The following is a 55,078-nucleotide window of genomic DNA, read 5'->3' as shown; positions in this document are numbered from 1 at the left end:
TGGTGAGAGACCAGATTGGATCGATGGTTGGGGACCTGATCGCGGAGACGAGGCGGCGGGTTGCCGATGCCGGAGTCGAGACATGCGATGAGGTTAGAGCAGCCGGTCAGCCGCTTGCCGGGTTTTCAGCGAGCCTCGCAGACGAGGAGTGCACGCTGAAGCGTTTCCTGTACGAGCGGCTCTATAATGCGCCCGAGCTCATCCCGATCAGGGTCGAGGCGCAGCGTGTGGTGTCCAATCTTTTCGCTGCTTACCGCGATGACCCGTCGTTGCTGCCAGACAATTGGCGAAGCGAGGGAGACGAAACCCAACGGCTTCGCACCATCGGCGATTTCATTGCGGGAATGACCGACAGGTTCGCGGTAGCTCGCCATGAGGAGCTGGTCGGGCCAGTGTACCTACCTGATCGCTTCTAAGTTTGGTGGGGTCCGCCCCTCGCGTCGCTCACCGAGTAACGGACCCCATAAGTGCAGTCATTCTGCTAGACGATGGCACGGGTGGGACCCGTCACCCCGGTGTCGCGTGAAGGCGGCGGGCCCCATAAGCGAGCGCCCGCTTCTCCCAGATCAATCTGGAAGAAGCGGGTCGCTCTACTGCATGTCACTATAGGGACCAGCTGGAATTGGCGTGCTTAACGCTGTTGCTATGCCACCTGAGGCATGAGTTCCCGGCGATGCCGGCGCATTGCGAAGCCAATCGCACCGAACCCCAGCAGCATCATCGCCCATGTCGCCGGCTCGGGAACTGCCCCGCCGATGAGTACGGCATCGGAGAAGCCGTTCTGATTCAACGTAATGCTGGTCGTTGGCGATGCGAAATCGAATAGATAGAAGACGGTCACGCTGTTCTGGAACTCGCCGGCACCGCCGAAATGGATGCCGAGGATCTGTTGGCCAATCAGCGCTGTGTCAAAGGTCAGAACTCCGCCGGATTCGTCGAAGAATGCTTTCGTATCTTCGATATCAGACCAAATGACGTCCTCGAAGCTTCCGCCGCCTAGAACGTCCAGTGCAGCGTTGATGTCGCCAATGTCTGCGTTGTTGAGCAGATTCCCGTCATAGTAGCCTGCGCAGGCGACTGCATCGGGATTGGTTCTCGTCGCATCGCATGGTGAGACAACCGTAAGCGCGGCTGAAGCAGGTGCTGCGGAAAACAACGCAAGAGCGGCGATACCTGCCTTTAGAGCGAGTTTCATAACAATAGTCCCCTTTTCACATGCCGGGACTCGCGCTCCCTCCAGCGCAGCGAATCGTCTAGCTGGCGGAATTTACTGCAAATTTGAGAACTTGTTAACCATAAGTTTAACTTAAATTTACCCGACGCAATTATAACGTACCAAAACGGGACGAATGCGGTTTTTGGACCGTGATGGTGACGCGGCGAAGGGCGTGCGCTAGAGGCCGCGCTTTCCGAATTTGGTGACCGAATTGAGCCTTTACGCCCGATATGCCGCGCTTCTGGACGAAGTGCTCGACCAGCTTCAGTCCGAGGGTGTCCTGCCCGCGGAAATCAACCGCCGTGCCGTGGCGGTCGAGCCGCCTCGCGATCCTTCGCACGGGGATCTCGCGACCAATGCAGCAATGGTGTTGGCAAAAGGCGCAGGGGCGAACCCGCGCGCGCTAGCCGAAGCGATCGCTCCGAATCTGAAGGAACTGCCAGATGTGACTTCAGTCGAAGTCGCGGGGCCAGGTTTCATCAATATGCGACTGTCGCCCGGCGCCTGGCGGAACGAGCTCGAGGCCATTCTCGCGCAGGGCGAGAATTACGGTCTGTCGAACATCGGCAAGAACGAACGGGTCAACGTCGAATATGTCTCGGCCAATCCGACCGGTCCGATGCACGTGGGCCATTGCCGCGGCGCAGTGGTCGGCGATGCGCTGGCTCGGCTTCTGGAGGCCGCCGGCTTCCGGGTCACCAAGGAATACTACCTCAACGACGCGGGCGCGCAGGTCGATGTCCTCGCCCGCTCGCTGCACATGCGGTACCGCGAGGCACTCGGCGAAGGTATCGGCGAGATCCCCGAAGGTCTATATCCGGGCGACTATCTCGTTCCTGTCGGCGAGCAGCTCGCAGCCGAATTCGGCGATCGTTATGCCAAGCTGCCCGAGAACGAATGGCTGGCGACATTCCGCGAGCGCGGGTTGCCGCGATGCTCGACCTTATCAAGCACGACCTCGGCCTGCTTGGGATCCATCACGACCATTTCGCGTCCGAGGACAAGCTTCAGAAGTCCGGGCGGTGGAGAAAGCGATGGAGGTCCTGCGCGACAAGGGCCTCGTCTACGAAGGCGAATTGGAACGGCCGAAGAGCCTCGATCCGCACGACGAGTGGGAGCCGGTCGAACTGACCCTGTTCCGCTCGAGCCAGTTCGGCGACGATCAGGACCGGCCGATGAAGAAGTCGGACGGAAGCTGGACCTATTTCGGAGCCGACGCCGCTTACCATTTCCAGAAGGCGCAGAACGCCGACCACCTCGTCAACATTTGGGGCGCAGACCACGCGGGAACCGTCAAACGCGTCCAGGCCGCCGTGAACGCGTTGACAGACGGCCGCGTCGATCTTGACGTGAAGCTGATCCAGATGGTCCGCCTGTTCCGCGCTGGTGAGCCGGTGAAGATGTCCAAGCGGTCGGGTTCCTTCGTGACGCTGGCGGACGTTGTCCGCGAGGTTGGCAAGGATGTCGTGCGCTTCATCATGCTGACCCGCCGGGCCGATGCGCCGCTCGACTTCGACTTCGCCAAGGTCGTCGAAGCGTCGAAGGACAATCCGGTCTTTTACGTCCAATATGCCCACGCGCGGATCAGCTCTTTGAAGCGGAAGGCAGCGGACGCCGGGGTCAGCCTGGACACGCCGGCCGATCTCAATCTGCTCGACGAGGAGGAGATCGCGCTGGTCAAATTGGCTGCGCAATACCCGCGGACCGTCGAGGCCGCGGCCATGGCTCACGAGCCGCATCGGATTGCCTTCTACCTCTACGATCTTGCCGCGGCATTTCACGCTCTGTGGCATCGCGGCAACGACGATCCCGATCGACGCTTTCTTGTTGAAAACAATCCACAACTCTCTCGCGCGCGACTGGAACTCGCGCTAGGCATCGGGCAGGTTATCCGTAGCGGACTCGCATTGATGGGCGTGACCGCGACCGAGGAAATGCGCTGAGGGTTATGGCAGACACGATTGCACGGGATGCCGACCGGCTTCCCTGGCTGACCGACGAGAAGGCTCCCAAGAGGCCATCGGGCCGTCTTTGGACCGTTCCGCTCCTGGTCGTCGGGATGGTTGCGATTGCGGTCCTGTCCTTCTGGTTCGGGATGACCCGCTCGTGGTCGCCGGAAACGCCGGTCACGGAAAGTCAGCCGGAAGCCGTCTCAACCCCACTTCCTGCGCCACAGCCGGTCCAGCCGCCTCGCCAGGCGCCGGGGCTCGCGCCGATGCGTGAAGTCGAGCCAACGCCGGCACCGGCGCCCGTCGTAATTCGGATGCAGGAAGACGTGCAGCCCACGCTCAATTCCGAGCCGGCTCTGAAGCGCGTGGCCAATCCGACTGTAACGATCGGCATCGAGCCAAGTGCTCCGGCCAAGACGACTGCTCCCGAGCGCAAGCCTCTCGAATTCTCCAATCCCTGGGACTCGTCCGCTGCTTCAGGCCGGATGGTTCGTGTTGGCACCTATTCGAGCCTTCGCCAGGGCAAGCAGGCCTGGGCAAAGCTCGCTCGCTCGTTTCCGGCGATGAAGAAGCTTCCGGCGGTCGTCACCGATATCCCGTCGCTGCGGAATGGCCGTGTTTATTATCGGCTCCAGATCGGGACCACTTCACAGGCTCATTCCGAAGTGCTTTGCCAGCGGATGAGGGCGATCGGCCAGAGTTGCGTCGTGGTTGACCTAGCGGGAGCGCGGAAGGGAAGCGGGGATGAGCGACAGCCGGCAGGCTTATGACGAGCAGCTGCCTTGGCTCGAGGCGGTCGACGACGAGGATGGTCCCGGCGGAGTTCCGGCCCGGCGCATGCTTGCGGCGCTGCTCGTCGTTGTGCTCGCGGTAGGTCTCGTCGCAGGTACCTTCTTCTGGCTCGGGCAGCGGGATGGCGGGGAGGGTAGCGGCGCGCCTGAGCTGATCCGCGCGGAGCCGGGACCATACAAGGTCAAGCCAACCGACCCGGGCGGACTCGACGTGGCCGGCGAAAGCGAGACGGCGTTCGAGACGAGCGCGGGGCAGGACACCGACGCCCAGCTCGACCTTAGCAAGTCGCCGGAGGAGGCCGTCGTGGCACCCAAACCGCAGGCCGAACCGAAACCAGGGTTCTCCATGGCCCCGCCCAAGCCTGCGCCCGTCCAGACAGAGACAAAGCTCGAACCTGAGCCGCAACCAACGGGAGGTAAGGGCAGCGTCGTTCAGCTGGGGGCTTTCGCAAACCGGGCGCAGGCCGAGCGGGCCTGGACGGCACTTTCGACGCGCTTCCCTTCAGTCGCAGCGATGAACAAGATGATCATCCCGTTCTCGGGCGGCATTCGCCTTCGAGCGGCGGCTCCGTCGCCGGCTGAGGCGAAGCAGGTTTGTCAGGCCCTGAAGGTTGCGGGCGAGAACTGCTTCGTGGCGAACTGATGCAAGCTGCAATTTACGGTCTCGAAGGGACCGAAATCACTACTGACGAACGCGACTTCTTTCGCGACGCCGATCCGGCTGGCTACATCCTGTTCAAGCGCAACTGCGCCGACCGCGATCAGATGCGGCGGTTGACCGACGGTCTTCGCGAGATTGCGGGCAGGTCCGAAGTCCCGATCCTCATCGACCAGGAAGGCGGAAGGGTCGCTCGAATGCGTCCGCCCGAATGGCCCTCATTCCCGAGCGGTGAGGCGTTCGACCGGCTTTACCAGCGGGCACCGTCCAGTGCGATCGAGGCAGCCCGAGTTAACGCACGCGCGCTGGCGCTCATGCTCAATGAGGTCGGCGTCAACGTCGACTGCCTGCCGATGCTCGACGTCCGCCAGCCGGGCGCGACGGACATCGTCGGCGACCGGGCTCTCGGTTCGGAGCCGATGCAGGTGGCGGCGCTCGGCCGTGCGATCCTCGACGGCCTTCATTCCGCCGGCGTTCTCGGCGTCATCAAGCATATTCCCGGCCACGGCCGCGCTCTTGTCGACAGCCATCACGAGCTGCCGATCGTCGAAGCGAATGAGGACGAGCTCGCGGTCGACATGGAACCGTTCGAACGGCTCCATAATGCGGCGATGGGGATGACCAGCCACCTGCTCTACCGGCAGTGGGATGCGGACCGTCCGGCGTCCCAGTCGCCGATCGTCATCCACGAGATCATCCGCCAGCGCATCGGCTTCGATGGATTCCTGATGAGCGATGATATCGGGATGGAAGCGCTCGCGGGCGATCACGGCGAGCGCGCGGCCGCCTGCGTGAAGGCGGGGTGCGACGTCGCCCTTCATTGCGACGGCAAAATGGACAACATGATTCTCGTCGCCAAAGCCGTTCCAGCCTTGTCGGATGAAGCGGAGGTTCGCCTGGCGCGAGCGATGGCGCGGACCTTCACCCCGGACGACGGCCTCGATTTCGCGGCTGCGGTCGAAAAGAGGGACGCGCTGCTCGCCCTCGCTTGAGTCGCGATTTATCCACAGGAGTCTGGCCTTTTCCCTTCGCAGTCCGGGAACTTGGGTTTAGTCTCGCTGCATGGGGGTGGATGCGCTCGATTTCTCGGCCGGCTCCGAAGAGCTGACGCTTAATCTGGATGGTTGGGAAGGTCCGCTCGACCTCCTCCTCAACCTAGCTCGCGCGCAGAAGGTCGATCTCACACAGATCTCGATCCTGCAGCTGGTCGATCAGTACACCGACTATATCGCCAGCGCGCGGGCACTGAAGCTCGAGATCGCGGCCGATTATCTCGTGATGGCTGCGTGGCTCGCCTACCTGAAATCCTGCCTGCTGCTGCCGAAGGACCCGGAACAGGACCCGAGCCCGGAGGAAGTCGCCCTTCGCCTGCAGATGCGGCTGCTAAGGCTCGACGCGATGCGCGAGGCGGGCGCGCGGCTGCTTGGCCGCGACCGTATCGGACGCGACGTGTTCGTGCGCGGCTTGCCCGAAGGGCTGCGACTGGTCCGCAAGTCGGCATGGCAGGTGAACTCGTTCGAGCTTTTCTCGGCTTATGGCGCGGTCAAGGCCCGGACCCAGCCGGCAATGCATGTCGTCCACATGCGTTCGGTGATGACCCTCGACGACGCGATCGAGCGTGTCGGAAAGATGATCGGCATGGCGATCGACTGGATGGAAATCGGCCAATTCCTTCCCGACAGCGACGATCCCGCCTTCCGGCGGTCTGCACTGGCGTCGAGCTTTGTGGCTGCGCTTGAGCTCGCTCGCCGCGGGCGGCTTGACCTCCGCCAGGACGAGCCTTTTGCCCCTTTACAGGTGCGCGCTGCCTGATGGACGAGTTCGTTCGCGCAGTGGAGGCGACGATTTTCGCATCCTCAGAACCGCTCACCATCGAGGAAATCCAGGGCTACTCTGGAGATGGTGACGTAGAGGCCGCGCTCGCTACGCTCGCTGAAATCTACACCGGCAGGGGCATCGAGCTGGTGGAGCGGGGCGGCCGCTGGCATTTCCAGACGGCACCCGATCTCGCGCATCTGCTGCGGCGGACCCGCGAGGAGCCGCGCCGCCTCTCGCGTGCGGCGACCGAGACGCTAGCGATTGTCGCCTATCACGAGCCGGTAAGCCGCGCCGAAATCGAAGCGATTCGCGGCGTCCAGATCTCCAAGGGCACGCTCGATGTGCTGATGGAGGCGGGTTGGGTGCGGACGGCCGGACGTCGAGAAGGTCCCGGCCGCCCTCTACTCTATGCGACGACACAGGAATTCCTGACGCATTTCGGGCTTGGGTCGCGGAAGGACCTACCCGGGATCGACGATCTCAAGGCTGCCGGACTGCTCGATCCACTCGACCAGGGTGTTTTCGAGGCGCTGGAGCAGCTGCAACTGGAAAGCGAAGAAGAGGACGACTAGAAGGCCCGCCAAAGGAGTTCTTTCCATGGGTGGCTTCAGTTTCTGGCATATCCTGATCCTCGCGATCATTCTCCTGCTGCTGTTCGGTGGGAATCGTTTTTCGGCCATGATGGGCGACGTCGCCAAGGGCCTGAAAAGCTTCAAGCAGGGCATGGCCGAGGAAGACAAGCCGGCCGAGCGGCAGGAACCGCGCCCGCTGCCGCGTAACGAGCCGATCGATGTGACTCCGGAGCCGCGCCGCACCACCGACTCCGTGCCGCCAGCCGGTGACGACCGTACAAACGGCTAAACTCTAGTCGAAGGCGCCCGCATGTTCGGCGTCGACACCAGCGAACTCGTTCTCGTCGCGGTCCTAGCGCTGATTTTCATCGGCCCGAAGGACCTGCCCAATGCCCTCCGCACAGTCGGTCGCTGGGTCGGCCAGATTCGCGGAATGGCACGCCATTTCCAGAGCGGCATCGACGCGATGATCCGGGAGGCCGAGCTAGAGGAGATGGAGCAGAAGTGGCGCGAGGAGAATGAGCGCATAATGCGCGAGTATCCGGCGCTTCTAGAGGCCCAGAAGGCGGAAGCCGAGGAGCCTGCAATCGATCAGCCGACGCTTCCGCTCGATCCTCCTCAAGACAAGCGCGAGCTGCCGTGAGGGACATCGACGACACCAAGGCGCCGCTGCTCGAGCACCTTATCGAGCTCCGCAAACGGCTGCTGCTGTCGTTCGGCGTGCTGGTCGTGCTGTTCTTCGCCTGCCTTGCCTATGCGAAGATGATCTTTGCCTTTCTCGTCCAGCCCCTGCTTGCAGCGGGCCAGGGCAAGGTCATCTACACCGACATCTTCGAGGCCTTCTTCGTTGAGGTGAAAGTCGCCCTTTTTGCGGCTTTGATGCTCGGCTTCCCCTTCTTCGCGATCCAGATGTGGAAGTTCGTCGCGCCCGGGCTTTACGCGCGGGAGAAGAAGGCGCTGCTGCCATTCCTCCTGCTGACGCCGTTCTTTTTCATCGGGGTGCCGCCTTTGCCTATTACGTCGCCATGCCCTGGGCGCTGCACTTCCTGCTCAGCTTTCAGGGTGACGTCGGTGGGATCCAGCGCGAGGCGCTTCCGGGTGTCGGCAATTACCTGAACTTCTGCACCCGCTTCCTGTTCGGGTTCGGTGTCGCCTTCCTGACGCCGATCCTGCTGATGATCCTGGAGCGAGCAGGTCTCATCACTCTGGAGCAGCTCACGAAGTCGCGGCGCTATGCGATCGTGGCCTCCGCCGCCGTTTCGGCCGTGCTCACGCCGCCCGACGCCGTCTCAATGCTTTTGCTGCTGGTGCCGCTCTACTCACTGTACGAGCTCGCGATCCTCGCGATCCGCCTGACGCACTGGCGTCGAAGCCGCAAGGAAGCTGCTTCCGCGAACGGTGGTTCGGCTAGCTGAATGTAATGAGGGCCCGGAAACGCCACCGGGGGGGGAGGGTTGGCGGTTCCGGGCCCATTTAAGCGGATAGCGAGAGCGGGGGGCAAAAGGTCACTATCCACTGTGCAAAACGCGCCTTCTTCCGCAGATGTTCCGATGCTTGCGAAACTTTTTTCGTCGCAACCGTAACGACCCGTCCAGCCTCTTAGCGGGGCGGAAACACCGGCAATTCAACGCTGTAGCGGCCAAGCTTGCGTTCAAGGGCGGAACGAAGCTGTTTCGCCAAACCTGCGATAATCCGCTCGAACTGCATTTTTTCGCGGTCCCCCTCCTCATCGGGATTCAAAACCTTGCTGTTCAACGTCAGGCGGGCGGTCAGCTCGCTCGTGCGGCGGAGCGTGATTTCCACCGGGTCCTCGGGCGTGTTCAGCATCGCGAACTCGACGATCTCCGTCACAAGGAAGGCTACGGAAACGGCGACGTCCTGTGTGGTGTTGGCGCTTTCCAGGTCGAGTTCGATGCGCATTGTGCGCGCGGACTCCGGTGCGGTGGCGCGGAGCTCCGCCGCAAGCTCCGAGAGGAGGGGCGCAGGGAGATTCCGCGATTCTCTTCCATCTCCGCAAAATGGTTGCGGTGAACGATCGAAAGCGCGCCGACGCGGCGGCTGATCGATCCGTAGGCGGCGCGCGCGGCAGGGGTCTCGGCCGTGCGGCCGTGTATGTTGATAAGCGAGGCGACGACCTGGAGGTTGTTCTTCACCCGGTGGTGGACCTCCCGGACTAGCTTTCGCTGCCCTTCCAGGGCCCCAGCCATGTCGCGCTCCGAATCTTCGACCCGGCGGACCGTTCGAGCGAAAGCCTCGCTGAGATCCCGAATCTCGGTCGCAGGCCCGAGCTTTAGCGGCAGAACGAATTCGCCCTCGCCGGGCTCGTATTGGACTACCGAGCGCTTGAGGTGGCGGAGCGGGCGGATCAGAAGGCGGTTCACGACCACCCAGGTCAGGAGCGCGGCGACGATCCACATCAGGAACGGAAGCATCAGCAGCAATCGATCGCCGGTGGTAATCATCGGGATCTTCGTCCCGACGAGCATTTCCAGCCGCCCGTTCGCCATTGGCCAGCGACTGGTTGCGAGCTGTTCCCGGCCCCGCCGAAGAGCTTCTGGGGTCAGGATCGGCAGCTCATTCATCCCGTCACGAAGGGCAAGCGTCTCGATATTCGGGCTGCGTCCACTGCCGCTTGGCGGAGCTCCGCCTTTGTGAAGGAACCGGTCGCCATTCCGCCGGCCACGCCGACGCGAAACGTCAGGGCTTCTTCTTCGGGAAGGATTCGTAAGGCGATGTCGCCAGGCGCGACGAGCGGAAGCCGGCTCGTCTCGGGCACGTTCCCGACTTCGCAGATTCGCTTACCGTTGGTGTCTTCCAGCTCGAACTGTCGTGCGACTGCGGGAGTGACTGTCAGCGATTGCTCGAGGGTCGCGCAGGTTCCATCGCCGTCAGCAATGCGCCCGTTCGCGGCGATCCTTAGAGCAAGTGCGTTCCGAGCGATTAGGCTTTCGACGCCTCGTGTAGCCAACCGGGCCTGCTCTTCCGCCTGTGAGCGAAGAACGTCGTTCGCATCCCGAATTCCCTGACTCGCTGCCCAGACCAGGCTGATGCCGATCGGCAGCAGTGCAGCAGTCAGGATCAGCAGCAGTTTAACCGCTGTCGGCAGCGCCGCAAAGCGCCGGGCCGCTTCGCTTAGCATGTCGGGATTGTCATCAACGGCTCAGCTGAGTTTCCCCAGCAGGTCACTGAAATCGTCGGGCACAGTTTCTCGCAGCGTGTCATCGTAGATCGTGCGGAGTGCACGTCCGATGTCGCCGGCCCTTTGCTTACGGTTCTTTTTTTCGTCGGACGTCTTCTGCATTGCCTTGTCGGCACCGCGATGAGAGCCGCCCTTCTGCTTAACACTCAACCTCTCGTCCCCCCTTGCGCGGGTACAAGCGCGCTTCGTTTAGCGTTCCACTCGTGAGGTGCAACGGGTTTAAGGAAAGTTCAACGCCAGGCGCCGAACCCCGACGCGGCTCCAAGCGCTGCGTCCATAAACCCGCAGCAATCCTTTGCCGCGCGAAGCGGAAACCAAATGCTTTGTCCTTTGTTCCAGCGATCAGCACATCTCAGCGGGGAGTGTACGGTAACTGCTGACTCGACCCGGCCAAGGGTTGCATCAACCGTTACGCACGCCCAAAGACCCCGCTTTCGACTGGGAGAGTCCGTTTATATGTCCCTGGGTCAGGAACTCGCACCGCACCTGCCTTTCCTCCGCCGTTATGCGCGCGCCCTAACCGGCAGCCAGACGCATGGCGACGCCTTCGTTCGAGCGACGCTCGAGGCGATTGTCGCACAGCCGGACGAGTTTCCGCGCGATGTCGATCCGCGTCTCGGTCTCTACAAGACGTTCCACGCGATATGGTCGACGGCCAATGTTGAAGAGGGCGAGGAGCCGGCCAAGGATTACGCCGGCGCTGAAGGTATCGCGCAGGCTCGACTATCGCGGATCACTCCACTGTCGCGCCAGGCGCTGCTCCTGACCTCGCTGGAAGGGTTCTCGTCGGACGATGCGGCCTATCTGATCGGGGCCTCTCCGGAGGACGTGGACTCGCTCGTTGCGGAAGCGTTGGGTGAGATCGAGCGCCAGACGCTCGCTGACGTCCTTATCATCGAGGACGAGCCGATCATCGCTATGGATATCGAGACGATCGTCCGCGACCTCGGCCACAATGTAACCGGCGTCGCGGTCACCCGCGACGAGGCCGTTACCCAGGCCCGGCAGCACCCGCCGGGGCTAGTCCTTGCAGATATCCAGCTCGCCGACGATTCGAGCGGAATCGACGCGGTGAAGGACATCCTCGCCGAGTTCTCGGTGCCCGTGATCTTCATCACGGCGTTCCCGGAGAGGCTGTTGACCGGAACCCGCCCGGAACCCACCTTCCTCATCACCAAGCCGTTCCAGCGGTCGACGGTGAAGGCGGCCATAGCGCAGGCGTTGTTCTTCGACGCAGCAACGGTGCCGGCCTGACCCTTAAGCCGTAACGCTGGCGGAACATGGGCTGACAAAGCGCGTTGGCCCGTGGAACGCATGGCTTGAGAGAATGATGAGCAACGAGAGACAGGAACAGGTTACGACCACTGAGGCGCGCGCAGGCGTAACGCCTCACATGACGCGCTACGTTCTCGGGATCTCGCTGGCGCTGGTGGTGGTATTGTTCGCGATCATTTACGCGATCGCGGCGACCTGACCTCCATCGATTCTGTCATTCTCTACGTGTATTCATCCGGTTCATATTGAGCCGGATACCCATTGTCTGAACCGGGCGGGGATTAGTGGCCGAAGAACAAGATCAACAAACGGCCGAAGAGGCGGGTGCGGCTGCGACGACCGAGTGGGTTCCGCTTTCTGATCCGGAATTCAAGGACCAGCTAGCGGCGGTCATTCCGCATCTGCGCGCGTTCGGCCGTTCGCTGTCCGGAAGCCGCGACCTTGCCGACGACCTGGTCCAGGAAACGCTGCTGAAGGCATGGGCCGCCCGGAAGAGATTCCAAGCAGGTACCAACATGCGCGCGTGGACGTTCATCATCCTGCGCAATCTTTTCCTCAGCCAGATGCGCCGCGCGCGCTTCAAGGGCGAGTGGGACGAGCTGACGGCTTCGAAGATCCTCGCGGCGCCCGCCAGCCAGGATCGCCACATCGAGCTCAGCGACATGCAGCGTGCGTTGATGCACCTGCCGCAGCCGCAGCGTGAGGCACTGATCCTCGTAGGCGCCGGCGGCTTCGCTTATGAAGAAGCCGCGGAAATCTGCGGCTGTGCGGTCGGAACGATCAAGAGCCGGGTCGCCCGCGGGCGTGTTGCGCTCGAGGGCTGCTTTCTAGCGGCAAGCTCCCGTCACGCCGCCAGCACCGCACCGACCCGAACAAGTCCGCGCTTCAAACGATCATGAACGAAGTGGACGATCTCAGCCGCGACCACGAGCGCGCGGTCGGCGCTCAGGAAGACTAGAAAACGGCTAGTTCAGCCGTTGCAGCAAATCGGAAAAATCGCGCTCGCACGGCTCCTCCTTCACCGGCGAGAATGCTCGCCGGAGGGCAGCCGTAATGCCGGCATGTGCTGGCGGGATATCGACGCGGATTATTCTTCGGTCCATGTTGATATCCGTTGCACCATTGGATCGACGCTCCGTGTCCATGGTTCCTGACTAACGACTAACCGGCTCGGAGGTTTCGCAAAACCGTGCCCTCAGTGCGACGGACTGAATTAGGCTCAGCCCCGAACGGTACTGCCGTTCGGGAAGAGGCGTTGAGGCGCGCCCGCGAATTCTCGCCGTTCCTAAGAGAGGCCGCTGCATCGCTTTCAGGCCTGGTCGACCAATTCCTCGAGAAGGGCAGCACCGCCGCCATCGATGCCGCACTCGTCGCGAGCGCGCCGACTGTCGATGCGGAGCTTCGCCGCCGCCGGCTGGGCGTAGCGTTGGCCGTGGCGCTCGGCGACCTGGCCGGCGAACTCGGCTTCGAAGAGGCGACGCGATACCTGTCCGATTTCGCCGACGTGGCGATCGAGCGATCGCTCGCGACGGCGCTGACCGAACGGGTTCCGGACGCTGAGGTCCGGGGAATCACGGTGCTGGCCCTCGGCAAGCTCGGCAGTCGCGAACTCAACTATTCTTCCGACGTCGACCTGCTGCTGCTTTTCGACCCGGAAGCGATGCCGCGCCGCGAGCGGGACGATCCATCCGAAGCAGCGGTTCGCGTCGGGCGGCGAATGATCGAGCTGCTGCAGAAGCGGACTGCGGATGGCTATGTCGAACGCGTCGATCTTCGGCTTCGCCCGTCGCCGGAGGTCACCCCCATCGTCCTGCCCATCAACGCGGCGATCTCGCACTATGAATCCTCTGCGCTTCCCTGGGAGCGTGCGGCTTTCATTCGCGCGCGCGTTTGTGCAGGCGACCGGCCGCTCGGCGAGCACTTCCTTAAATCGATCCAGCCATTCGTCTGGCGCCGGTCGCTCGACTTCGGGGTTATCGAGGAAGTTCGGGAAATTTCGGCCCGCATCCGCGATCACTTTGCGCAGGGCGCCAAGCTCGGGCCGGGCTATGACCTGAAGCGCGGGCGAGGCGGGATTCGCGAGGTCGAGTTCTTCGCCCAGATTCAGCAGATGATCCACGGCGGGCGCGACCTGTCGGTCCGCGCCTCGGCAACGCTCGATGCGCTCGATGCCCTGCAGGCGGCGGGTCGAATCTCGGAAGAAGATGCCTCCGCATTGTCCGAAGCCTATGTCCTGTTGCGGACCATCGAGCATCGGGCACAGATGGTCGACGACGCACAGACGCACCTCCTGCCGCTCGATGGCGAGGCTCTGGACAATGTCGCAAAGCTTCACGGTCTCTCGACCGGCGAGGAGTTGATCGAGCTGCTCCAGCCACACGTCGACCGGGCGGAGCAGTTGTTCAACTCGCTGGCGCCCGACCGCGAAGGCCGTTTGTCCAACGATGGCGACATTCTGATCGACGAGCTGAGGTCGCTCGGCTTCAATGAGCCGGAAATGCCGCTTCGAAGGGTGATGGACTGGCGGTCAGGACGCGCCCGGTCGCTGCGCTCGCCGGCGGCGAGAACTGCGTTCGAGGCGATGCTCCCGGCGCTGTTGCGGGAAATTGCGTCCGGCCAGACCCGGACCGCGCTCTCAACCGCATGGCCGATATCGTCGACAGGCTATCGAGCGGGATCAATCTTTACCGGCTTCTCGAAGCCCGTCCGCAGCTTGCGCGGCATCTCGCGCTGGTTCTGGCCCATGCTCCGCCACTGGCCGACATGCTGGCGAGACGGCCGGACCTGCTCGATGGCCTGATCGACGAATCCAGTTTCGCGCTTCCGCCCGAGCCCGACGCCATGGCCGAGCGTCTCCGTTCCGCAATGCGTGGAGAGCCCTACGACCGCGCCCTCGACCGTGCGCGAAGGCTGATCGCGGAGCGGCGTTTCTCGCTTGGTGTGCAGTTGATCGCCGCGCACGCCGACCCGCTCGACCTCGCCATGGGTTACAGCAACGTCGCCGAAGGGACGATCGTCGCAATGGCCGAGCTAGCTTCGGACGAGTTTGCGAAGACCCACGGCAAGATCGAGGGCGGCGAGCTGATGATCTTGGCGCTCGGTCGTCTTGGCGGACGAGCTCTGACCCACGCGTCGGACCTCGACATCATCTACGTTTACGATGCGCCCGAAGGCGCGATGTCCGACGGGAAGAAGCCGCTCAGTGCAACCGACTATTACAACCGGCTGGCCAATCGGATCACCGCTGCGATCAGCGTCCCGACGGCTGCGGGCCCGCTTTACGACGTCGACACACGCCTGAGGCCGCAGGGGGCGAGGGGATGCTCGCAGTCTCGTTGGAAGGATTTCTGAACTACCAACGCGGCGAGGCATGGACGTGGGAGCATATGGCGCTCTGCCGTGCGCGGCCGATCTACGGGTCCCCGGAAAAGCGTGAGCAGTTGGCCCGGACGATCCAATCGATTCTCTCGACCAATCGCGATCCGAAGAAGACCCGCGCCGATGCGGCGAAGATGCGCGAAGACATGGCTCGCCATAAGAAGCCGTCCGGACCGCTCGACATCAAACTTGGTCCGGGCGGCCTCGTGGATCTCGAGTTCGCGGTCCACACGCTGCAACTCATCCACGGGAAAGGTCTCGACCCGCGCCTCGAGCATGCGATCGAAGGCCTGGCTGAGCATGGCCTGATCGACCCCAGCTACGACCCGGATCTGAGATTGTTGAGCCGTATGCTTGTGGTGATGCGGTTGATCGCTCCGGACAGCAACGAGCCGTCCGAAAAGTCGAGGTCATTGGTAGCCGCCTTGTGCGGCCATGAAGGCTGGGATTCGCTGCTTGCGGCTCACGACGAGGCGCGGCAGAGGATCGCCCAGCTCTGGAAATCGGTGAGGGAAGCTCAATGATCAGCGAAGGCGACAAGGCTCCGGCGCTTCAAGTGACGTCGAGCGATGGAAGCACCGTCGATCTGTCGTCTCCCGGTCAGCCGCTCGTGCTGTACTTTTATCCGAAGGACGACACGTCGGGCTGCACGCGTGAGGCGCAGGACTTCACCGAGCTTGCGGGCGACTACAAAAAAGCCGGCGTGAAGGTCATTGGAGTCTCCCGTGACCCGATGAAGAAGCATGAGAAATTCATCAGCAAGTATGACCTCGCCGTGCCGCTGGCCTCCGATGAGGACGGACGGATTTCCGACGCCTTCGGGACGTGGATAGAAAAGTCGATGTACGGCCGCAAATATATGGGGATGGAGCGCGCGACTTTTCTTATCGGCGCCGACGGGAAGGTTACCCGCGCGTGGCGCAAGGTGAAGGTGCCGGGACACGCGCAGGAAGTGCTGAAGGCCGCGTCCACGATTTGAAATGAAAGGGCGCGGGTGATAGCGCCCCCACAAGACTTTTCAGGAGCAGGCCTTGGCCGAGTTTCGCCTTCCGAAGAACAGCCGCGTCTCCAAGGGCAAGACGCACGCCGCCGAGCAGGGCACGCGGCTGAAAACGTTCAAGATCTATCGCTACGATCCCGACACCGGCACAATCCGCGGGTCGATACTTACACGCTCGACCTCGACAAGACCGGCCCGATGGTTCTCGACGCGCTGATCCGCATCAAGAACGAGGTCGACTCGACACTGACGTTTCGCCGATCCTGCCGCGAAGGCATTTGCGGCTCCTGCTCGATGAACATGGACGGTCGCAACGGCCTCGCCTGCACGACAGCGATCGGCGACATCAAGGGCGACGTAACAATCACGCCGCTGCCGCACATGGAAGTGGTGAAGGACCTCGTTCCCGACCTGACTCACGCCTACGCGCAATATTCGTCGATCCAGCCTTGGCTGAAGACCGTTACTCCGGCTCCGTCCGGGCGCGAACGGCTACAGTCGCCGGAAGACCGCGCGAAGCTGGATGGCCTTTACGAGTGCATCCTTTGCTTCTGCTGCTCCACGGGCTGCCCGAGCTATTGGTGGAATTCCGACCGTTTCCTTGGGCCGGCGGTTCTCCTCCAGGCTTATCGCTGGCTGGCCGACAGCCGTGACGAAGCAACCGGTGAGCGCCTGAACGATCTCGAAGATCCGTTCCGCCTCTATCGCTGTCACACGATCATGAACTGCGCGAACGTGTGCCCGAAGGGTCTCAACCCGGCCAAGGCTATCGCGGAAACGAAGAAGCTGATCGCCGAACGGGCCGCGTGAGCGAAGACGGCCACGAGTTTAAGGACGGCCTCGAAGACGTCGGCGTTCCGTCGGGTGCGCAACCCGATCCGGATAATCCCGGCTGGTACAGCTGGGGCGATTTCCCGCGCAGCTCCTTCGCGGCGGCGACCGGCCGGCTGCTGTTCAAGCCGGGCGGGCCGGGCCGGGGAATGGCGCGGATGTTCCCGACCGAGGCGCACATGAACATGGGCGGCTCGATCCACGGCGGCGCGGTGATGAGCTTCATCGACATGGCGATGTTCGCCGGCGGCCGCTGCGCCGGGATGGAGCAGGGCCATTACGTCACGCTCGACATGACCACCCATTTCCTTTCGCGCGGCAAGGTCGGGATCCCGCTCGACGCGCACGTGGAACTGGTGCGGCAGACCCGCGGGCACGTGTTCTTGCAGGGCGTGGTCAAGCAGGATGACCAGCCTTGCTACAGCTTCACTGGAACGCTGAAGCGTGTGCGCGAGCGAAACTCGCCGGCATGAGCGGACCCGTCGGGCGGGCCTATGAGGAGCTCGTCAGGGCAGGGGAGCTAAAGCCCGACGCCGCGCAGGAGCGGGCGGTCGTAGCGCTCGACCGGCTGGAGAGGGAGCTCTATTCCAAGCGCACCGGACTTCTGGGCAAGCTGTTCAACAATCGGAACGATGGCCTGAGCGGCGTCTACCTTTGGGCGGCGTCGGCCGCGGCAAGTCGATGCTCATGGACCTGGCCTTCGAGCATGTCGCGGTTCAGCCGAAGCGACGGGTCCATTTCCATGCCTTCATGCTGGAAGCGCACGCGAGGCTTCGCGAGAAAAGGAAGGACGAGGAAGGCGACCCGCTTGAGCGTGTTGCCGACGACATCGCGGACGAAGTGAAGCTGCTCTGCTTCGACGAGATGGTCGTCAACAACCCCGCCGATGCCATGATCCTTTCGCGGCTGTTCGAGCATCTGCTCGAGCGCGGAGTGCGGGTCGTGACGACGTCCAACCGCCCACCGCACGACCTCTACAAGGACGGCCTGAACCGAGAGTTGTTCCTGCCTTTCATCCACCTGATTGAACGGCGCTTTGACGTTGTCGAGGTCGACGGCCCCACCGACTATCGGATGGACCGACTCTCAGGCGTGAAGGTGTGGCACGTTCCGAACGGACCGGAAGCGACGCAGGCGCTGAGCACTGCCTTCTTCAAGCTGACGGACTATCCCGTCGAGGATCGCGCCAAGGTTCCGACCGAAGAGCTGGAAGTCGGCGGCCGCCGGACGTTGCATGTGCCGAAAAGCCTGAAGGGCGTCGCCGTCTTCTCGTTCAAGCGGCTGGTTGGTGAGGCGCGCGGCGCAGCGGACTATCTCGCCGTCGCCCAGCGATTCCACACCGTCATCATCGTCGGCATCCCGGTGATGACCCGCGAGATGCGTAACGAGGCGGCGCGCTTCGTGACCCTCGTCGACGCGCTCTACGAGCATCGCGTGAAGCTGCTCGCAGCGGCCGATGCCGAACCCTCCGGCCTTTATCCAGCGGGGACGGCAGCTTCGAGTTCCAGCGGACCGTCAGCCGTCTCGAGGAAATGCGCAGCGCCGAATATCTGGCGGAAGGGCATGGTACGGACCACGCTTGACCGGTCTTTATTCGCCACTAGCCTCCGCTTCCTGCTTCCGAGGGGAGAATCGATGAAGCGCCTGCTCGCTTGTGTCCTCGTTGCGTTCTCGACGACCGCTCTTGCCGCCACCAACCCGTTGACGGTTCCGTCCAAGCTCGAACCGAAATGGCAGCAGAAAACTCGCGAGGTCTTTAAGCAGGCGATCGAGATTCCGTCCGTTCACAATCGCGGTGAGATGCCGCGAATGGCCAAGGTTCTTGGCGACCAGTTTCGGGCGGCCGGAATTCCCGAGGCGGACATTCACGTCATGCCCTACGAGGCACTGCCCGGCGACAAGACGGTCGCGCTGATCGTCCGCTGGCGCTCGCCGCATCCGACCAAGAAGCCGATGCTGATTCTCGGCCACATGGACGTGGTCGAAGCCAAGCGCGAGGACTGGAAGAACGATCCGTTCGTGTTCCGCGAGGAGGGCGGCTACTTCCTTGGCCGCGGCGCGAGCGACATGAAGAACGGCGACGTCGCGACGACCATGGCCGCGGTCAAGCTGATGTCGGAAGGGTTCAAGCCCAATCGCGACATCATCTTCTTCTACAGCGGCGACGAAGAGACGCGCGGAATTGGTGCAACGCTTGGCGCAAGCGAATGGCGCAACCTTACCGAGGCTGAGTTTGGTTTGAATGCTGACGGCGGCTGCGGCGCCTATGACAAGAACTTCCGCCCTATAGGATGCGGGATTTCGACCGCCGAAAAGACCTTCCAAACCTACTTCCTGGCGACCCACAATCCGGGCGGTCACAGTTCACGGCCGAGGCCGGACAATGCGATCTACGAGTTGGCGGATGCGCTGAAGGCGCTTCAGAACCATCGCTTCACGCCAATGCTTAACGACACCAGCCGCGGCTACTTCCAGGAGCGCGCGAAACAGGAAGGCGACAGCCCCCTCGGACAGGCAATCCGCCGCTGGCTGGCAAATCCGAACGATGGCGCGGCTGCGGATGAGATCGAGGCAAACCCGCTCGAGGTGGGCCTCACACGTACACGCTGCGTCGCGACCATGCTCGAAGGCGGCCACGCCGACAACGCGCTTCCGCAAATGGCGAAGGCGACCGTGAACTGCCGCATCATGCCCGGCGTCGATCCGAAGGACGTCCAGTCCGAAATCCAGCAATTCGTCGGCCCGAAGGTCGAGGTCGTTCCCGATCCCAATTATATTGGTCAGTCGACCCCGCCGTCACCGCTTCGGCCGGACGTGCTGAAGGCGGTTACCGACGCGATCCAGAAGATCCACGGCCCGGCGATGCGCGTCTATCCATTGATGTCGACCGGGGCGAGCGACGGCTCGTTCTTCCGCGCCAAGGGCATTCCAGTCTACGACGTCGATGGAAGCTGGGGCATCTCGCCGGACGACGAGCGCGCCCACGGTCTCGACGAGCGAATTCCAGTGCGCGCGATGTACGACGATGTCGTGCACTGGGAGACGATTATCCGGGAGCTAGCAGGCCGCTGAACAACGCATTTCATCAGGGGGAATTATGATCCGTTCGATTGCCGTTTCGCTTGCGCTCATGACGTCGACTGCTGCGATCGCGCAGAGCGTTGAGGCGCCGATCAATTCACCGCCAGCGGCCGCGCTCAAGGGCGGGAAGGCGCTCCCGGGAAAATGGGACGCCAAAGCGCGCGAAATCTACAAGACGGCGGTCGAAACGCCGACCGTGAAGGGTCGCGCGGGCGAGAATCTAAAGCTGGCCAATTACATTGCAGGCGAGTTGAGGGGGCCGGATGGGCGGATAGCGACATCCACGTCCTGCCCTACACGTCGGTGCCGGGGAACGACACGGCGGCGATCATTGCTCGATGGCCGGCAGAGGGGACTCCGAAGCACAAGCCGATGCTGATCCTCGCCCACATGGACGTCGTCGATGCGCTTCCGTCTGACTGGACAACGGACCCGTTCGAGCTAGTCGAGAAGGACGGTTATTTCTACGGCCGGGGATCGGGCGACGACAAAGGCGGCCTCGTGCCCTCGCTCGTTGCGCTGCTGAAGCTCAAGGAGGCAGGCTTCAAGCCGAACCGTGATATCGTCATCCTATTCACCGGAGACGAGGAAACGCAGGGCAAGGGCGCCGAGCTCGGTGCGACGGAGTGGCGGAAGTGGACCGAGGCGGAGTTCGCGCTCAATGCGGACGGCGGCGGCGGCGCTTTTACCCGCGACGGCAAGCCGCTCGGCTTCGGGTTGCAGACGTCCGAGAAGACCTTCCAGACTTACTATTTCCGCACCCGCAACCCGGGCGGCCACAGCTCGCGGCCGCGTCCCGACAATGCGATCTACGATCTCGCCGACGCCCTAAAGAAGCTGCAGGGCTACAGGTTCGAGCCGGCTCTGAACGAGACGACGAAGGTCTATTTCACAGAGCGGGCCAAGCAGGAGGGAACAGCGAGCTCGGCAATGCAATGCGCGCCTGGGTGGCCGACCCCTCCGACGGCGCGGGCGCTGACCGCATCGAATCCGATCCGCTCGAGGTTGGCCTGACCCGCACCCGCTGTGTCGCGACGCGGCTCAAGGGCGGTCATGCCGACAACGCCCTACCGCAGATGGCGGAAGCAACGGTCAACTGCCGAATCCTGCCCGGCGTGGAACCGAAGGTTATCGAGGCTGAGTTGAAGAGGCTGGTGGGCCCGAATGTCGAGGTTACCCCGGACGCAGATGCCGGCCGTCCAACACCGGTCTCGCCGCTTAGGCCTGATGTGGTGAGCGCCTATACCAAGGCGGTTCACGCCCGGTTCCCGAATCAGCCGATCATTCCCCAGATGTCGACCGGTGCGACCGACGGCCTGGAATTCCGGGCTCGCGGGATCCCGGTCTATGGTGTCGACGGCGGGTGGGGCGTGTCGCCGGACGACGAGCGCGCCCACGGCAAGGACGAGCGCATCCCCGTCCAGTCGCTCACCGACAACATCCTGCACTGGGAATCGATGATCCGCGATCTGGCGGGCAAGTAGGACCGAGGACGAAAAAAATGGGCCGGAGGATCGCTCCTCCGGCCCTTCTCTTTTGCGTTTTGGACCTGGGCTTAGAAGTCCATGCCGCCCATGCCGCCCATGCCGCCGGCACCAGCCATCGCTGGCTTGTCTTCGGGCAGTTCACTGACCGCCGCTTCGGTGGTGATCAGCAGGCCGGCAACCGATGCCGCATCCTGGAGCGCAGCGCGGACGACCTTGGTCGGGTCGATCACGCCAGCCGCAACGAGGTTCTCGTAGACCTCCGTCTGTGCGTTGAAGCCTAGCGTCGGGTCCTGGGCGTCGATCAGCTTGCCGGCAACCACGGCGCCGTCATGGCCTGCGTTCTCGGCAATCTGCCGCACCGGCGACTGGAGCGCCTTGCGGATGATGTCGATGCCGCGGGTCTGGTCGTCGTTCTCGCCCTTCAGGCCTTCGAGAGCCTTGGTGGCGTAGAGCAGGGCAGTGCCACCGCCCGGAACGATGCCTTCCTCGACCGCAGCGCGGGTCGCATGGAGAGCGTCGTCGACGCGGTCCTTGCGCTCCTTGACCTCGATCTCGGACGCGCCGCCGACCTTGATCACTGCAACGCCGCCCGCGAGCTTCGCCAGCCGCTCCTGCAGCTTCTCACGGTCGTAGTCGGACGTCGTGTTCTCGATCTGCTGACGGATCGCGGCCACACGGCCCTCGATGCCCTCACGCTGACCGGCGCCATCGACGATCGTCGTGTTGTCCTTGTCGATGGTGACGCGCTTGGCCTGGCCCAGCATGTTCACAGTGACGTTCTCAAGCTTGATGCCGAGATCTTCGCTGATCATCTCACCGCCGGTGAGGATCGCGATGTCCTCGAGCATCGCCTTGCGGCGATCGCCGAAGCCCGGAGCCTTCACTGCCGCCACCTTGAGCCCGCCGCGCAGCTTGTTGACTACGAGGGTGGCCAGAGCCTCGCCCTCAATGTCCTCGGCGATGATCAGGAGCGGACGCCCGCTCTGGACAACCGCTTCCAGGATCGGAAGCATCGCCTGGAGGTTCGACAGCTTCTTCTCGTGGATGAGGATGTACGGGTCGGTAAGTTCGACCTGCATTTTCTCTGGGTTGGTGATGAAGTAGGGCGACAAATAGCCGCGGTCGAACTGCATGCCTTCGACAACGTCCAGCTCGAACTCGAGACCCTTGGCCTCTTCAACCGTAATCACGCCTTCCTTGCCGACCTTTTCCATGGCTTCGGCGATCTTCTCGCCAACTTCCTTGTCGCCGTTTGCGGAGATGATTCCGACCTGGGCGATTTCCTGGCTGCCCGAAACGGCCTTCGAGCGGCTCTTGAGGTCTTCGACGACCTTGGAAACGGCGATGTCGATGCCGCGCTTCAGATCCATCGGGTTCATGCCGGCCGCAACCGACTTCATGCCCTCACGGACGATCGACTGAGCGAGGACGGTCGCGGTCGTGGTGCCGTCGCCGGCAAGGTCGTTCGTCTTCGAAGCGACTTCGCGCAGCATCTGCGCGCCCATGTTCTCGAACTTGTCCTTGAGCTCGATCTCCTTGGCGACGGTGACGCCGTCCTTGGTGATGCGCGGAGCGCCGAAGCTCTTGTCGATGACGACGTTGCGGCCCTTGGGACCGAGCGTCACCTTCACTGCGTCGGCGAGAATGTCGACGCCGCGGAGAATGCGCTCACGCGCGTCACGGCTGAATTTCACGTCCTTGGCTGCCATCTGGCTACCCTTTCAATTTCGAATGTTCACGAATGTTCACGGTGACGAAGGGTCAGCCGACGATCCCGAGGATGTCGCTTTCCTTCATGATGATCAGGTCTTCACCGTCGATCTTGACCTCGGTGCCCGACCACTTGCCGAACAGGATCTTGTCGCCAGCCTTGACGTCGAGCGGCGTGACCTTGCCTTCGTCGCTGCGAGCGCCGGTGCCGACGGAGATGACTTCGCCTTCCTGCGGCTTTTCCTTGGCGGTGTCGGGAATGATGATTCCGCCCGTCGTCTTCTCATCAGCCTCGATGCGGCGGACGAGAACGCGGTCGTGAAGCGGCCTGAAACCCATTGTGAGCCCCTTGTCTCTCTTGTTGAACATGTGCGTTGGCACTCCCGCAAGGAGAGTGCCAGCGATAGCGGGCATATGGGTCTGGCTTTCCTGAGCGTCAACACCCCGGGCGGAGAGAATTTACGCGCCGGCTGGAAGTAGGCCCAACCTGTCGCGGCGACTCCATCGCCATAGCATCAGCACCGCGACAACCCCGAGACCCGCGGCGAGCCCGGTCCAGATGCCGACCCCTCGCCATTCCATTACGAATGCAAGACCGACGCCGACGCCCAGCCCAATCGCCCAATAGCCGAAGAGAGCGAAGACCATCGGCACGCGGGTGTCGTGGAGGCCGCGCAGCATTCCGGCGCCGACGACCTGCCAGCCGTCGACGATCTGGAACAGCGCCGCGATGCGCAGGAAGGAGACGCCGAGCGCGATCACGGTGGCGTTCTCCGGAGTATCCGCGAGAAACAAAGTGATGAGCTGATGCGGAAAGGTGAACATCACCACGGCCGTGAAAGTCATGAACGCGGTGCTGAGACCGAACGAGGTCCAGCCCGCAAGGCCGATGCCCTTGCGGTCTTGCCTGCCATAAGCGAGGCCGACACGAACAGTAGTTGCCTGGCCGAGCGCAAGCGGGACCATAAAGGCCGTCGCCGCGATCTGCAGCGCGATCTGGTGAGCAGCGACCGAGGGTGCTCCGAAGATTCCCATCAAATAAGCCGCGGCGCTGAAGATTCCGCCTTCAAGGCCCATGGTCAGTCCGATCGGACCGCCGAGCTTGAACAATTGGCGGAATCGCGGCCAGTCGGGTCTCCAGAAGCGGCCGAACAGGTGGAAGCGGCGAAACTGCCGGTCGGTCAGGATGACAAGCGCCAGCGCCAGCGCCATCGCAGCCCAGACGATCGAGCTGCCGACGCCTCCGCCGATAAGCCCGAGCTTGGGCATGCCAAGATGCCCGAAGATCAGCGACCAACTGACGATCGCATTGAGTGGGATTCCGAGCGTGCTGATCACCAGCACCCAGCCGGGCCGCTCCAGTGCTGAGAGGAAGTTGCGCATGACCTGGAACAGCATCCAGGGCGGAATGACCCACATGTAGCCGCGCAGGAACCAGCCCGCGAGGCGGGCGAGCTCAGAATCCTGGCCGAAGAAGAGAATGACCCTCTCGGCGTTCCACAGGACTATCAGCGTCGGGATCGACATCATCGCGGCCGCCCAAAGTCCCTGGCGGAAGGTACGACGGACGTCCCGGACGGAATTGAACCGACTGCCAAGAGCGGAAGCCATCATCGGCGAGGTGCCTGTCAGCACGCCGAACGCGAATAGGATCATCCCAAACGACAGACTTAGAGCCAGTGCGGCGGCCGCGAGTTCCTTGGGACCGAGCCAGCCGAGCAGGACCACGTCGGTCGCCTGAATGAGCTGCATTGTCAGGTTGGCGAGGATCAGCGGCCAGGCGAGCGCCAGTGTTGCGCGAAGCTCATCGCTCCAGTCGCGAGCGGGCGACTCCATTGCGTTGCTCACGGCGACATCCATGGCGCGGCCCTAGCCGTGCCGACGGGCATCAGTCGAGGTTCGGTCTCAGCCAGCGCCGCGCGCAGTCGAGATCGACGCCGCGGCGGCCGGCATATTCCGTCAGCTGATCCTCGTCGATGCGGGCGACGCCGAAATACTGGCTGTCGCGGTGTCCGAAGTAGAATCCGGAAACGGCCGAGGTCGGAAGCATCGCGAAATTCTCGGTGAGGGTGACCTCCCCGGGATGGCCGCCGAGCATTTCGAACAGGATCGGCTTGAGGCTGTGATCCGGGCAGGCGGGATAGCCCGGCGCCGGGCGAATGCCCTGATACTTCTCGCGAATTAGCTGTTCGTTGGAGAAATGCTCGTCCGCATAACCCCACAAACGATTGCGGACTTCGGCGTGCAGCACTTCGGCAAAGCTTTCCGCAAGGCGGTCGGACAGAGCTTTGAGCAAAATGTCGGAATAATCGTCGTTCTCGACCTTGAACCGCGCGAGGTGCGGTTCAAGGCCGTGGATTCCCACCGCGAAGCCGCCGATCCAGTCCTCGCCCTCGGGATTGATGAAGTCGGCCAGGCTCATGTTGGGCCGGCCCTCGCGTTTTTTCACCTGCTGGCGAAGGAAGGGCAGACGGGTCCAGTCGTTTCCGGCGAGGACGAGCACGTCGTCGCCCTCACGCTTGCAGCGCCACAGGCCGACGGTCGCTTTCGGCGTCACCCAGCGCTCCGCAATGATCTTGTCCAGCATCGCCTGGGCGTCGTTGAAAAGGCTGCGGGCGCTTTCGCCGACCACTTCGTCGTCGAGGATTGCGGGTAATTTCCGCCAAGCTCCCAAGCGCGGAAGAAGGGCGTCCAATCGATCGAGGCCTTCAAATCTCGAAGTGGCCATTCGCCGATCTGATGTAATCCGGGGCGAACCGGCGCAGGTGCCTGGCCGGACGGATCGTAGGCAAAGCCATTGGCGCGGGCGTCTGCAATGCTTGCGAGCTCGCTCTGACCACTGCGTGCGCGGGCGATGCGGAGGGCCTCATATTCTTCGGCGGTTTTGGCCAGGAGCGGCTCGCACTGCGTGTCGGACACCAGCGACGACGCGACACCGACTGCACGGCTGGCGTCGAGAACGTGGATGACCGGGCCTTCGTAGGCGGGGTCGATACGAAGGGCCGTATGTGCCTTGCTGGTCGTCGCTCCGCCGATCAACAGCGGGGTCTTGAGGCCGAGGCGTTGCATCTCTCCCGCGACGGTCACCATCTCATCCAGCGACGGGGTGATCAGGCCGGAAAGGCCGATCATGTCCGCGTCGTTGTCGTTGGCGCACTCGAGGATCGTCTGCCACGGGACCATCACGCCGAGGTCGATGACCTCGAAGCCGTTACACTGCAGGACGACACCGACGATATTCTTGCCGATGTCGTGAACGTCGCCCTTCACGGTCGCCATCACGATGCGGCCCTTGCCCTGCGTGGCACCGGTCTTTTCCTTTTCCGCCTCGATGAACGGGATGAGGTGGGCAACGGCCTTCTTCATCACGCGGGCGGACTTCACGACCTGAGGCAGGAACATCTTGCCGGACCCGAACAGGTCGCCGACGACGTTCATGCCGTCCATCAGCGGGCCTTCGATGACGTGGATCGGACGCTCCGCCACCAGGCGAGCTTCCTCGGTGTCCTCTACGATGTGGGCGTCGATGCCTTTCACGAGTGCGTAGGACAGGCGCTCGGTCACCGGCAGGCTGCGCCATTCCGCGAGCTTCTTTTCCTCGGCGGCGTCGGTTCCCTTGTAGCGTTCGGCGAGCGTGATCAGCGTCTCGGTCGCGTCTTCGTTGCGGTCGAGGATGACGTCCTCGACTGCATCGCGGAGTTCGGGATCGATCTGGTCATAGACTTCGAGCTGACCGGCGTTGACGATGCCCATGTCCATCCCCGCCGGGATGGCGTGGTAGAGGAAGACGCTGTGCATCGCGCGGCGAACGGGCTCATTGCCGCGGAACGAGAAGCTGAGGTTCGACAGGCCGCCCGAGATATGGACGCCCGGACAGCGGCGGCGGATCTCGGCCGTCGCTTCGATGAAGTCGATTGCGTAGCGGCGGTGCTCGTCGATGCCGGTCGCGATTGCGAAGACGTTCGGGTCGAAGATGATGTCCTGCGGCTCGAACCCGTCGGCTGTGAGCAATTTGTAGGCGCGCTCGCAAATCTCGATCTTGCGTTCGGCAGTGTCGGCTTGCCCGACTTCGTCGAACGCCATGACGACGACCGCAGCACCATAAGCGCGGCACTTGCGGGCGAGTTCAAGGAACGGCGCTTCGCCTTCCTTCATGCTGATCGAATTGACGATCGGCTTGCCCGACACGCACTTGAGCCCCGCCTCGATTACGCTCCACTTGGAGCTGTCGATCATCACCGGAACGCGGGCGATGTCCGGCTCGGCGGCGATGCGCTTCAGGAAAATGGTCATCGCCTGCTCTGAATCGAGCAAAGCCTCGTCCATGTTGACGTCGATAATCTGCGCGCCGTTCTCGACCTGGTCGCGAGCCACCTCGACCGCGGCGTCGTAATCGCCCGCGAGGATCAGCTTCTTGAACTTGGCCGAACCGGTGACGTTGGTCCGCTCGCCTACGTTTACGAAGCGCGCGCCCGCGCCTGCCTGATTTACCTTCGAAACTTCCATGTCAGGCAGCAATCACCATCGGTTCGAGTCCAGCGAGGAGGGTTTGGCGGGCAGCGGTCGGCACTTGCCGGGGAGCGCGGCCCTGCGCGGCCTGGGCGATCGCGGCGATGTGGGCGGGCGTGGTGCCGCAGCAGCCGCCGACGATGTTGACGAGACCGGCGTCGAACCACTCGCTGACCTGGGCGGCGGTTTCGGACGCGGCTTCGTCATATTCGCCGAGGTCGTTGGGAAGGCCGGCGTTCGGGTAGGCCATGATCAACGTGTCGGCGAGCGTGTTCAGCGCGACCAGGTGCGGGCGAATCTGCGAGGCGCCAAACGAGCAATTTAGGCCGATCGTCACCGGCTTGGCGTGGCGGACGGTGGCCCAGAAGGCTTCGACCGTGTGGCCTGAGAGATTGCGGCCGCTGAGGTCGGTGAGGGTCATCGAGACCATCAGCGGGAGCTCGCGACCGAGCGCCTGCTCGGCTTCGAGCGTCGCCATGATTGCGGCCTTGGCATTGAGCGTATCGAACACGGTCTCGACGAGGATGAAATCGACTCCCCCCTCCACAAGCGCGTCGATCTGCTCGCGATAGACATGCTTCACCGTGTCGAAGTCGACTTCGCGATAGGCGGGGTCGTTGACGTCCGGCGACAGCGACAGCGTCTTGTTGGTCGGGCCGAGCGCTCCGGCGACCCAGCGTGGGCGACCGTCCTTGGCCGTGTAGCGGTCAGCAACTTCGCGCATGATCAGGGCCGACTTGCGATTGATGTCGCCGACCAAATGCTCGGCAGCATAGTCGGCCTGGCTGATGCGGTTGGCGTTGAAGGTGTTGGTGGCGAGGATCTCAGCGCCAGAGTCAGCAAACCGCTCGCAAATGGCGCGGACGATTTGCGACTGGGTGATGTTCAGAAGGTCGTTATTGCCCTTCTGGTCCTTCATCAGGTCGAGGCCTGCGCAATAGGCCTCCGCGGACAATCTCTCGCCCTGGATACCGGTGCCGTAGGGACCATCCTTGATCAGGATGCGCTTGGCGGCTTCGGCTCGGAGTGTCTGGGAAGCGCTCATGCCTGTGCCCTCACGCCGAGCAGGTGGCAGATCGCATAGGAAAGCTCCGCCCGGTTCAAAGTGTAGAAATGGAAGTGGCGAACGCCGCCCGCGTAGAGCTGTCCACACAGCTCCGCAGCGACGGTCGCGGCGATCAGCTGGCGTGCTGCTGGAAGGTCGTCGAGGCCTTCGAACAGGTCGTCCAGCCATTTGGGGATCGCCGCGCCGCAGCTTGCTGCGAAGCGGCGGGTCGTGGCGACGTTCGAGACGGGCAGGATTCCCGGAACGATCTCGACGTCGATGCCGGCAGCAGCGGCTTCGTCGCGGAAGCGGAAGAAGCAGTCTGCGGAAAAGAAGAATTGCGTGATCGCTCGATCCGCGCCCGCGTCGACCTTCTTCTTCAGGTTTTCGAGGTCGAATGTCCGGTCACGAGAATCCGGGTGGATCTCCGGATAGGCCGCCACCGAGATGTCGAACGGCGCGACCGCCTTCAAACCAGCGACCAGCTCGCAGGCGTCGCGATAGCCTTCGGGATGCGGCTGGTACTTCGTACCGGCTTCGGGCGGGTCGCCGCGCAGGGCGACGATGTTACGTACGCCGAGGTCCCAATAGTCGCGGGCGATCTCGTCGATCTCGGCTTTGCTCGCGGCGACGCAGGTGAGGTGCGCGGCCGGGGTCAGGTCGGTTTCTTTGAGGATGCGCTCGACCGTCTGGTGCGTGCGCTCACGGGTCGATCCGCCGGCCCCGTAGGTCACCGATACAAAGCGCGGGTGAAGCGGTGCGAGAGTTTGCACCGAATCCCAAAGGGTCTCGGCCATCTTCTCAGTCTTCGGCGGAAAGAACTCGAAGCTAACCTGGATGTCGCCCCGAGCTTCGGAGAACAAAGGCTTGCCGCCGACTTCATCGGGCAGATGGCGGTTCATGCGGCCCTCCGCTGGCGTTGGCGCACGCCGGCCTTGGCGCCGAGCCAGAGGGTGACGGTCAGTTCGCCGCCCTCGAGGTGCTCGACCTGTTCGACGGAGATGCCCGCAGCCTTGAACCACGTGGCCATGGTCTGGTCGTCGAAGCCGAGACGAATGTGCGCGTCCGTGGTCCGCAATTCTTCGCGCTCATGAGCGGCGAAATCAACGATCAGTAGGCGGCCGCCGGGGGCCAGCACGCGAGACGCCTCGTCGATCGCTGCAGCCGGCGAGTGCGCATAGTGCAGCACCTGGTGGATGATGACCGTGTCGGCGCTGCAGTCATCTAGCGGGAGCGCGTACATATCGCCTTGGCGGAGGCTGGACGGGATGCCTGCCGCTTCGAGCTTCACTCGCGCCAGCCGGAGCATTTCCGATGAACGGTCGATGCCAACCGACTGGAGTGCGCTGCGCCCGAACAGCTCGATCATCCGGCCGGTGCCGGTGCCGATGTCGACGAGGCGGCCGAGCGGCTGGTCGCCCAGGGCGCGCCCGATCGCCTCTTCGACTTCGCTTTCTGCGACGTGGAGGGACCGGATCGAGTCCCAGGTGTCGGCGTGAGAGCTGAAGTAGCGGCCCGCGGCCTCGGCGCGGTCGGTGCGGATACGGTCGAGCTTAGACGCATCCGACTGGAATGCCTCCTCGCTCGGGGCGTCGGCCCAGGCGTCTACGAGGGCGAACATTGGATCGGTCCGCTCCTCGGGCGCGATGGTCAGGAATACCCAGCTACCTTCGCGGCGGCGCTCCACGATTCCCGCATCGGCGAGGATGCGAACGTGGCGTGAAACACGCGGCTGACTTTGATCCAGGATGATCGCAAGCTCGCCGACCGAAAGTTCCATTCGGCGCAAAAGTGCGAGAATCCGCAGCCGCGTCGGGTCGGCGAGGGCCTGTAACAGGTCTGCGAGCGGCTGCGCTTCCATGTTTGGGGTGATATAAAGAAAACTTTATATGTCAACGTAAACGCCGGTCGCTGCGTTGTAAAATTCACCTCATTTCACGATTGCGCGGGTTCGGAGCCGCCTGTAATGGCCCGCGCTGGCCTGACGATCATCGGTAGGCCGAGCCCGGACCCGGCTTAGGGTCCAACTGGGAGTGGAACGATCATGAAGAAGATTGCAGTGACCGTTGCGGTCCTCGCGCTCGGCCTGGCCGCGTGCCAAGCCAAGACCGAGGAAAATGCTGCCGGTAACGAAGCGAACGTCGAGAATGCGGCGAACGAGGACGTCAATGCGGCGACCACCGACGCCGGTAACGCTGCCGACAACGCGCTCGACGCAGCCGGCAACGCGATCGACAACGCCGGCGCCGCGGTCGACAACGCTGCTGACGCCGTCAGCAACGCGGCTTCGAACGCAGCCAACTAAGCGTTTCTGAGTTGAGGGAGGGTCGCGCGGCTTCGCTGCGCGGCCCTTTTTTGCGACTTGATGGCAGTGCTACCTGGGTGAAATGTCGAAGCTAGCCTGTCTTGCCGCCGTGCTGCTGTGCCTTATAGCCTGCAGCCGCGATCAGGCCGTCCCCACGGCTGAGGAAAACCGTCAGCTCGACGACGCCGCCAATCTGCTGGATCAGGCACCCGCCAGTCTGGAAAATGTCGACGACAGCGCGGTCTCTGAGGACAACGCGGAGGGATCTTCCACCACATTTTAGCCCTACCCTAGAGGATCGAGCGCAGGATCTGACGGACGACCATCGTCGCCGGATCGACCCGATAGAGGTAATTCTGGTCGTAGATGTAGCGCGCCTGCGGATCGAGGGCGCCGCCGTAGCGCATCCTCATCTCGTACGGCAGCGAGTTATAGCTGCGAAGGCCGTCATAGCCCTTCGGAACGCGCTGCCCTACCTCGAACTGCTTCTTGTACTGTCCGGGTGGCATGCATTCCGGATTCTTGCTCCGAAGGCCCGGCGGGCAGCCTCCGATTCCGTAGCCGACCGGGCCCTGATCAGTGACGTTGCCGGGCCTGTTCTTGCCATGTCCAGCGTGCTCCGGCTTGGCGCTAGCCATGCCGGCGCAGGCGATCATCGCGATGCTCGCGACCAAGATATACCTTCCCATGGTGTCCTTCTAACCCATGTTACCTAAACAACGCCTGACCGTTAGAGGTTAGCAAGGCGTCAGCAATTGGCGCTGCGGCCACCGGTTGCCCGACTCCCGCCAGCGGTCTAGAGCGCCGCCAATTCACCGCGCCGGTCCTCGGCGCCAAGCGACATCAGAAGGAAAGCAGCAGCTTAATGGCCCGCAAGAAGATCGCCCTCATTGGCGCCGGAATGATCGGCGGAACGCTCGCTCACCTCGCGGCCATGCGCGAGCTCGGGGACATAATCCTGTTCGACATCGCCGAGGGCATTCCTCAGGGCAAGGCGCTGGATCTCAGCCAGTGCGGGCCGATCGATGGCTTCGACGCGAAGCTCACTGGGACCAACGATTATGCAGACATTGCCGGCGCGGACGTGGTCATCGTCACGGCCGGCGTCCCGCGCAAACCGGGGATGAGCCGCGACGACCTGCTCGGCATCAATCTCAAGGTGATGAAGGCGGTCGGCGCGGGCATCAAGGAGCATTGCCCGAACGCTTTCGTCATCTGCATTACCAACCCGCTCGACGCGATGGTCTGGGCGCTGCGCGAATTCTCGGGCCTTCCGCACAACAGGGTGGTCGGAATGGCCGGTGTCCTCGACAGCGCGCGCTTCGCGACCTTCCTGGCGCAGGAATTCGGTGTCAGTGTTCGCGACGTCAACGCTTTCGTCCTGGGCGGCCACGGCGACACGATGGTCCCGGTCACCAGCTACACGACGATCAGCGGCATTCCCCTCGACGATTTGGTCAAGATGGGCAGATCGACCAAGGAGCGCATCGACGAGATCGTCAAGCGCACCCGCGGCGGCGGCGGCGAGATCGTCGCGCTGCTGAAGACCGGCTCGGCTTATTACGCTCCGGCGACCAGCGCGATCGCGATGGCCGAGGCCTATCTCGGCGACCAGAAGCGCATCCTGCCGTGCGCCGTCTATGTCGAGGGGAAGTATGGGCTCGACGGTCTCTACGTCGGCGTGCCGGTGGTGATCGGTGCCAATGGCGCCGAGGAGATCATCGAGATCGCTCTCGACGACGAGGCGAAGAAGAATCTCCAGGTCAGCGTCGATGCAGTGAAGGAACTGCTGGTTGCCTGTAAGGGGATCGACGAGAGCCTCGCGTAGGGACAGGCATCCTCGTCTCCGGGCGAAATAAGGGCTGCGTAGGTCGAAAGCCGTTTCAATTTGGTGGGTTTGGGCGGAGATACAGGCCGTCCCAAGTATGTAGAGGGAGGTCCAAGATGATGATTTCACTTGCAGCTGTCGCTCTATCGAACACCGCAGCGGCCCAGGCTCTCGTCACGCCCGACCAGCTTCCGAACCTGTTCATTTCAGCCTGTCTCGACGGCAGCGCACGGGCGGCGGATGGCTCAGTCACTCGGATCGACTATTCTGCGCTCCCGAATGAACTGCGCAGCCGCCTCGGCAAGCCCATCGCGGCCCAGGTCTGGAAAATCAACGGGTCGGACGATGCCTATCTATATTCGCTGAGCTTCACGGAACGCGGATACAGCCCCAGGATTTGTGGAGTTGCCTCGCAGAACCTCGTCCTCAGGCCAGCTTCGGCGGCCGTGGAGACGCGGCTTCGCGGCGGAGCGCCATCGGCGGGCTCGTACAAGTCGGTCGAGTGGCTGGACGAAACAGCGGGCTACAGGGCGCTCGCAACACGGGCCGGCGGGTACACGATCCTGCAGGTCAATTGGCTAAGAGATAATCAGGCGGAGGTCCCGCGTACCCAATGAGCATTCTTGTCGATCGCAATACGAAGGTCATCACTCAGGGGATGACGGGCGAAACCGGCACGTTCCACACGCGTCAGGCGCTCGATTATGGCACTCAGATGGTTGGCGGCGTCACCCCGGGTAAGGGTGGGTCCGAGCATCTCGGCCTGCCGGTGTTCGATACCGTGAGGGAGGCGGTCCAGAAGACCGGTGCCGACGCGTCGGTCATCTATGTCCCGCCCCCATTCGCGGCGGACTCGATCCTCGAGGCGATCGACGCCGAGGTGCCGCTGATCGTCACCATCACCGAGGGCATTCCGGTGCTCGACATGGTCCGGGTGAAGCGGGCGCTCGATGGCTCGAAGTCGCGGCTGATCGGCCCGAACTGCCCTGGCGTGCTGACCCCGGGTGAATGCAAGATCGGCATCATGCCGGGCAACATCTTCAAGAAGGGCAGCGTCGGCGTTGTCAGCCGTTCGGGCACGCTCACCTACGAAGCGGTGTTCCAGACGACCAACGAGGGCCTCGGCCAGTCGACGGCCGTCGGAATCGGGGGCGATCCTGTGAAGGGCACCGAGTTCATCGATGTGCTCGAGATGTTCCTCGCTGACGATGAGACGAAGTCGATCATAATGATCGGCGAGATCGGTGGAAGCGCCGAAGAAGACGCCGCGCAGTTCCTTGCCGATGAGGCAAAGCGCGGCCGCAAGAAGCCGGTCGTCGGCTTCATCGCCGGCCGCACGGCGCCTCCCGGACGTCGCATGGGCCATGCCGGGGCCATCGTCTCGGGCGGGAAGGGCGACGCGGAAAGCAAGATCGCGGCAATGGAAGCGGCTGGAATTACCGTCAGCCCCAGCCCATCTGAGCTCGGAACGACCCTGAAAGAGCTTCTGGCAGCATACGCATAATGTCCGATGACAAACCGATCCTGTTCGAACGCGAACCGGGCCCAAGCTGGGCGCGGCCAAACTGGCCCGTGTCCGAGCTGGACGACATTAACCTCGGCCTGGATCCCACTGAGGCCACGATCGAGGCATTCAAGAAAGCAGCGACCGAGAAGGCCGTAGCTGCTGCTCCGGCGGCTGACGCGGATGCGGTGCGTCGCGCTTCCGAAGACTCGATCCGGGCGATGATGCTGATCCGCACATACCGAGTGCGCGGCCACCTCGCGGCGAAGCTCGACCCGCTTGGACTCCACCGGCAGGAGCTGCCGGCCGACCTGACGCCCGAATATCACGGTTTCGGCCCGAACGACCTCGACCGCCCGATCTGGATCGGTGGGACTTTAGGCTTCGAGCGCGCCACAGTGCGTGAGCTCGTGAAGGTGCTGCAGGCGAATTACTGCGGCACGGTCGGCGTCGAATATATGCATATCAACGACCTGGAGGAGCGCCGCTTTATCCAGGATCGCATCGAGGGCAAGAACGCCGAGATCCAGTTCACCCCCGAGGGCAAGCGATCGATCCTCGGCAAGGTGATCGAAGCCGAGCAATGGGAAAAGTTTCTCGCGCGCAAATATGTCGGCACGAAAAGATTCGGGCTCGATGGCGGCGAGAGCGCGGTTCCTGCGCTTGAAGCGGTCATCAAATATGGCGGCCAGTACGGCGTAACCGAGATCGACGTCGGCATGGCACACCGCGGCCGGCTCAACATCCTGTCCAACGTAATGGGCAAGCCGTACCGCGCGATTTTCCACGAGTTCGCGGGCGGCGCGACCAACCCGGCGGACGTCGGCGGGTCGGGCGACGTGAAGTACCACCTCGGCACCTCGTCGGACCGCGAGTTCGATGGCAACAAGGTGCATCTGTCGCTGCTTCCGAACCCGTCGCACCTCGAGGCGGTCGACCCGGTCGTGCTCGGCAAGGTGCGCGCCGTGATGACCATCAGGGAGGACAAGCACGGCAAGACCGTGCTTCCGGTCCTCCTGCATGGCGACGCCGCGTTCGCGGGCAGGGTATCGTTGCCGAGTGCCTCGCCTTTTCCGGCCTTCCCGGATACGGCACCGGCGGCACCATCCATTTCATCATCAACAATCAGGTCGGCTTCACCACCAGCCCGCAGTTCGCGCGTTCCTCGCCTTACCCTTCGGACGTCGCGAAGTCGGTCCAGGCGGCGATACTCCACGTCAACGGCGATGATCCGGAAGCGGTGACCTTCGTCTGCAAGCTGGCGACCGAATTCCGACAGACCTTCGGCCGCGACATCGTGATCGATATGTGGTGCTATCGCCGCTTCGGCCACAACGAGGGCGACGAGCCGAGCTTCACCCAGCCGCTGATGTATGCTGAAATCCGCAATCATCCTCCGATTTCGCAAATCTACGGCCAGCGGCTGATAGAGCAGGGCGTGGTCGACCAGGGCTGGATCGACCAGCACACCAAGGCCTACACCGATCATTTGGAGCAGGAGTTCCAGGCGGCCGGCAGCTACGTTCCGAACAAGGCGGACTGGTTCGAGGGGCGGTGGAGCGGCCTCAAGCTTCCGGGCGAACCGGTCCTCGGTAGGCGCAACACACCTACCGCCATTTCCGAGGACGAGCTTCGGCGCGTCGGCAATGTGCTGACTACGGTTCCCGGGGGCGTGCACATCCACAAGACGCTCCAGCGCATCCTCGATGCGAAGAAAGCGATGTTCGAGACCGGCGAGGGTTTCGACTGGGCGACCGCCGAGGCGCTGGCGTTTGGAAGCCTGATTGCGGAGGACCACAACGTCCGCCTATCGGGGCAGGACAGCGGCCGCGGCACCTTCAGCCAGCGGCATGCCGTTTGGGTCGACCAGGAGACGGGAGCGAAATACATCCCGCTGACCCACGTTGATGGCGGCCGGTTTGAGGTTCGCGACTCACCGCTGTCCGAGTTCGGTGTTCTCGGCTTCGAGTACGGCTATTCGCTTGCCGACCCGCGCACGCTCGTTTGCTGGGAAGCGCAGTTCGGCGATTTCGCGAACGGCGCACAGACGATCATCGACCAGTTCATTGCCAGCGGCGAAGCCAAATGGCTGCGTGCGAGCGGCCTGGTCATGCTCCTGCCGCATGGCTTCGAGGGACAGGGGCCGGAACACAGCTCGGCTCGCCTCGAGCGCTATTTGCAGCTCTGTGCGGAAGACAATCTGCAGGTCGCCAACTGTACGACACCCGCGAACTACTTCCACATCCTGCGTCGACAGATGCTTCGCGATTTCCGCAAGCCTTTAATCATGATGACGCCAAAGTCGCTGCTTCGACATAAGCTGGCGGTTTCGAGCCTCGCCGACTTCACCGGCGAAAGCCATTTCCGCCGGATTGTCAGCGACCTTCGCCCACCTAAAGAAGGCGAGACGACCCGGCTCGTCCTCTGCTCGGGCAAGCTTGCCTACGAGCTTCTCGACGCTCGCGACGCCGCGGGAGACCCGACGACCGAGATTGTCCGGATCGAGCAGCTCTATCCATTCCCGTCCGAGCCTTTGGTCAAGCGTCTCAAGGCCATGCCCAAGCTGGAAACGCTCGTTTGGGCGCAGGAAGAGCCGAAGAACAACGGCGCCTGGTTCTTCGTCGAAGAGCTGTTGGAACAGTGCCTTGCCGATACTGGTTTCAGGGGCATGCGGCCGCTTTATGCGGGCCGCGACCCCTCGGCTTCCCCCGCGACCGGCCTCGCCAAGCGCCACGCGGCGGAGCAGGCAAACTTGATTGCGGCCGCACTCGGCCATAGCAGCCCTGCCGAGGCCCAGCCTTCGGCGCGTCGGGCATAAAGGAATCATCGATGGCGACTGAGGTCAAAGTTCCCGCGCTCGGAGAGTCGATCACCGAAGGCACGCTCGCGCAGTGGCTGAAGAAGCCGGGCGAAGCAGTCGCCGCGGACGAGCCGATCGCGACTCTCGAGACCGACAAGGTCAGCGTCGACGTTCCATCGCCAACGGCCGGCGTGCTTGCGGAAACGCTGGTGAATGAGGGCGACACGGTCGAGGTCGGCGCAACCATCGCGCGGATCGACGAGAATGCGTCTGCCTCTGTAGCCGCACCCGCGGCCGCTCCAGCCGCAGAAGCCGCGGCTGCGACGACCAATCCGGCGGGCGCCGGCGAGAATCCGCAGCTGCGCGGGTCCGAGCATGCGCCCGAGCCGACGGGCAATGGCAATGGCGAGGGCGACCAGATTACGACGTTGTCCCCGGCGGTTCGCCGCGCGGTGCTCGAACATCATGTCGATCCGAGCAAGATCCGGGGCACCGGCAAGGATGGTCGTCTGACGAAGGACGACGTTCTCGCCGCCGCCGAGGCGCAGAAGGCGGGCGGTCCCGTTCACGAACCGGAAGCACGCGCTCCCGCTCAGGCACCAACGCCTGCACCCGCTGCGGCGCCGCAGCCGGCAGCCAAAGCTGCGCCGGCCGGCGAGCGTCGCGAAGAGCGCGTGAAGATGACGCGCCTGCGCCAGACGATCGCGCACCGCCTGAAGGAAGCGCAGAACACCGCGGCGTTGCTAACGACGTTCAACGACGTCGACATGTCGGCGGTCATCGACGCCCGCGCTCGCTACAAGGATTTGTTCGAAAAGAAGCACGGCATCCGGCTCGGCTTCATGGGCTTCTTCGTGAAGGCGGTTGCACTCGCCGCGAAGGACATTCCGTCGGTAAACGCGAGCATCGAAGGCGATGAGATCGTCTACCACGACTATCTCGACGTTTCGGTCGCCGTCTCGGCGCCAAAGGGGCTCGTCGTCCCGGTCGTCCGCAATGCGGACCGCATGAGCTTCGCCGAGATCGAGAAGACGATCGCCGACTTCGGCAAGCGGGCGAAAGAAGGCACGCTGACCGTCGATGACATGACCGGCGGCACCTTCACCATTTCGAACGGTGGCGTGTTCGGTTCGCTGCTGTCGACGCCGATTATCAACCCGCCGCAGTCGGCGGTGCTTGGCATGCACCGGATCGAGGAGCGGCCGGTGGTCAAGGACGGCCAGATCGTGGCCAAGCCGATGATGTACCTGGCGCTCAGCTACGACCATCGCCTGATCGACGGCCGCGAGGCGGTTACCTTCCTCGTCCGCGTCAAGGAAGCGATCGAGGATCCGACGCGCCTGCTCATCGACCTGTAGAAGACCCGGCACTGGTCAGAAGCGCCTGGCGTCCCTAAGTGGCGCCCACGAACTTTCCGAGGAATAGATGGCTGATTTCGACTTCGACGTGCTGGTGATCGGCGCCGGCCCCGGCGGTTATGTTGCCGCGATCCGCGCCGCGCAGCTGGGCCTCAAGACCGCATGTGCCGAAAGCCGCGAGACGCTCGGCGGCACCTGCCTCAACGTCGGCTGCATCCCGTCGAAGGCGCTTCTCCACGCGTCCGAATATTTCGACGCGGCGGCGAACGGGGCGATGGCCAAGATGGGCATCAAGGTCACGCCCGAACTCGACCTTCCCGCTATGCACGCCCAGCGCCTTGACGCAGTGAAGAGCCTGACCGGCGGTATCGAATTCCTGTTCAAGAAGAACAAGGTCGAATGGCTGAAGGGCCGCGCCAGCTTTGAGAGCGCCGACACGGTCAAGGTCGGCGACCGCACCGTCCGCGCCAAGAACATCGTCATTGCCACGGGCTCGTCCGTCACTCCGCTCCCGGGCGTCGAGATCGATGAGAAGATCGTCGTTTCGTCGACCGGCGCGCTGGAGCTGGAGAAGGTCCCGGATCACCTGGTTGTCATCGGCGGCGGGGTGATCGGGCTGGAGCTCGGCAGCGTGTGGCGGCGCGTCGGCGCCAAGGTCACCTGTGTCGAGTTCCTCGACCAGATACTGCCCGGCTTCGACGACGACGTCCGCAAGGAAGCGAACAAGATCTTCAAGAAGCAGGGCATCGAGTTCCGGCTCGGCACCAAGGTCACCGGAGTGAAGGTGGACGGCGGCAAAGCCACGCTCACAGTCGAGCCCGCCAAGGGCGGCGCAGCCGAGACGATCGAGGCGGACGCGGTACTGGTGTCGATCGGACGCCGGCCGAACACTGAAGGCCTCGCGCTCGACAAGGCAGGTCTGCAAGTCAACCAGCGCGGCCAGATCGAGACCGATCACGAGTTCCGCACGTCCGTCCCAAGCGTCTGGGCGATCGGCGACGTGATCCCCGGCCCGATGCTCGCGCACAAGGCCGAGGACGAGGGCATTGCGGTCGCGGAGAACATCGCGGGCCTGACCGGCATCGTGAACCACGATGTGATCCCGAGCGTCGTTTACACGATGCCGGAAATCGCGGGCGTGGGACTGACCGAAGCGCAGGCGCGCGAGCATGGCGACGTGAAGGTGGGCAAGTTCCCGATGCTCGCCAACAGCCGCGCCAAGACGAACCACGAGCCCGACGGCTTCGTGAAGGTCATCGCCGACGCGAAGACGGACCGCGTGCTCGGGGTTTGGATGATCGCCTCGGTTGCCGGGACGATGGTCGCCCAAGCCGCGCAGGCCATGGAATTCGGCGCGACGTCAGAAGACATAGCCTACACCTGCCACGCCCACCCGACGCACAGCGAAGCGCTGAAGGAAGCGGCGATGGCGGTGACCGGGAAACCGATCCACATCTAGCCGGATCTAAGTCTAGCCTCGGCTGTGGCCGGGGCGCCGATCACCCTGTAATGCATTGGCATGATGATACGGTTGTTCCTGGCGGGCGCGCTTCTGCTCACCTCATGCGGACCGAAGACTCTCGAGTTGCCGTCGCAACCGGTGGATCGGGCCGCGACGTGCGGCGTGGTTGGTGCCGCCGAGGCTCGTGCCGGGACGTCCGATGTCAAAGCGCCCCTGTCCTTTGAGTCGATGGAGCGAATTCTTCATTATCCGCTTCTTGCGGGTTCGGCCGGGGACAGCTTCTCCACGGAAACCGCGAGCGCGGTCCAGAAGAAGATGACGGAGCTTCAAGGCCGGATCATCGCGGGGAAATGGCAGGAGCTCGTCCCCGCTTGCAAGGCGGCCTTCCCGGCGACCGCCCTTAGAAAGGTGGAGCTTCCTGCGGATCGGTTCCAGGCGCAGCTCGGATGTTACGAGCTGGCGGATTTCATTCGCTCCGCGCTCGAGGAGGGTGGCGAATATGACAATGAGCTCGCGCCCTATCATGCGCTCAGCATGAAGCTCGACCCGGTTCTCGGAGCCGGAATGCGCCAACGGGGAGGAGCCGACTTAAAGGCTCAGCAAGATCAGCGGCACAAGGCGCTTGCAAAGATCGTCAAGGCCGGGCCGCCGACGGAAGTCATGCGCCAATGCATCGCCCGGTTCGGCTAACAGCAGAAGGACAAATGAGTGAAACTTCGCGTCCAGTTTCGGCGCTGGCACATCTGGCTGGGCTGGGTTGCCGCAATTCCTATGCTCCTGTGGGTGGTGTCCGGGCTCATCATGGTCGCCCGGCCGATCGAGGATGTGCGTGGGAGCGGATTGCTTCGGGAAGCGGAGCCGATCAGGCTGGCAGGAACGCCGATCCCGCCGATGGTTGCCGGCGTTCCGCTGTCTTCGCTGACGCTTGAGCAGAGAGCAGACGGTCCGCGCTGGGTTATCAAGCTACCCGACGGCAAGACGCGGATCGCAGATCCCAAGACAGGTCTGCTTTTGCCCGCGCTCTCGGCGAGCGATGCGACGCGCGAAGTCGAGGCCCGCTATACCGGCAAGGCCAGGGTGCAGTTCGTCACGCGCACGAGCGCCGACAATCCGCCGCTCGACCTTCGCCGCCCTATCGACGCGTGGAAGATCGAGATGGATGACGGAACGCGCTTCTACGTCGACTCGAGCACCGGCCAGGTCGCGGCGACGCGGACCCGCTGGTGGCGCTTCTACGACCTGATGTGGGGTCTCCACATCATGGACCCGCAGACCCGCGAGGATACACACAATCCGTTCGTGATCGGCTTCGGCATCGTCGCGCTGGCGATGGCCGTTCTCGGCACCATTGTCCTGCCCATGACGATCCGGCGCCGGAAGGCGGCGTCAAACGGTCGGGGCTGAGAGCCTCAAAACAGCCAGTCGCTCAGCGCCGCCAGGAAGCCCACGTCCCGCTTTTCGACACGAGCCGGAGCGACAGACGGGCATTCGAGGCAGCGGACCTGGATGCTCGGCCCTGCGAGGATCGAGCGGAGGTCAGCCATCGCTTCCGCAAGCCTCAGTTGGCCATTGCCGAGGAAAGCGAAGCCGTCAGCCGGCGAGGCGCCTTCGTCGCGGTCCTGCGAGGCGAGCATTTCCAGCAGCTGCTCCTTGAAGCTCGGCGGGCGCTCCAAATAGGTGACACCGCGTTCGTCGCCGAGCTTTGCGAGCTGGGCGGCCTTGGCGATAGCCTCGTCCATTCCCCCGAAACCGTCGACGAGTCCGATCTGGTGGGCCGTTCCGCCGTCCCAGACCCGGCCCTGCGCGATGCGGTCGATTTCCTGGGGAGACTTGCGCCGCGACTGGGCGACGATGCCGAGGAAGCGGCCGTAGATGGAATCGACACCGGTCTGCAGAAGCTCTTCCGCCTCGGGTGATGGGCCGTTCCAGACGTCCGGCTCACCCGAGAGCGGGGTCGTCTTGATGCCGTCGGCGCCGAGACCAAGCTTGGCGCGAGTGCCTTCGAAGCTTGGGAGGATCCCGAACACGCCGATCGAGCCGGTGATGGTCGACGGCTCGGCGTAGATGAAGTCGGCCGGGGTGGAGACCCAGTAGCCGCCCGACGCCGCGACGCTGCCCATCGATACGACGACGGGGAGCTTGCGACGCTTGGCTTCGAGGATCGCCTGCCGGATGCGCTCGGACGCGAGGACCGAGCCGCCGGGGCTGTCGACACGCACGACAAGAGCTTTGAGGTCGTTATCGGCCAGACCGCTTTCGATCAGCTGCGCAATGCTGTCGCCGCCCGCAGTTCCGGGGGAAGCCTTGCCGTCGACGATCATGCCGGCGACGGTGACGACTCCGATCGGGCCACGCTTCATTTCACTGAGTGCGTCGCGCGCATAATCGGCCAGCTTGATTCTCTTGTATCCGCCAAGGGAGTTGTCGTCCTCGCCGCCCAGCTGGGCGAGGCGCTTCTCGAAGTCCTGACGTTCGGCCAGCTTGTCGACGAGCCCGGCGTTGAGTGCGGCCTTCGCGAGATCTCCGCCGGCCGCCTGCACCGCACCAGCGGTATCGCGGATGTAGGAGGCAACCTGCGCCTTGGGCCGGTTCTTGGAAACGCCCTCGAGCCAGGTTTCGAGAAGTGCATTGCCGAGCGCCTGGGCGTTCTGCTCCGCTTCTGGCGACATGTCGTTGCGGATGAAGGGCTCTACGGCCGCCTTGTAAGTGCCGACGCGATAGACGTGCGCATTGACGCCAAGCTTGTCGAGCAGGCCCTTGTAGTAAAGCCGCTGTCCTCCGGGGCCAGTGATCCCGACCAGGCCGAGCGGGTTCAGCCAGATTTCGGATGCCGCTGAAGCGAGCTGGTAACCGTCGTCGGTGTAGCCGGTCGCGTAGGCGAGCACGGGCTTGCCGGACTGGCGGACGTCGCGGATCGCGTTGGACAAGTCCGTAAGGGTCGTCTGACCGCCCCCGGTGAAGCCGTCGAGATCGAGCGCGACCGCTTTCACGCGGTCATCGGACTTCGCGCTCCTCAGCACGGCGAGCAGGTCGCGAAGGCGATATTCCTGGGCGCGGTCGCCTCCAGCGAAGACTTCCGAGAGCTGGGCCTTGGAAGGTTGTTCGACCACGGCGCCGTTGAGATCGAGCGCAAGTACTCCGTCCGAGACCGGCGTCGGCTTTGCCGACAGCCCGGTGTAGAGCAGACCGAAGAACATCAGCATGAAGATCAGGACGAGGACGTCCTTGACGCCGACCAACAGCTTCCAGATTGCCCTAGCGAAGCGCATTCGACCAAATCTCCGAATTAAATCACGGCTCAATTGCTAGCCGAGAAGCCGAACCATTGCGACTCCTCGCAACACTTGCACTCAAGCGGTTCGTCTGTACCGGATTGGGTGATGGTCCGGCGCCTGCTGATCCTGCTCATGCTCCTGTTCGCTCCGGCGATTGCGCAGGCGCGCGGAATCGAGCCGCAACTCGTCGCCGAAGGTCCGGTACAGCCCGGTGGCGAGGTCGAGCTTGCGATCGAGATGCGGACGCAGCCGGGCTGGCACGGTTACTGGCTCAACCCGGGCGACGCCGGCCTGCCGATGTCGGTCAAATGGGAGCTCCCGCCAGGCTATTCGGTCGGGCCGTTGCGCTATCCGGTGCCGGGCCGGCTGAGCATCGCTGGCATCATGAACTACGTCTACGAACATGATTATGCCGTGCTCGTCCGGCTGAAAGTCCCGAAGGACGCGAAAGGCGTGATTCCGGTGCGCGCGAGCGCGCTCTGGCTCGCCTGCACCGACAAGATTTGCGTTCCGGAAAACGGGACGATGGCGACCGAAGTGGTCGTCGGAACCGGCCCGCCAGACTATCGGGCACAGTTCGACGAATGGCGTCGAGCACTCCCGCGCGCGCTGGTGACTCCGGCCAAATTCGAGATCGCCGGCGACAAGCTGCGCGTGGCCGTGCCGCTGCCGCGGGACGTCGCGGTTGAGGAGCCTTATCTGTTCCCTGCGGCTGACGGCCCGGTGGATTATGCGGCCAGGCAGCACTTCCGGCGGCTGGATGACCTGCTGATTGCCGAGCTGCCGCGCCGGTCGGGCGAGCCGAAGGACTTCGCGGGTGTGCTGGCTCTCGGAGACGGCAAGGGCTGGAGTTGCACGCCGTGCCCGGCGACGTGCCGACGGGGGACGGGCGCTCGGTGAGACCGGCACGAACGCAATTCTTTGGGCGGTACTCGGCGCGATCGCAGGCGGATTGCTCCTCAATCTGATGCCGTGCGTCTTTCCGATCCTCGCGCTCAAGGCTTTGCACCTCGCGAAAAGCGGCGGGCACGAACGCGAGGCGAGGCGGGATGCGCTTGCCTACACTCTGGGCGCGATCGTCGGCACGGGAGCGTTGGGCGTCGCCCTGCTAGCCATCCGTGCTGCTGGAGCGGAGGCGGGCTGGGCGTTCCAGCTGCAGGACCCGCGGACAGTTATGCTGCTCCTGCTTCTGGCGACGGCAATCACGGCAAACCTCGCGGGCCTGTTTGAATTGCCAGTGCTCGGAGGTCGGATGCAGCCGGCAGGCGGATTCGCGACCGGCGCGCTGGCGGCTTTTGTCGCAACACCCTGCGCTGGACCATTCCTGGGCGCCGCGCTGGGAACGGCGCTGCTTCTGCCAATCGAAGGCGCGGTGCTCGTCTTTGCTGCACTCGGCTTTGGGCTCGCGCTGCCGTTCCTGCTGGTGGCGTTCGCTCCGTCACTCAGGAAGCTGCTGCCAAAGCCGGGACCTTGGATGCAGAAGTTCCAGCGCATCCTGTCCATTCCGATGGCCCTCACGGCCCTTGCCTGCGTGTGGCTGCTATATCGTCAGACCGGCACACAAGGGCTCTGGCTCGCGGCCGGGGCAATCTTCGTCGTCGTTGGATCTCTGCTTTTCATCGGGAAGATGCAGCGAGAGCAGAAGATGGGAGCATGGCTCGTTGGCCTGCTCCTGATTGCGGCCGCAGGGACGTTTGTCGCGCTCATACCTGCTCGGTCGGTTAGCGGAACGAGCGTCCCTGCAGGCGCCGCGAAATGGAGCGAGCAGGCGGTCGTCGACGAGCTCAAGCAGGGAAAACCCGTATTCGTCTATTTCACCGCCGACTGGTGCCTGACGTGCAAAGCAAACGAGGCGGCTGCGATCGACCGCGCGGAAGTGCAGGACGCGTTCAAGGCGGCTGGCGTGGAGACTTTGGTAGGCGACTGGACCAACGGCGATCCGGAGATCACGCGATTCCTGGAGAACCGAGGCCGCGCGGGGGTGCCGCTTTACCTTTGGTACGAACCCGGCCGCGATGCCGAGGAACTGCCTCAGATTCTTACGCCGTCGATGCTCATTTCCCGCGCTCGCCAGCCTCGCCGCTAGCGCGCGACCAGACCTTTTTCCCCGCGACCCAGGTTTCCAGGACCTGTGTCCGAGCGAGGTCCTGCGGATCGGAAGCACTGATGTCGCGGTCGACAATAATGAAGTCGGCCCATTTGCCGGGCTCAAGCGCGCCGATCTTCTGCTCTGCAAATCCCGCATAGGCAGCGTCTCGAGTGAAGCCCGATAAGGCCTGCTCAAAGCTGACGCGCTCTTCCGGAATCCATCCACCTTGCGGCTGGCCGTTTATGTCCTGACGGCTGACCGCAGCGGAAAGTCCTGGGAAAGGGTTGGGCGATTCCACAGGGAAGTCGGAACCGAAGGCGATCCGCGCGCCGGACTTGATTACCGACTGCCACGCATAAGCGCCCCTGAGACGATCCGGTCCGAGACGCTTTTCAGCCATGAGCCGGTCGCTGGTTTGGTGGGTCGGCTGCATCGAGGCGATGATCCCCGCAGGCGCCAGGCGCGGGATGTCGGCCGGATCCGCAATCTGAAAATGCTCGATCCGCCAGCGCCGATCTTTGCCGTAGTTTCTCGAAAGCTGCTCGTAGGCGGAGATGACCTGAGCGTTGGCGGCATCACCGATCGCGTGAACCGCGATTTGGAAGCCGCGGCTCGCCGCTTCATCGGCTTTCGCCAAGAGCTCTGCATTCTTGAGGAACTGCAGTCCGCTCGTGTCCGGCTTGTCGGCATAGGGAAGCTTCAGCCATGCCCCGCGCGACCCAAGCGCTCCATCGGCGTAAAGCTTGAAACCGACCATCCGCAGCCGGTCGTCATATTGCCATTCGGTCGGGCGTTCGTTCGCAAGCGGCTGCGAGCCGTCGGCATAGGCTATGATCCGCATTCGAAGCTTTCCTGCGGCGCCCAGGCGCTGCATCGCGTCCCAGCTGCTTCTCGCCGTGCCCATATCGGCAACAGCCGTGATTCCATTCGAGAGCAGGAATTCCTGTGCTGCCTCCAGCCCGCGATCCATCATTTCCGTGGTCGGCTGAGGAACATGGCTGGCGACAAGTGCGATCGCGTTGTCGACGAGAAGGCCCGTGGGCTCAGACTTCGCGCCGCGCTCGATCTTCCCGCCCTGAGGATCGCGGGCGGCGGACGTGACTCCGGCAGTCTTGAGCGCAGCCGAATTGGCTATCACTGCATGCCCGTCCACTCGCGCGAGCATGACGGGGCGGCCCGGAACCACGGCATCCAGGTCGGCGGCCGTTGGAAACCGTTTGTCCGGCCACAACTCTTGGTTCCAGCCGCGTCCAACTATCCAGCCTGTCCCAGGATTGGCCTTGGCGTAGGCCGCCAGCCTTTTTTGCAGGTCGGCGATCGACGACGTGCCGTTAAGGTCGAGCTGGAGGATCATCAGACCCAGCCCCATGTCGCCGCCCGGCGAATCTACCACATGGCCGTGCGCATCGATCAGACCTGGCAGGAGAGTGCGCCCGCCGACATCGACGCGCCGCGCGATCGGCATGACCGCATCCTGTTCGTCCCGAAGGACCTGCACGACCTTGCCCTTGTCGTTGACGACCAGCGCCCTGAACCGCTGCAATTGGCCATCCGGTCCGACCTGAATCCCGCGGGCGTTGTCGATGAGGGTGTCGGCGAGCGCCGGTGAGGACAGGAGCACCGCGAGCGCGGCGAGAAGGGCTTTGCGCATCAGCGCGGCATAGCATTGTTCCGAAGGCGCGGAAGGTCTAGCGATGCGGCCCATGTTGCAGGCCTCAAGCGTTCAGCCTCCCACCATCGATGACATCCGCGCCGCCGCCGAGCGCATCGAAGGCGCCGTCGTGCGCACCCCGATGCTCAAGAGCCGCACGCTCAGCGAGATCATTGGTGCCGAGGTCTGGCTGAAGTTCGAGAATCTGCAGTTCACCGCGGCGTACAAGGAACGCGGCGCGCTCAACAAACTGCTGCAGCTTACTCCCGAAGAAAGGGCGCGCGGAGTCATCGCTGCGTCGGCGGGCAATCACGCACAAGCGGTCGCCTATCATGGCAAGAGGCTAGGCATTCCGGTGACGATCGTCATGCCGGTGTCGACCCCGACGATCAAAGTGACCCAGACCGAAGGCCACGGCGCGAAGGTCATCCTTCACGGAACCAGTGTCGACGACGCCTTCGTGAAGGCGCGCGAGCTGGAAGCCGAAGAGGGCTTCGTGTTTATCCACGCGTTCGACGACCGGCAGATCATTGCGGGCCAGGGCACGATCGCGCTGGAAATGCTCGAGGACGCGCCTGGGCTCGACACGTTGGTAATCCCGATTGGCGGAGGCGGGATCATGTCGGGCATCGGCATTGCCGCCCGCGCTTTGAAACCGGACATCGAGTTGATTGGGGTCGAGGCGGAGCTTTATCCCTCGATGAAATGCTCGATCGAGGGCTGCAACATGCCGTCCGGCGGCGACACGCTCGCGGAAGGCATCGCAGTCAAGAAGCCTGGCGAGCTGACGAGCAGAATCCTGAAAGACCTCGGAGTCGAGGTCCGGCTTGTCGAGGAGCGGGATCTCGAGCGAGCGGTTGCAATGCTGGTCGCCATCGAAAAGAGCGTTGTCGAAGGGGCGGGCGCCGCAGGGCTGGCAGCGATGCTTGGAGACCCGAAGCGTTATGCCGGCAAGAAGGTCGGCACGGTGCTTTGCGGCGGGAACATCGACACGCATTTGCTCGCCAATGTTCTGGTACGCGACCTCGTCCGTTGCGGTCGCATTGCGCGGCTTCGCGTCGCCGCCCAGGACCGTCCTGGAGCGTTGGCCGCGATCACTGCCAAGTTTCACGAAGCGGGCGTCAATATCATCGAGATCAACCACAGCCGCATTTTCACACGCCTCCCTGCGAAGGACACAGTGATCGAAGTCGAGTGTGAGGCGAGGGACGCCGAAGCGATCGATGATGTCGTGAAACGGCTGGAATCCGCGGGTTTCGACGTTGAACGGGCGTCTCTCGACTAACCTGCGTTAATTCACCGAGTTTCCCACTCCGGACAGCGCTATCGTTAACCCTCTTTTCGAGGGCAAACTCTTTTCATCGACGTTTACCAGTCGCATAAAGTGTTGCGTAACCATCTGGGAGGCGAGTCCGCTTGAGCGCACCGTTCCGGTTCCCGAAGTTCTTCGTGACCAATCCGTCGCCGTGTCCGTATTTGCCGGGCAAGGTCGAGCGGAAGGTCTTTACGGAATTGTCGGGCCGCCATGCCGGCGAGCTCAACGAAGCGCTCGGGCGGATTGGATTCCGCCGCAGCCAGTCGGTCGCTTATCGTCCAAGCTGCATCGATTGCTCCGCATGCGTGTCGGTGCGCGTGCTTGCAGCGGAATTCACGCCCAATGCGACGCAGCGCAAGATGCTGCGCAAGCATGCCGATCTCGAGGTCACCGCCTGCAAGCCCTGGACGACACAGGAGCAGTACGAGTTGCTGCAGCGTTATCTGGAGATCCGTCATCCGGGTGGGGGCATGGCCGAAATGGACGAGAGCGACTTTGCCGACATGGTCGAGCAGACACCTGTCCGCACCTACCTCGTCGAATATCGCGAGCCGTCGAAGGGCGGGAGGCCTGGCAAGTTGGTCGGCGCCTGTCTGTCTGACCAGCAGGGTGACGGCCTGTCGATGATCTACAGCTTCTTTGATGTCGGACCGGGATCTCGCAAAGGCCTCGGCACGTACATTATCCTCGATCACATTATCCGCGCGGCGAGGGCGAGCCTGCCCTATGTCTATCTCGGCTACTGGGTCGAGGGGTCGCCGCGCATGGCCTACAAGACGCGCTTCCGCCCGCTCGAACGGCTGGGTCGTGACGGGTGGCGGCGGATGGAAGAGGCCGAAGCGGAAGTGGCCAATGCGCTTCCCGAGCAGCTGTCGCTCCCGATCCGCGGCGAACGCAAGCGCCTGCTGATCAACGCCTGAAGAGGGGCTCCTGATTTTCGATCTGTTAGAGTACTTCGGATTTGCTCGATCGAAAGGCTTGCGATTGTCCCGTCGATTTGTCGACGTTGGATCAGTCTTCCTCTTGTTCGGCTTAGGATTCTCGATAGCCCATTTCATCTTCGGAATACCGTTTCCGGATAAGAACACGGGTCAGCCAGTCTCGGACAGCCAATTCGTGCTTTTCAATTTGGTTTTCATCGGACTCGGATCGACCTTAGTCTTGACCGGTGTGCTTCTACGTCGCTGGTCGAAGCAGGTATGAAGAGCTGCCGCGCATCCGCGGCGAGTGCAAGCGCCTGCTGATCAACGCCTCAAATCGTCCAGAACGGACTGAACTCTCGCGCTGTTACTGCTTGGTCGAGTTAAGGTCCGTGCGCGGGGCTTTTCCGCAAGTGGCTGTTAACCCGTTCGGCCTAGTGAATGGGCCGAACCCAGGACAGGCGAGCCTCGAAGTTGAAGCGCACGGAGCCGCTGGCTCTCCACCATAGCTGGCCGATTTTCGAGCAGGCGCGCCATTTCGACCTTGGCTGCGTCCTAAGCAGCGCCGTCACTGACATCATTGAGCCGGCGCAGGTGGGAACGCTCGCGCTTCATCACGCCGGCCTCTGGGAATGCGATCTGTCCAACAACAGCCTGATCTGGTCGGGCGGGGTCTATGACATCTTCGGCCTGCCTCGTAATGCGAAGATTAGCCGCGACGAAATCGTGGCGCTCTACTGCGAAGAATCGCGAGCCGCGATGGAGCGATTGCGGGCACATGCGATCAAGCATCGCCGCGGTTTCACGCTGGATGTGGAAATCAATTCGGTAACGGATGGACGCCGTTGGATGCGGCTGGTCGGGGCGCCTGTCTGCGAAGAGGGTAGGGCGGTCCGCCTGCACGGGCTGAAGCGGATCGCCTGAATGAAAAAGGCGGAGCGCATTTTCGGCGCCCCGCCTCTTCACCCACCCCCAGGAAAGTTTGTTACGCTACCGCCGCCGCAGGCGGATCCACCTCTTCGGAGTCCGGATCGCGAAGCACGTAGCCGCGGCCCCAGACGGTCTCGATGTAGTTGGCGCCGCCGCAAGCAAGGCTCAGTTTCTTGCGGAGCTTGCAGATGAACACGTCGATGATCTTGAGTTCGGGCTCGTCCATGCCGCCGTAAAGGTGGTTCAGGAACATTTCCTTGGTCAGCGTCGTGCCCTTGCGGAGCGAAAGCAGCTCCAGCATCGCATATTCCTTGCCGGTCAGGTGCACGCGGGCACTGTCGACCTCGACCGTCTTGGCGTCGAGGTTCACGGCCAGCTTGCCGGTGCGGATGACCGATTGCGAATGGCCCTTCGAGCGGCGCACGATCGCATGAATGCGGGCGACCAGCTCATCGCGGTGGAACGGCTTGGTGACGTAGTCGTCAGCGCCGAAACCGAGCGCACGGACCTTGGAATCCATTTCGCCGATGCCCGAGAGAATCAGGACCGGGGTGCCGACCTTCGCCGTGCGGAGCTTCTTCAGCACGTCGTAGCCGTGCATGTCCGGCAGGTTCAGGTCGAGAAGGATGATGTCGTAATCATAGAGCTTGCCGAGATCGAGGCCTTCTTCCCCAAGATCGGTTGTGTAAACGTTGAAGCCTTCCGTCCCCAGCATGAGCTCAATGCTCTTGGCGGTCGTCGGCTCGTCCTCGATCAGCAGCACGCGCATCTGAATTTCCCCCCACCGTTCAGCCTGAGAGAGAGCCAAGCGTTACGCTCTCTTAACGGCCTTGAAGCGGTCATTAACCATTCGATGTCTGAAGGCAAAAGGTTAATAATGTGTAACGCGCTGGATTCCCTCGGAATCGTTGCGCAGGAGTCACAGACGGCTAAGAGGCCGTTGATGCTCGACCAGCTTATCCTTTTCATCGACGCCGAAACGATGGTGATCGACAAGCCCGCGGGCCTGCCAGTGGATACCCCACGCAGAGGGGCGACAGCGTTGCCGGACGGCTCAATGAATTGAAGCAGGGTTTTCAACGGCCGCCGACGCCGATGCACCGGCTGGATCAGGATACGTCGGGTTGCCTGCTTCTCGCGCGTTCGCCCAAGGCACGGTCGTCACTTCAGAAGGCGTTCGAAGCACGCCAGGTCGAAAAATATTATCTCGCGGTCGTCGATGGCGAGGTCGATCAGGACGAGGGCACAATCGATCTCCCGCTCGGCAAGAAATCGAGCGAGAAGGCGGGATGGCGGATGGTCGCCGATCCCAAGGGCGATAAGGCCGTGACCAACTGGCGGAAAATCTCGGTTCGTGACGGCCACACGCTGATCGAGTTCCGGCCGGTGACGGGGCGTACCCATCAACTGCGCGTGCACGCGCGCGAGGCCTTCGGCCGGGGCATCGTCGGCGACCGCGTTTATGGCGTGCCCGGCGGGCCGATGCTTCTTCACGCGTCGCGGCTCTTCGTTCCGCGCGAGAAGAAACCGGCGATCGACGTCAGCGCGCCGCTTCCGGACTATTTCGGGGAATGGGGCAGTGAAGCCTGAGGATGTCGTCATCCCCGAAGATGCTCTGAGCGAGAGTTTCCTCGCCGCGACTGGCCCGGGCGGGCAGAACGTCAATAAGGTAGCGACGGCGGTTCAGCTCCGCGTCGACCTTTTTCGGCTTGGACTGCATCCGGATGCTTACGAGCGGCTGAAGCGGATTGCGGGCAGCAAGGTGACCGGCGCTGGCGAATTGCTGATCACGGCGCGCAAGTACCGCACGCAGGACGCCAACCGGCAGGATGCGCGCCGGCGTCTGGCGGAAATGATTGCCGCTGCCCATATCGTCCAGGCGAAGCGGAAGCCAACGCGTCCCAGCAGGGCCGCAAAGGCCCAGCGCGTCGACAAGAAGAAGCAGCGCAGCGCGGTGAAGCAGACGCGCGGAAAGGTGCAGTTCGACTGATGTACGATTTCAAGATCGAAACGGCCGACAAGACCGTCATGTACCGGGACCTGCTCTCGGCCGTCGATGGGTTGACGACCGGAGAACCGGATAGCGTCGCCAACATGGCCAATGTCGCGGCTTTGATTTGGGAGACTCTGCCCGACCTCAACTGGGCAGGATTCTACCGTAACGTCGATGGCGAACTGGTGCTCGGACCCTTCCAGGGACGCCCGGCTTGCATCCGCATTCCGTTCGGCACAGGCGTGTGCGGCGCGGCGGCTGCAACACAGGAGGTCCAGCGAGTTGAAGACGTCCACGCTTTCCCCGGCCACATTGCCTGCGATGCCGCCTCTGTAAGCGAGCTGGTCGTTCCGATCGTTCGCGACGGGAAGCTGATCGCGGTTCTCGACCTTGACAGCCCGAACCCATCACAATTCACCGAAGAGGACGAAGCGGGCTGCGTCGCGGTCTGCGACCTGCTCGCGAAGATACTTTAGCTCAGCTGTTCGAGCCGCTCGTCGTCGAGCGAGCCGGGAATGATCATAACCGGGCACGGCAGCTTGCCCGCATCGCTACCCGTGAAATGAGCGACCAGCGGCCCGGGGTTTCCGGCCGGAGCGGCTCCCAGGACGAGCGCAGCAACTTCCGTGCGCTCGCCGACATACTCCCGGACGACCTTCGTCGGTTCGCCGCTTCGGATCACGATCGAGGGTTTCAGGCCCGACTCGTCCATGATCTCGCCGACGGCGCCGCTGACGATCCCCTCGATCCGCAGTTTCTGCTCTTCCTCGATGGCTGCCTGGACTCCGCCCCACTGAACGAAATCCTGCGGCTCGACGATCGCCAGCACTTCCACGAGTCCATCGGTCTTTATCGCTCGACGCGCCGCGAACCGGAGGGCGACGCGCGCCTCCGGGCTGTCGTCGATGACGACGAGATAAGTGCGTTTGGGCTCGCTCTCCCCCATGCGGAACAAGTGCTGCGTTAATCCGTCGTTCAGCGCAAGCGGCATCGCAAACGGCTGTCGCCCACTTGACCCCGACCGCCGCATTGGCTTTGTGCCCGCGAGCCTGTCCAAGCGGAAAGACGCTCATGCCGACCGAACTCAAAATGCCCGCCCTGTCCCCGACGATGGAAGAGGGCACGCTCGCCAAATGGCTCGTGAAAGAGGGTGACGAGGTAAAGTCCGGAGACATTCTCGCCGAAATCGAGACCGACAAGGCGACGATGGAGTTCGAAGCCGTCGATGAAGGCAAGATCGCGAAGATCCTGGTTCCCGAGGGTACGGATGGCGTGAAGGTCGGCGCTCCGATCGCGATTCTGGCAGGCGAGGGCGAGGACGTTTCGGCAGCGGCTCCCAAGGCCGACACGGCTCCGGTGGAAGCTCCCAAGGCGGCAGCGCCGGCTCCCAAGCCCGATGCAACGCCAAAAAGCGCCCCCGAACAGGCACCCGTTGAGACTCCGCCACAGCCCGCAGCCGCGCCGCGCGCCGAAGGCGACCGCGTAAAGGCGTCTCCGCTGGCCCGCCGGCTTGCGCAGGCCCAGAACATCGATCTGAACGTGCTTCAGGGCACGGGCCCGGGCGGGCGCATCGTGCGTGCGGACATTGACGCCGCCGTCGGCAAGGCTCCCGCTGCGGCGCCGGCCGGGGCGCCTGCTGCCGCACCCGTGCTTGCGACCCATGCAGTGCTCCCGGGTGTCATCGAGCAGGCGATCCCGCACGAGGCGATAAAGCTTTCGAATATCCGCAAGACGATCGCTCGCCGCCTGACGGAATCGAAGCAGCAGATCCCGCACATCTACCTGACCGTGGATATCCAGCTCGATGCGCTTCTGAAGCTCCGCGGCGAACTCAACGCGGGCCTCGAAAGCCGTGGCGTAAAGCTGTCGGTCAACGACCTCCTCATCAAGGCACTCGCTCAGGCGCTGATCGAAGTGCCGGAGTGCAACGTCAGCTTCGCGGGCGACCAGCTGCTCAAGTACAGCCGCGCCGACATTTCGGTAGCCGTCTCAATCCCGGCCGGCCTGATCACGCCGATCATCGTCGGCGCCGACACCAAGAGCGTTTCCGCAATCTCGACCGAGATGAAGGACCTCGCGGGCCGGGCGAAAGAAGGCAAGCTCCAGCCGCAAGAATATCAGGGCGGCACCGCCAGCCTGTCCAACATGGGCATGTACGGCATCAAGCAGTTCGAAGCCGTCATCAATCCGCCGCAGGGCATGATCATGGCCATAGGTGCGGGCGAGAAGCGGCCCTATGTCATCAACGACAGCCTTCGGATCGCGTCGGTGATGTCTGCGACCGGGAGTTTCGATCACCGCGCCATCGACGGCGCAGATGGGGCCAAGCTGATGCAGGCCTTCAAGCGGCTGGTCGAGAACCCCTTGGGCATGCTCGCCTGACCTCCTGTTGCCGGGCCCTAAACAGGTTAGGATGGTGATAGGTGAGGGGCCATTTTATGAAGTGGATGACTGCACTTCTTCTCGGCGGAATCCTGGCATTCGTGCTTCCGCTTACGCTCGGCGGTCAGGAAGGTGGCTGGCTTCATAGCTGGGCGGGGTGGGGACGGTGCGACCGATCAAGGGATCGCCCGGATTCCTGTTCTCGATCCCGCTGTTCCTAGGCTCGGCGTTGGCATTCCGGCTCTTCTTCAATTGGCACACTCGTTGATGGTTCGCATTGCCTGACCGTATTCCCGTCATCCGCGCGACGGCGATGCCGACGCACCTTAATCCCTATGGCGGCGTGTTTGGCGGATGGCTGATCAGCCAGATGGCGCTTGGCGCTGGCAGCGAGGCGTCGCGGGTCGTTCGCGGCAAAGCGGTGCTGGTTGCGGCGGAAGAGCTTCGCTTTAAGGGCGCTCCGAGCGTCGGCGACGAAGTGTCGGTGTACGTAGAGCTGGTTGAAAGCGGGCGGACATCGCTCACCTATGCGGCGGAAGCGATTTCACGCGAGCGGCACGGAGACACCGAGACGCGCGTTGCGTGGGGACGCTTCAAGTTCGTTGCGCTCGACGAGAATGACAGGCCGCGCGAAATAGCGGGACAAGAGGAAAGTAATGGCTGAATCCTACGACGTTATCGTGCTCGGCTCCGGCCCGGGCGGTTATGTGGCCGCGATCCGCACTGCCCAGCTTGGCCTCAAGACCG

Annotated in this window: 53 protein-coding genes and 10 pseudogenes (2 of these 63 running past the window's edge); 45 read left to right on the top strand and 18 right to left on the bottom strand. The window is 63.2% G+C overall.

The genetic code is table 11. The annotated features are described in order from the left end of the window. Nucleotides 1–416 (top strand): annotated as a pseudogene (locus tag H9L14_RS10290) (deoxyguanosinetriphosphate triphosphohydrolase); it begins 740 nt to the left of the window's first position. Between the two features lie 227 nt (nucleotides 417–643). On the opposite strand, the gene H9L14_RS15975 reads toward H9L14_RS10290, so the two are convergent. Together H9L14_RS15975 and H9L14_RS15970 are read right to left on the bottom strand one after the other, a co-directional pair. Beyond that, a complete protein-coding gene (locus H9L14_RS15975) occupies nucleotides 644–1,195 on the bottom strand; it encodes a PEPxxWA-CTERM sorting domain-containing protein (RefSeq protein WP_246444088.1) in 552 nt (183 codons plus the stop codon). Between the two features lie 130 nt (nucleotides 1,196–1,325). After that, complete coding sequence (locus H9L14_RS15970) at nucleotides 1,326–1,556, bottom strand: hypothetical protein (RefSeq protein ID WP_246444771.1); 231 nt, start codon at nucleotides 1,554–1,556, stop codon at nucleotides 1,326–1,328. Here H9L14_RS15970 and argS point away from each other — a divergent pair. The 9 genes and pseudogenes from argS to tatC all read left to right on the top strand — a co-directional run bounded on the left by argS (nucleotide 1,458) and on the right by tatC (nucleotide 8,419). Further along, nucleotides 1,458–3,159: pseudogene (gene argS / locus H9L14_RS10280) on the top strand (arginine--tRNA ligase). The gene H9L14_RS15970 and the pseudogene argS sit on opposite strands and share 99 nt — an antisense overlap. A 5-nt stretch (nucleotides 3,160–3,164) precedes the next feature. Next, complete coding sequence (locus H9L14_RS10275) at nucleotides 3,165–3,935, top strand: SPOR domain-containing protein (protein ID WP_187708026.1); 771 nt, start codon at nucleotides 3,165–3,167, stop codon at nucleotides 3,933–3,935. After that, nucleotides 3,910–4,599, top strand: a complete 690-nt coding sequence (locus H9L14_RS10270; protein WP_187708025.1) for an SPOR domain-containing protein — start codon at nucleotides 3,910–3,912, stop codon at nucleotides 4,597–4,599. The genes H9L14_RS10275 and H9L14_RS10270 overlap by 26 nt, the downstream gene beginning before the upstream one ends. After that, nucleotides 4,599–5,606, top strand: a complete 1,008-nt coding sequence (nagZ, locus tag H9L14_RS10265) for a beta-N-acetylhexosaminidase (protein WP_187708024.1) — start codon at nucleotides 4,599–4,601, stop codon at nucleotides 5,604–5,606. Before H9L14_RS10270 ends, nagZ begins: the two co-directional genes overlap by 1 nt. 70 nt (nucleotides 5,607–5,676) lie before the next feature. Next, the gene (locus H9L14_RS10260) at nucleotides 5,677–6,426 is read left to right on the top strand and encodes a segregation and condensation protein A (protein WP_187708023.1); all 750 of its coding nucleotides are present in this window, start codon (nucleotides 5,677–5,679) and stop codon (nucleotides 6,424–6,426) included. Further along, nucleotides 6,426–7,004: an SMC-Scp complex subunit ScpB gene (gene scpB / locus H9L14_RS10255; protein WP_187708022.1), complete on the top strand. Its 579-nt coding sequence runs from the start codon at nucleotides 6,426–6,428 to the stop codon at nucleotides 7,002–7,004. Before H9L14_RS10260 ends, scpB begins: the two co-directional genes overlap by 1 nt. Nucleotides 7,005–7,029: 25 nt before the next feature. Then, nucleotides 7,030–7,293: a twin-arginine translocase TatA/TatE family subunit gene (locus tag H9L14_RS10250; RefSeq protein ID WP_187708021.1), complete on the top strand. Its 264-nt coding sequence runs from the start codon at nucleotides 7,030–7,032 to the stop codon at nucleotides 7,291–7,293. A gap of 21 nt (nucleotides 7,294–7,314) precedes the next feature. After that, nucleotides 7,315–7,647 (top strand): Sec-independent protein translocase protein TatB, encoded by a 333-nt coding sequence (gene tatB / locus H9L14_RS10245; RefSeq protein ID WP_187708020.1) that lies wholly within the window; start codon nucleotides 7,315–7,317, stop codon nucleotides 7,645–7,647. After that, a pseudogene (tatC, locus tag H9L14_RS10240) lies at nucleotides 7,644–8,419 on the top strand (twin-arginine translocase subunit TatC). Before tatB ends, tatC begins: the two are co-directional and overlap by 4 nt. 184 nt (nucleotides 8,420–8,603) lie before the next feature. Here tatC and H9L14_RS10235 read toward each other — a convergent pair. Genes H9L14_RS10235 through H9L14_RS10220 form a run of 4 tightly spaced genes read right to left on the bottom strand, consistent with a single transcriptional unit; the run spans nucleotide 8,604 to nucleotide 10,305 of the window. After that, nucleotides 8,604–8,924, bottom strand: a complete 321-nt coding sequence (locus H9L14_RS10235; protein ID WP_187708019.1) for a hypothetical protein — start codon at nucleotides 8,922–8,924, stop codon at nucleotides 8,604–8,606. Continuing rightward, on the bottom strand, nucleotides 8,864–9,586 hold the full coding sequence (locus tag H9L14_RS10230) for a histidine kinase dimerization/phosphoacceptor domain -containing protein (RefSeq protein WP_187708018.1): 723 nt from the start codon (nucleotides 9,584–9,586) through the stop codon (nucleotides 8,864–8,866). Before H9L14_RS10230 ends, H9L14_RS10235 begins: the two co-directional genes overlap by 61 nt. Continuing rightward, nucleotides 9,583–10,143 carry a hypothetical protein gene (locus tag H9L14_RS10225; RefSeq protein ID WP_187708017.1) on the bottom strand — a complete coding sequence of 187 codons (561 nt, stop codon included), beginning with the start codon at nucleotides 10,141–10,143 and terminating at the stop codon, nucleotides 9,583–9,585. The genes H9L14_RS10230 and H9L14_RS10225 overlap by 4 nt, the downstream gene beginning before the upstream one ends. Nucleotides 10,144–10,164: 21 nt before the next feature. Next, nucleotides 10,165–10,305, bottom strand: a complete 141-nt coding sequence (locus H9L14_RS10220) for a NepR family anti-sigma factor (RefSeq protein WP_187708016.1) — start codon at nucleotides 10,303–10,305, stop codon at nucleotides 10,165–10,167. Between the two features lie 354 nt (nucleotides 10,306–10,659). On the opposite strand from H9L14_RS10220, the gene H9L14_RS10215 reads away from it, so the two are divergent. The 14 genes and pseudogenes from H9L14_RS10215 (at nucleotide 10,660) to H9L14_RS10160 (ending at nucleotide 21,252) form a co-directional block, all read left to right on the top strand. After that, a complete protein-coding gene (locus tag H9L14_RS10215; RefSeq protein WP_187708015.1) occupies nucleotides 10,660–11,457 on the top strand; it encodes a response regulator in 798 nt (265 codons plus the stop codon). 73 nt (nucleotides 11,458–11,530) lie between these two features. Beyond that, nucleotides 11,531–11,677, top strand: a complete 147-nt coding sequence (locus H9L14_RS10210; RefSeq protein ID WP_187710010.1) for a hypothetical protein — start codon at nucleotides 11,531–11,533, stop codon at nucleotides 11,675–11,677. An 85-nt stretch (nucleotides 11,678–11,762) separates the two neighbouring features. Beyond that, nucleotides 11,763–12,436 (top strand): annotated as a pseudogene (locus tag H9L14_RS10205) (sigma-70 family RNA polymerase sigma factor). A gap of 297 nt (nucleotides 12,437–12,733) precedes the next feature. Beyond that, on the top strand, nucleotides 12,734–14,278 hold the full coding sequence (locus H9L14_RS15965) for a [protein-PII] uridylyltransferase family protein (RefSeq protein ID WP_246444086.1): 1,545 nt from the start codon (nucleotides 12,734–12,736) through the stop codon (nucleotides 14,276–14,278). Then, nucleotides 14,242–14,861, top strand: a pseudogene (locus tag H9L14_RS15960) (glutamine-synthetase adenylyltransferase); the annotation flags it as partial. The gene H9L14_RS15965 and the pseudogene H9L14_RS15960, both read left to right, overlap by 37 nt. 3 nt (nucleotides 14,862–14,864) lie before the next feature. Next, nucleotides 14,865–15,380 carry a [protein-PII] uridylyltransferase family protein gene (locus H9L14_RS15955; protein WP_425506910.1) on the top strand — a complete coding sequence of 172 codons (516 nt, stop codon included), beginning with the start codon at nucleotides 14,865–14,867 and terminating at the stop codon, nucleotides 15,378–15,380. Next, nucleotides 15,377–15,835 (top strand): peroxiredoxin, encoded by a 459-nt coding sequence (locus H9L14_RS10195; RefSeq protein WP_187708014.1) that lies wholly within the window; start codon nucleotides 15,377–15,379, stop codon nucleotides 15,833–15,835. Before H9L14_RS15955 ends, H9L14_RS10195 begins: the two co-directional genes overlap by 4 nt. Nucleotides 15,836–15,887: 52 nt before the next feature. Next, nucleotides 15,888–16,666 (top strand): annotated as a pseudogene (locus H9L14_RS10190) (succinate dehydrogenase iron-sulfur subunit). Next, on the top strand, nucleotides 16,663–17,160 hold the full coding sequence (locus tag H9L14_RS10185) for a PaaI family thioesterase (RefSeq protein ID WP_187708013.1): 498 nt from the start codon (nucleotides 16,663–16,665) through the stop codon (nucleotides 17,158–17,160). Before H9L14_RS10190 ends, H9L14_RS10185 begins: the two are co-directional and overlap by 4 nt. After that, nucleotides 17,157–18,270: pseudogene (zapE, locus tag H9L14_RS10180) on the top strand (cell division protein ZapE). Before H9L14_RS10185 ends, zapE begins: the two are co-directional and overlap by 4 nt. Next, nucleotides 18,251–19,759, top strand: coding sequence for a M20/M25/M40 family metallo-hydrolase (locus H9L14_RS10175; RefSeq protein ID WP_343070182.1), 1,509 nt, complete (start codon nucleotides 18,251–18,253; stop codon nucleotides 19,757–19,759). Before zapE ends, H9L14_RS10175 begins: the two are co-directional and overlap by 20 nt. Before the next feature lie 25 nt (nucleotides 19,760–19,784). Then, complete coding sequence (locus tag H9L14_RS10170) at nucleotides 19,785–20,147, top strand: hypothetical protein (RefSeq protein WP_187708011.1); 363 nt, start codon at nucleotides 19,785–19,787, stop codon at nucleotides 20,145–20,147. Then, a complete protein-coding gene (locus H9L14_RS10165) occupies nucleotides 20,141–20,782 on the top strand; it encodes a M20/M25/M40 family metallo-hydrolase (protein ID WP_246444079.1) in 642 nt (213 codons plus the stop codon). Before H9L14_RS10170 ends, H9L14_RS10165 begins: the two co-directional genes overlap by 7 nt. Continuing rightward, the gene (locus H9L14_RS10160; protein WP_187708009.1) at nucleotides 20,716–21,252 is read left to right on the top strand and encodes a M20/M25/M40 family metallo-hydrolase; all 537 of its coding nucleotides are present in this window, start codon (nucleotides 20,716–20,718) and stop codon (nucleotides 21,250–21,252) included. The genes H9L14_RS10165 and H9L14_RS10160 overlap by 67 nt, the downstream gene beginning before the upstream one ends. 71 nt (nucleotides 21,253–21,323) lie before the next feature. On the opposite strand, the gene groL is transcribed toward H9L14_RS10160, so the two are convergent. From groL to H9L14_RS10125, 7 genes and pseudogenes are all read right to left on the bottom strand, one after another. Continuing rightward, nucleotides 21,324–22,964 (bottom strand): chaperonin GroEL, encoded by a 1,641-nt coding sequence (gene groL, locus H9L14_RS10155; protein WP_187708008.1) that lies wholly within the window; start codon nucleotides 22,962–22,964, stop codon nucleotides 21,324–21,326. A gap of 52 nt (nucleotides 22,965–23,016) precedes the next feature. Further along, nucleotides 23,017–23,304 carry a co-chaperone GroES gene (groES, locus tag H9L14_RS10150; protein ID WP_187708007.1) on the bottom strand — a complete coding sequence of 96 codons (288 nt, stop codon included), beginning with the start codon at nucleotides 23,302–23,304 and terminating at the stop codon, nucleotides 23,017–23,019. 120 nt (nucleotides 23,305–23,424) lie between these two features. After that, on the bottom strand, nucleotides 23,425–24,801 hold the full coding sequence (locus H9L14_RS10145) for an MATE family efflux transporter (protein ID WP_222949804.1): 1,377 nt from the start codon (nucleotides 24,799–24,801) through the stop codon (nucleotides 23,425–23,427). Nucleotides 24,802–24,853: 52 nt separating this feature from the next. Next, nucleotides 24,854–27,471 (bottom strand): annotated as a pseudogene (gene metH, locus H9L14_RS10140) (methionine synthase). Nucleotide 27,472: 1 nt separating this feature from the next. Beyond that, nucleotides 27,473–28,519, bottom strand: coding sequence for a homocysteine S-methyltransferase family protein (locus tag H9L14_RS10135; protein ID WP_187708005.1), 1,047 nt, complete (start codon nucleotides 28,517–28,519; stop codon nucleotides 27,473–27,475). After that, nucleotides 28,516–29,421 carry a methylenetetrahydrofolate reductase gene (gene metF, locus H9L14_RS10130; RefSeq protein ID WP_187708004.1) on the bottom strand — a complete coding sequence of 302 codons (906 nt, stop codon included), beginning with the start codon at nucleotides 29,419–29,421 and terminating at the stop codon, nucleotides 28,516–28,518. The genes H9L14_RS10135 and metF overlap by 4 nt, the downstream gene beginning before the upstream one ends. Then, nucleotides 29,418–30,380, bottom strand: coding sequence for a metalloregulator ArsR/SmtB family transcription factor (locus H9L14_RS10125; protein WP_187708003.1), 963 nt, complete (start codon nucleotides 30,378–30,380; stop codon nucleotides 29,418–29,420). The genes metF and H9L14_RS10125 overlap by 4 nt, the downstream gene beginning before the upstream one ends. 183 nt (nucleotides 30,381–30,563) lie before the next feature. Here H9L14_RS10125 and H9L14_RS10120 point away from each other — a divergent pair, with 183 nt between their 5' ends. Continuing rightward, complete coding sequence (locus tag H9L14_RS10120) at nucleotides 30,564–30,824, top strand: circumsporozoite protein (protein ID WP_343070181.1); 261 nt, start codon at nucleotides 30,564–30,566, stop codon at nucleotides 30,822–30,824. A gap of 82 nt (nucleotides 30,825–30,906) precedes the next feature. Further along, nucleotides 30,907–31,107 (top strand): hypothetical protein, encoded by a 201-nt coding sequence (locus H9L14_RS10115; protein ID WP_187708002.1) that lies wholly within the window; start codon nucleotides 30,907–30,909, stop codon nucleotides 31,105–31,107. 7 nt (nucleotides 31,108–31,114) lie between these two features. On the opposite strand, the gene H9L14_RS10110 is transcribed toward H9L14_RS10115, so the two are convergent. Beyond that, nucleotides 31,115–31,513, bottom strand: a complete 399-nt coding sequence (locus H9L14_RS10110; RefSeq protein WP_187708001.1) for a hypothetical protein — start codon at nucleotides 31,511–31,513, stop codon at nucleotides 31,115–31,117. A gap of 176 nt (nucleotides 31,514–31,689) precedes the next feature. Between H9L14_RS10110 and mdh the strand changes: the two genes are divergently transcribed. The 8 genes and pseudogenes from mdh (at nucleotide 31,690) to H9L14_RS10070 (ending at nucleotide 41,180) form a co-directional block, all read left to right on the top strand. Then, the gene (mdh, locus tag H9L14_RS10105; RefSeq protein ID WP_187708000.1) at nucleotides 31,690–32,652 is read left to right on the top strand and encodes a malate dehydrogenase; all 963 of its coding nucleotides are present in this window, start codon (nucleotides 31,690–31,692) and stop codon (nucleotides 32,650–32,652) included. 116 nt (nucleotides 32,653–32,768) lie between these two features. After that, nucleotides 32,769–33,269 (top strand): hypothetical protein, encoded by a 501-nt coding sequence (locus tag H9L14_RS10100; RefSeq protein ID WP_187707999.1) that lies wholly within the window; start codon nucleotides 32,769–32,771, stop codon nucleotides 33,267–33,269. Then, nucleotides 33,266–34,156 (top strand): succinate--CoA ligase subunit alpha, encoded by an 891-nt coding sequence (gene sucD / locus H9L14_RS10095; RefSeq protein WP_187707998.1) that lies wholly within the window; start codon nucleotides 33,266–33,268, stop codon nucleotides 34,154–34,156. Before H9L14_RS10100 ends, sucD begins: the two co-directional genes overlap by 4 nt. Then, nucleotides 34,156–36,974, top strand: a pseudogene (locus H9L14_RS10090) (2-oxoglutarate dehydrogenase E1 component). The gene sucD and the pseudogene H9L14_RS10090 overlap by 1 nt, the downstream one beginning before the upstream one ends. 11 nt (nucleotides 36,975–36,985) lie before the next feature. Then, nucleotides 36,986–38,314, top strand: a complete 1,329-nt coding sequence (gene odhB, locus H9L14_RS10085) for a 2-oxoglutarate dehydrogenase complex dihydrolipoyllysine-residue succinyltransferase (RefSeq protein WP_187707997.1) — start codon at nucleotides 36,986–36,988, stop codon at nucleotides 38,312–38,314. A 67-nt stretch (nucleotides 38,315–38,381) separates the two neighbouring features. Further along, entirely contained in the window at nucleotides 38,382–39,773 is a 1,392-nt protein-coding gene (gene lpdA / locus H9L14_RS10080) for a dihydrolipoyl dehydrogenase (protein ID WP_187707996.1), read from the top strand. Nucleotides 39,774–39,833: 60 nt separating this feature from the next. Continuing rightward, entirely contained in the window at nucleotides 39,834–40,466 is a 633-nt protein-coding gene (locus H9L14_RS10075; RefSeq protein ID WP_187707995.1) for a hypothetical protein, read from the top strand. Nucleotides 40,467–40,484: 18 nt separating this feature from the next. Beyond that, nucleotides 40,485–41,180, top strand: coding sequence for a PepSY domain-containing protein (locus H9L14_RS10070; RefSeq protein ID WP_187707994.1), 696 nt, complete (start codon nucleotides 40,485–40,487; stop codon nucleotides 41,178–41,180). Nucleotides 41,181–41,185: 5 nt separating this feature from the next. On the opposite strand, the gene sppA is transcribed toward H9L14_RS10070, so the two are convergent. Beyond that, on the bottom strand, nucleotides 41,186–43,045 hold the full coding sequence (sppA, locus tag H9L14_RS10065) for a signal peptide peptidase SppA (RefSeq protein WP_187707993.1): 1,860 nt from the start codon (nucleotides 43,043–43,045) through the stop codon (nucleotides 41,186–41,188). Between the two features lie 111 nt (nucleotides 43,046–43,156). On the opposite strand from sppA, the gene H9L14_RS15950 reads away from it, so the two are divergent. Both H9L14_RS15950 and H9L14_RS15945 read left to right on the top strand, forming a co-directional pair. After that, a complete protein-coding gene (locus H9L14_RS15950; protein ID WP_246444076.1) occupies nucleotides 43,157–43,951 on the top strand; it encodes a protein-disulfide reductase DsbD domain-containing protein in 795 nt (264 codons plus the stop codon). Between the two features lie 52 nt (nucleotides 43,952–44,003). Further along, a complete protein-coding gene (locus H9L14_RS15945) occupies nucleotides 44,004–45,137 on the top strand; it encodes a protein-disulfide reductase DsbD family protein (RefSeq protein WP_246444075.1) in 1,134 nt (377 codons plus the stop codon). Here H9L14_RS15945 and H9L14_RS10055 read toward each other — a convergent pair. Next, nucleotides 45,106–46,791 (bottom strand): amidohydrolase, encoded by a 1,686-nt coding sequence (locus H9L14_RS10055; protein WP_187707992.1) that lies wholly within the window; start codon nucleotides 46,789–46,791, stop codon nucleotides 45,106–45,108. The genes H9L14_RS15945 and H9L14_RS10055 overlap by 32 nt on opposite strands. A gap of 43 nt (nucleotides 46,792–46,834) precedes the next feature. Here H9L14_RS10055 and H9L14_RS10050 point away from each other — a divergent pair, with 43 nt between their 5' ends. From H9L14_RS10050 to H9L14_RS10040, 3 genes are all read left to right on the top strand, one after another. Then, on the top strand, nucleotides 46,835–48,076 hold the full coding sequence (locus tag H9L14_RS10050; protein WP_187707991.1) for a threonine ammonia-lyase: 1,242 nt from the start codon (nucleotides 46,835–46,837) through the stop codon (nucleotides 48,074–48,076). A 131-nt stretch (nucleotides 48,077–48,207) separates the two neighbouring features. Beyond that, on the top strand, nucleotides 48,208–49,026 hold the full coding sequence (locus H9L14_RS10045; RefSeq protein WP_187707990.1) for an arginyltransferase: 819 nt from the start codon (nucleotides 48,208–48,210) through the stop codon (nucleotides 49,024–49,026). Between the two features lie 441 nt (nucleotides 49,027–49,467). Then, nucleotides 49,468–49,950 (top strand): hypothetical protein, encoded by a 483-nt coding sequence (locus H9L14_RS10040; RefSeq protein ID WP_187707989.1) that lies wholly within the window; start codon nucleotides 49,468–49,470, stop codon nucleotides 49,948–49,950. 61 nt (nucleotides 49,951–50,011) lie between these two features. Here H9L14_RS10040 and ctrA read toward each other — a convergent pair whose 3' ends face one another. Then, on the bottom strand, nucleotides 50,012–50,725 hold the full coding sequence (gene ctrA / locus H9L14_RS10035) for a response regulator transcription factor CtrA (protein WP_187707988.1): 714 nt from the start codon (nucleotides 50,723–50,725) through the stop codon (nucleotides 50,012–50,014). A gap of 174 nt (nucleotides 50,726–50,899) precedes the next feature. On the opposite strand from ctrA, the pseudogene H9L14_RS10030 reads away from it, so the two are divergent. The 3 genes and pseudogenes from H9L14_RS10030 to H9L14_RS10020 all read left to right on the top strand — a co-directional run bounded on the left by H9L14_RS10030 (nucleotide 50,900) and on the right by H9L14_RS10020 (nucleotide 52,425). Further along, nucleotides 50,900–51,546 (top strand): annotated as a pseudogene (locus H9L14_RS10030) (RluA family pseudouridine synthase). Beyond that, on the top strand, nucleotides 51,536–51,946 hold the full coding sequence (gene arfB / locus H9L14_RS10025; RefSeq protein ID WP_246444074.1) for an alternative ribosome rescue aminoacyl-tRNA hydrolase ArfB: 411 nt from the start codon (nucleotides 51,536–51,538) through the stop codon (nucleotides 51,944–51,946). The pseudogene H9L14_RS10030 and the gene arfB overlap by 11 nt, the downstream one beginning before the upstream one ends. Beyond that, on the top strand, nucleotides 51,946–52,425 hold the full coding sequence (locus tag H9L14_RS10020) for a GAF domain-containing protein (protein ID WP_187707986.1): 480 nt from the start codon (nucleotides 51,946–51,948) through the stop codon (nucleotides 52,423–52,425). The genes arfB and H9L14_RS10020 overlap by 1 nt, the downstream gene beginning before the upstream one ends. Here H9L14_RS10020 and H9L14_RS10015 read toward each other — a convergent pair. Next, a complete protein-coding gene (locus H9L14_RS10015; protein WP_187707985.1) occupies nucleotides 52,422–52,895 on the bottom strand; it encodes a universal stress protein in 474 nt (157 codons plus the stop codon). The two genes, H9L14_RS10020 and H9L14_RS10015, sit on opposite strands and share 4 nt — an antisense overlap. Nucleotides 52,896–53,020: 125 nt before the next feature. On the opposite strand from H9L14_RS10015, the gene H9L14_RS10010 reads away from it, so the two are divergent. The 3 genes from H9L14_RS10010 to lpdA (H9L14_RS10000) all read left to right on the top strand — a co-directional run. Then, on the top strand, nucleotides 53,021–54,331 hold the full coding sequence (locus H9L14_RS10010; protein ID WP_187707984.1) for a pyruvate dehydrogenase complex dihydrolipoamide acetyltransferase: 1,311 nt from the start codon (nucleotides 53,021–53,023) through the stop codon (nucleotides 54,329–54,331). Nucleotides 54,332–54,608: 277 nt separating this feature from the next. Then, a complete protein-coding gene (locus H9L14_RS10005; protein WP_246444073.1) occupies nucleotides 54,609–54,995 on the top strand; it encodes an acyl-CoA thioesterase in 387 nt (128 codons plus the stop codon). After that, nucleotides 54,988–55,078: the 5' portion of a dihydrolipoyl dehydrogenase gene (gene lpdA / locus H9L14_RS10000; RefSeq protein WP_187707983.1), read on the top strand. It continues 1,325 nt past the right edge of the window; only the first 91 of its 1,416 coding nucleotides appear in the window; it begins with the start codon at nucleotides 54,988–54,990; the stop codon falls past the right edge of the window. Before H9L14_RS10005 ends, lpdA (H9L14_RS10000) begins: the two co-directional genes overlap by 8 nt.

The organism is Sphingomonas sediminicola, from assembly GCF_014489515.1.
In the GTDB taxonomy this organism is placed as follows: Bacteria; Pseudomonadota; Alphaproteobacteria; order Sphingomonadales; family Sphingomonadaceae; genus Sphingomicrobium; species Sphingomicrobium sediminicola.
This window is presented reverse-complemented; position numbering and strand designations above follow the sequence as displayed.

Excerpts from the sequence above, each read along its gene's own strand:
- H9L14_RS10270 (WP_187708025.1), top strand. The coding sequence starts at position 3,910 with ATGAGCGACAGCCGGCAGGCTTATGACGAGCAGCTGCCTTGGCTCGAG.
- scpB (WP_187708022.1), top strand. The coding sequence starts at position 6,426 with ATGGACGAGTTCGTTCGCGCAGTGGAGGCGACGATTTTCGCATCCTCA.
- tatB (WP_187708020.1), top strand. The coding sequence starts at position 7,315 with ATGTTCGGCGTCGACACCAGCGAACTCGTTCTCGTCGCGGTCCTAGCG.
- groL (WP_187708008.1), bottom strand. The coding sequence starts at position 22,964 with ATGGCAGCCAAGGACGTGAAATTCAGCCGTGACGCGCGTGAGCGCATT.
- H9L14_RS10055 (WP_187707992.1), bottom strand. The coding sequence starts at position 46,791 with ATGCGCAAAGCCCTTCTCGCCGCGCTCGCGGTGCTCCTGTCCTCACCG.
- metF (WP_187708004.1), bottom strand. The coding sequence starts at position 29,421 with ATGAACCGCCATCTGCCCGATGAAGTCGGCGGCAAGCCTTTGTTCTCC.
- sppA (WP_187707993.1), bottom strand. The coding sequence starts at position 43,045 with ATGCGCTTCGCTAGGGCAATCTGGAAGCTGTTGGTCGGCGTCAAGGAC.
- nagZ (WP_187708024.1), top strand. The coding sequence starts at position 4,599 with ATGCAAGCTGCAATTTACGGTCTCGAAGGGACCGAAATCACTACTGAC.
- ctrA (WP_187707988.1), bottom strand. The coding sequence starts at position 50,725 with ATGCGCGTGCTGCTGATCGAGGACGAGCCGACGACCGCCAAGAGCATT.
- mdh (WP_187708000.1), top strand. The coding sequence starts at position 31,690 with ATGGCCCGCAAGAAGATCGCCCTCATTGGCGCCGGAATGATCGGCGGA.
- H9L14_RS10175 (WP_343070182.1), top strand. The coding sequence starts at position 18,251 with ATGGTACGGACCACGCTTGACCGGTCTTTATTCGCCACTAGCCTCCGC.
- H9L14_RS15975 (WP_246444088.1), bottom strand. The coding sequence starts at position 1,195 with ATGAAACTCGCTCTAAAGGCAGGTATCGCCGCTCTTGCGTTGTTTTCC.
- odhB (WP_187707997.1), top strand. The coding sequence starts at position 36,986 with ATGGCGACTGAGGTCAAAGTTCCCGCGCTCGGAGAGTCGATCACCGAA.
- sucD (WP_187707998.1), top strand. The coding sequence starts at position 33,266 with ATGAGCATTCTTGTCGATCGCAATACGAAGGTCATCACTCAGGGGATG.
- lpdA (WP_187707996.1), top strand. The coding sequence starts at position 38,382 with ATGGCTGATTTCGACTTCGACGTGCTGGTGATCGGCGCCGGCCCCGGC.
- H9L14_RS10015 (WP_187707985.1), bottom strand. The coding sequence starts at position 52,895 with ATGGGGGAGAGCGAGCCCAAACGCACTTATCTCGTCGTCATCGACGAC.
- H9L14_RS10050 (WP_187707991.1), top strand. The coding sequence starts at position 46,835 with ATGCGGCCCATGTTGCAGGCCTCAAGCGTTCAGCCTCCCACCATCGAT.
- H9L14_RS10220 (WP_187708016.1), bottom strand. The coding sequence starts at position 10,305 with ATGCAGAAGACGTCCGACGAAAAAAAGAACCGTAAGCAAAGGGCCGGC.
- H9L14_RS10110 (WP_187708001.1), bottom strand. The coding sequence starts at position 31,513 with ATGGGAAGGTATATCTTGGTCGCGAGCATCGCGATGATCGCCTGCGCC.
- H9L14_RS15955 (WP_425506910.1), top strand. The coding sequence starts at position 14,865 with ATGGCGCTCTGCCGTGCGCGGCCGATCTACGGGTCCCCGGAAAAGCGT.
- H9L14_RS10210 (WP_187710010.1), top strand. The coding sequence starts at position 11,531 with ATGATGAGCAACGAGAGACAGGAACAGGTTACGACCACTGAGGCGCGC.
- H9L14_RS10040 (WP_187707989.1), top strand. The coding sequence starts at position 49,468 with ATGGGCCGAACCCAGGACAGGCGAGCCTCGAAGTTGAAGCGCACGGAG.
- H9L14_RS10075 (WP_187707995.1), top strand. The coding sequence starts at position 39,834 with ATGATGATACGGTTGTTCCTGGCGGGCGCGCTTCTGCTCACCTCATGC.
- H9L14_RS10260 (WP_187708023.1), top strand. The coding sequence starts at position 5,677 with ATGGGGGTGGATGCGCTCGATTTCTCGGCCGGCTCCGAAGAGCTGACG.
- H9L14_RS10135 (WP_187708005.1), bottom strand. The coding sequence starts at position 28,519 with ATGAGCGCTTCCCAGACACTCCGAGCCGAAGCCGCCAAGCGCATCCTG.
- H9L14_RS10165 (WP_246444079.1), top strand. The coding sequence starts at position 20,141 with ATGCTGATCCTCGCCCACATGGACGTCGTCGATGCGCTTCCGTCTGAC.
- H9L14_RS10120 (WP_343070181.1), top strand. The coding sequence starts at position 30,564 with ATGAAGAAGATTGCAGTGACCGTTGCGGTCCTCGCGCTCGGCCTGGCC.
- H9L14_RS15950 (WP_246444076.1), top strand. The coding sequence starts at position 43,157 with ATGGTCCGGCGCCTGCTGATCCTGCTCATGCTCCTGTTCGCTCCGGCG.
- H9L14_RS10170 (WP_187708011.1), top strand. The coding sequence starts at position 19,785 with ATGATCCGTTCGATTGCCGTTTCGCTTGCGCTCATGACGTCGACTGCT.
- groES (WP_187708007.1), bottom strand. The coding sequence starts at position 23,304 with ATGGGTTTCAGGCCGCTTCACGACCGCGTTCTCGTCCGCCGCATCGAG.
- H9L14_RS10235 (WP_187708019.1), bottom strand. The coding sequence starts at position 8,924 with ATGCGCATCGAACTCGACCTGGAAAGCGCCAACACCACACAGGACGTC.
- H9L14_RS10275 (WP_187708026.1), top strand. The coding sequence starts at position 3,165 with ATGGCAGACACGATTGCACGGGATGCCGACCGGCTTCCCTGGCTGACC.
- H9L14_RS10215 (WP_187708015.1), top strand. The coding sequence starts at position 10,660 with ATGTCCCTGGGTCAGGAACTCGCACCGCACCTGCCTTTCCTCCGCCGT.
- H9L14_RS10010 (WP_187707984.1), top strand. The coding sequence starts at position 53,021 with ATGCCGACCGAACTCAAAATGCCCGCCCTGTCCCCGACGATGGAAGAG.
- H9L14_RS10230 (WP_187708018.1), bottom strand. The coding sequence starts at position 9,586 with ATGAATGAGCTGCCGATCCTGACCCCAGAAGCTCTTCGGCGGGGCCGG.
- H9L14_RS10195 (WP_187708014.1), top strand. The coding sequence starts at position 15,377 with ATGATCAGCGAAGGCGACAAGGCTCCGGCGCTTCAAGTGACGTCGAGC.
- H9L14_RS10100 (WP_187707999.1), top strand. The coding sequence starts at position 32,769 with ATGATGATTTCACTTGCAGCTGTCGCTCTATCGAACACCGCAGCGGCC.
- H9L14_RS10145 (WP_222949804.1), bottom strand. The coding sequence starts at position 24,801 with ATGGAGTCGCCCGCTCGCGACTGGAGCGATGAGCTTCGCGCAACACTG.
- H9L14_RS10115 (WP_187708002.1), top strand. The coding sequence starts at position 30,907 with ATGTCGAAGCTAGCCTGTCTTGCCGCCGTGCTGCTGTGCCTTATAGCC.
- H9L14_RS10125 (WP_187708003.1), bottom strand. The coding sequence starts at position 30,380 with ATGGAAGCGCAGCCGCTCGCAGACCTGTTACAGGCCCTCGCCGACCCG.
- H9L14_RS10250 (WP_187708021.1), top strand. The coding sequence starts at position 7,030 with ATGGGTGGCTTCAGTTTCTGGCATATCCTGATCCTCGCGATCATTCTC.
- H9L14_RS10020 (WP_187707986.1), top strand. The coding sequence starts at position 51,946 with ATGTACGATTTCAAGATCGAAACGGCCGACAAGACCGTCATGTACCGG.
- H9L14_RS10225 (WP_187708017.1), bottom strand. The coding sequence starts at position 10,143 with ATGCTAAGCGAAGCGGCCCGGCGCTTTGCGGCGCTGCCGACAGCGGTT.